The sequence below is a fragment of the Bacteroides mucinivorans genome (assembly GCF_034654355.2).
Taxonomy (GTDB): Bacteria; Bacteroidota; Bacteroidia; order Bacteroidales; family Bacteroidaceae; genus Bacteroides; species Bacteroides nordii.
On the sequence record NZ_CP178179.1, the window covers coordinates 5,997,832 to 6,053,331 of the forward strand.

The window sequence follows — 55,500 nt, forward strand, 5'->3', positions numbered from 1 at the left end:
AAAAGTGTACAATCTTATAGTTCGTTGGCTATTTAGGTTAAAAACGGAATTCGAATGGACTGATGAGCCGGTATTGGTGGCATTGAATGCAATATCGTGATGGGATTAATAAAGATTTCGAAAAATACAATTATCCTGTCTTTTTGTTCCTATATGGCTGATTTTCATGACACCCTTATTCTAATTATTACTGTAATTGGAGAATAAAATGCATAACAATATCAATTATTATGCGTATTCTATCGTATAATCTTTCTTTAGTTGGATAATCATGCACATTTATTCGGCATGTTATCCTAATTTTCCCGGTATGATAAGTTCGGTTCCTCTACGAGAAACAACTCAAACCTCGTAGAGAAACGACTCGAGACTCTACGAGAAAAAATAAAACTGCCTAAAAAGACGTTTTCAGACGCTAACTGATGGCTAAATTCACTCCAATCTTAACTATTAAAAGTATAATCAAAGAATTTCATAAAGTTGAATTATGTAATAAATATCAAAAAAACAAGATGTTTTTGTCATGCAATTCTCCAAAAAAACATACAATAGGAATAATAGAAGCCAGAAATGCCGAAGATTTTTATTACTTGCAAGAAACCTTCCCTTAATTAGAGGATTCTAAAGGATCAGGAATGTCACTTTGTCAAATTGTAAGTAAGTATGTACTTTGAATAGACACGAACTAATTATTATTTTTCAGACATAAGAACAAAAGAACACATTTTCTGTATAACCTCCATAAACAGCTTATTTGTTCTTATGTTCTTATGTCTAATCTCCATCTATACTGATAGGATAAAACTATCCTGAATATGTTGCCAGTCTGGACAAATTTAACATAGAAAATGAGGTAACCGACAGTATACACCTGTATCAATTCGATTTTTTAATGCGAGCAACATTATAATTCTCAATCGAATTTATTTCCTTTATAATATATTTCCATAACTTTGGCCCGTACTATCAAAAACACTCTCTGTATATGGATAAAAAATACATTATAGGCTTACAGAAGGGCTCATACTCCGATTTTAATAAATTATATGACCTTTATGCAGATAGATTGTATGGCTTTGCTTACAACCTGACACATTCGTCGGAGATGGCAGAGGAAATTGTGCAGGAAGTCTTTTTAAAAATCTGGCAGATGCGGGAGCACTTATCTCCCGAATATTCTTTTCGTTCTTTTCTCTTCACTATTGCCAAAAATAAATTCCTGAACGACCTGAGAAACCGGCTCACCTTGCTTTCTTATGACGAATACATAACTCAACTGGATGTTACGGAAGGAGGAGAAAACTCCACAGAGAATGAGTTTAACTTCAATGAGTTGAATGAACAGGTCCTCCAGTCCAAAGATAAACTGAGTAAGCGGCAAAAGATGATATTCGAAATGAGTAAAGAAGAAGGATTGTCAAATCAGGAAATTGCTTTGAAACTTGGTATCTCCGAACAATCTGTCAGAAATCAATTAAGTAGCGCACTCAAAGTACTTAGAGAAGAACTCATTAAAATCGGCTTTTCTTTCGCTCTCTTTTTTATGAGTTAGTGATAAACCTAAAAAAAGTTAATAACAAAGGATACATATGTTACATGATTCGTATTTCTGTGTATCACTTATAAACGGACAGGATTGATTATGGAGAAACAGAATAATATACTTGAAAAATATATTCGCGGCAGCATCAGCGAAGAAGAATATAATGAATTGCAACAGCAGATTCAGAATGATTCTGATAACAGTGTCGGGGATATGCTAAATGAGTGTTGGCAAAAAGACCTGAATATCCACGTTATGCCCCGGGCTGCGAAAGAACGGACCCGGAGACTGGTTAACGAAAAGATAAAGAAGGATATGAGACGCGTCTGGTTCAAACGGGCGTCGACCATTGCAGCTTCTATTCTGGTACCCGTATTAATCATCTCTACGGTTTATTTCTATAAGGAAATGGACCATTACAAGCAGATACCCAATATCGTATCTGTCAACAAAGGACAACGAGCCGGTATTACACTGCCTGATGGAACAATTGTTCATTTGAACAGTGAATCTAAACTGACTTATACTCCGGACTTTAATGGTAAGTTGCGAGAGGTGGTTCTGGAAGGAGAAGCCTTTTTTGAGGTCACTCCCAATAAGGAGAAGCCTTTCATTGTGAAAACGTCCGTTTTCGATGTAGAGGTATTGGGAACTTCTTTTAATGTCTCGGTTTACAATGATGAGAATATTGTAGAAACCGCACTTATGGAAGGAAAAGTGAAACTGACGATGCAGGGCTGTCCGTCTAAGCCTGTTTATCTGACGCCTTCACAGAAGTTTATCTATTCCAGAAGCGATCGGCAAGGTACTATCTCCATCATGGAGGGAGATACCGAACTGGCCTGGAAACAAGGTATACTTGCATTCAATGCAGAACCGTTGGAAGAGGTTTTCCGAAAAATAGAACGCTGGTACGGAGTAACGATGCACTACGACAAAGAAAGTTTAGTGAACGACAACTTCACAGGACAATTCAAGATGATTTCCATCCAGGAAATGATGAATATATTGCGCATGCACTATAACCTGAAATTTAAAATAGAGAATAATGACATATACATAATCTAAAAACAAAAAAGCATATGAAAAATACCGATTAAAAAAATCCTTTCGTCCTCCACCGTTCCGTCCTTTTTTTAAGAAGCTGATAAAAATAATCAAAACAGTTTCTTAATATCCAAATTCATTTTAATCAATTCAATTGACAGGGAGCCTTCTCAGGGTGGCTCCAAGTCATTGCTATGCCCTTTTTTAAACAAAAAATGCTTATGAAGAAAATAATAATGTATATCGCCTTACTGATGTTGCCGATCCTTTGTTCAGCGCGGAAAGCCTTTGTGATAGAAGAAGGCCGAACCGTGATACTGACGGGTAAACATGCTTCATCACCGGCACTGCTTGCAGCACACGAACTGCAATATTTCGTAAAACAATCATTGGGGATACACGTACCCATAGTGAATGAATTACCATCGAAACCCACCGGGATTATCTATGTGGGTAACAGTGAATATACGGATAAAATACACTTTGAACCACAGGAATATCTGATACAAATCACTCCGGAAACAATCGTTCTGATGGGACAGGACGAAAACTCTGACAGTGATGGGGGACGCGATAACAACGGTATAACACCCTCAAAAGACCGGTTAAAAATTAACTACTCAAAGCTGACAGGTAATTCATCGGCCAACGTAGAGTTGACGCTGCCGTCTATTTATGATGCACAAGGAACTTGTTATGCTGTATATGACTTCGTTGAGAACTATCTGGGTGTCCGTTTCTATGGTCCGGCTCCGCTAAATGTGATTGTCCCCAAACAGAAGCAACTGAAACTGGCTCCAACCCGAGTGATGCGTTCTCCTGCAATCAAATACAGAGACAGTAGCTATTCTTTTGATTGGCCGATGATGAAAGAACAATATTTTGAAGCTACGCCGGAGATGACCCAGCTATTCCTCAGAAGAATCCGGTTCGGCGGAGAGAAATGGGCTGCCAATCATGCTTTCACAGCTTATCAGGACCGTTTCCTTCAAAAGAACCCGGATCGTCCGGAACTCTTCGAAGGTTACCATCCCGAATATTTTGCCGTCGGACGTACCGGAGGGCCTCACGAACGCCAGTTCTGTTATACCAATCAGGCATTTATCAAACAGGTGGCCAAAGATGCCTGCGGCTATTTTGACGGGCAGCCCCTGAAAGGTGAACAAATAGCTTTAGGAGACTATTTTGCAGTGGTTCCGCTTGACAATGCCAACTGGTGCCAATGTGAAGAATGCAGCCGGCAACTGGCTATTGATAAAGATAATATCCGGGGAGAACACTTCAATTGCGGTACTGCCACCCATTACCTGTGGACCTTCGTCAACAATGTGGCTAAAGAGGTAAAGAAAACGCATCCCGGAAAAAAGATAGCCGCCCTCGCCTATCATGTATATGCTTATCTGCCTGAGGATATAGAACTGGAAGATAACATATCGGTAGCCCCCTGCCTTCACCCACGCAACTATTGGGCACCAAAGATGAAAGAGAATGAAACTGATTTCTACAAAGACTGGATTGAAGAAAGCAGGAAGAGCCATCGCCCCGTCTATCTGTGGAATTACCTGTGTTTCCCAACCGAACGCGGACTGGTACAGGGGTTCAACGTATTTCCCGGATTCAGTATCCACCAGGTGGCCGAAGAAACAAAAATGTACGCCCGGGATGGTGTACGAGGCATATTCCTTTGTGGAATAGGAGAGCAGTTTGATTTCTATGCCACCATGAAACTCTATGATAATCCGACATTAGACATAGACCACCTGCTAAATGAATTCTTCACCTCTTATTTTGGTAAAGCAGCCCGCCCCATGCGCAACTTCTATGACAAAATAGAACAGGTATACAGTGATTCCAAAAATTATCCGTTGGACATTCAGACTAAAGATGCACAGTTTCACCAGACAGAAGCAATAGCATGGGAATACCTCGGAACAGACCGGGTAATGAAGGAACTGGAAGGGTATATCCGTAAAGCACAATCGCTGGCAGATAGTCCGGCAGAAAAAGCACGCGTGGATTCATGGGTGAAAGGAGTCTGGGAATATATGCAAACAGGTAAAGCCAAATACATATCTAAAAAAGCAAAAGAATGAAACTTATCAATCTCTTTCTGTTCCTCTTCCTGCTGGGATGCGTAAGTTGCAAAAGCCCGGAAGAGAACATACCCAACGAGTCTATACAGATTATTCCTCTGCCAAACTCGTATGAACTCAAACCGGGCAGTTTCTGTATGACCGGACAAACAACGATCGGAATAGATACTTCTGACCCGGCAATGGTAGCCCTGGCAGAATACTTCAACGAAAAGACAAGTGATGCTACCGGATTCTCTTTACCGATTGGTGACTCCGGAACAATCGTCTTTCAATTAGGCGATTATAAAGAGTTGGGAGAGGAGGGATATCAGTTGTCCGTATCCTCCGGGAAACTCGTGCTGAGTGCATACAGGCATCATGGTATATTCAACGGCATACAATCTGTTCTTCAACTACTCCCTCCGGAAATAAAATCGAAAACAGTACAGCCACAGAAAACATGGTACATCAATTGTGTGGAAATCACCGATAAACCTCAGTTCGCATGGCGCGGGCTGATGCTTGACGTCAGCCGGCACTTCTTTACCAAACAGGAAGTGAAGCGGTTCATAGACCAAATGGCAGAATACAAATATAATGTGTTTCACTGGCATCTGACCGATGATCAGGGGTGGAGACTTGAAATAAAATCACTGCCTGAACTGACCAATATCGGTGCATGGAGAGCTCCCCGGGTAGGTAACTGGTGGGAGAGAGAACCCCAACTTTCTACCGACTCTTTGAGCTATGGAGGGTTTTATACTCCGGAAGACATCCGGGAGGTCGTAGACTATGCCCGGAAACGCTATATTACGATAGTGCCCGAAATAGATATACCCGGACACAGTATGGCTGCTCTATCGGCATATCCGGAAATCTCTTGTACGGGTGGCCCTTTTCATGTGAATGTAGGAAATACATTTTATACAAAAGTAGAAAATTCCTTGTGTGCAGGCAATGAACGGACGTTTGAAGTTCTTGATTCTGTATTCTCTGAAGTTGCCCGTCTTTTTCCTTCCCCATATATACATATCGGAGGCGATGAATGTTATAAAGGCTTTTGGGAGAAATGTCCCAAATGCCGGATGCGAAAACAAAAAGAACATCTGAAAAATTCGGAAGAACTGCAAAGCTACTTTATAAAACGGGTGGCCGACATGGTTCAGAAAAAAGGGAAACAAATTATCGGATGGGATGAGATACTGGAAGGTGGCTTAGCTCCGGAAGCAATTGTAATGTCATGGAGAGGTATAAAGGGAGGTGCGGAAGCTGCCCGCCAAGGACACTCGGTTATTATGACTCCGAGCGATCATTGTTACCTGGATTTCTATCAGGGAGACCCGGCTGTTGAACCGAATACTTATGCTATGCTTCGCCTGCAGGATTGCTACAAATATCAGCTTATCCCCGACAGCATAAATCCGTCTCTGGTAATGGGCGGACAAGGAAACCTTTGGACAGAATCCGTACCTCACTACCGTCAGGTGGAATACATGGTCTGGCCCCGTGCTTTAGCTATATCCGAGACATTATGGACCGATGCCCGGCTACGTAACTGGAAATTCTTTGTCCACAGGGTAGAACAACAATTTGAACGCTTCGACCAATCCGGAGTTAACTATGCCCGTAGCATTTATGATCCGATCATCTGTCCGCACCGGGATAAAAAGAACGAACTGAAAATAGAACTGAAGACAGAAGTAGAAGGCCTAAGCCTGTTCTATACATTCGACAATACAATCCCCGATGTCTACTCCAATATGTATACAGATACACTTTCTGTTCCTAAAAATGCATCGATGCTTCGCGTAGCCACTTACAAGGGACAGGTACAAGCAGGCAGACAGGTTGATGTTACAATCGAGGAGCTGAAAAAGAGAGTGACGGAATAAAAAGTAATATGTTATAAAACATAAAAAAAGAGATGTTACAAATAAAGCCAATCGGTGTACTACTTACAGAACGGACAAGGACAAAGAAAAACGAGACATCTGACTAACAAGTAAAAACACCTGAAAATCACTTATGATAAAATACTTAAAATCATTATGAGTACAAGAAAATTTCGCATAATACTGCTTCTATTGTTAATGACCGGATTCGTATCCGCCATTAATGCCCAGGAGCAAAAAATCTCTCTCTCACTTAACAATGCCACATTGAAGCAGTTCTTTAATGAGATAGAACACAAAACCGATTACTCTTTCTCTTACCGTGAAGGAGTATTGGATAACCGGAAGGATATAACGGTTTCTGTACAAAACAAAGACCTGTTGGAAGTCCTCAAAACGGTACTCACTCCAAGAGGATTAAGCTTTAGCATACAATCCAAATCAGTAGTCATCATTCCACAGCAACAGGTAGCCGCAAGCAAACCGGTTATCATCAAAGGAAAAGTTACAGATACTACCAACGAACCACTTGTGGGAGTTACCATCCGGGTTAAAAATGGTAATGAAGGTACAACGACCGATATGGACGGTAACTACTCAATCCAGCTGAAAAACAAGAATTCCGAACTTCAGTTCTCTTACATCGGTTACAAACAAAAGGATATAAGAGTAAAGGACAAAACGGTAGTCAATGTACAGCTGGATGAAGATAGCCATATGCTGAATGAAGTAGTGGCTATCGGCTACGGTGTGATGAGAAAAAGAGACCTGACGGGTTCTGTAGCCCGCATCGGAGAAAAGGATATAAACAATGTTCCTACAATCCGTCTGGATCAGGCACTGACCGGTAAAGTATCGGGCGTACACGTCACTAACACTTCCGGCGAACCGGGTGCAGCTACCAATATCCTGATCCGTGGTGGTAACTCTATTTCGGCAAGTAATCAGCCTTTGTATGTTGTAGACGGATTTATCGGTGCAGGCGACCTGAACCTGATTGACCCCAATGACATAGAATCAATAGAGATTCTGAAAGACGCCGCAGCTACTTCTATTTATGGTGCCAGAGGTGCCAATGGTGTTGTTATCATTACGACTAAAAGAGGAACTGAAGGTGGCAACAATGTTACAGTGAATGCCTACGTCGGTATCCAGCATGTTGCCAAACGGTTGGAAATGCTCAATGCACGTGAATATGCCGAAATGCTGAATCAACAGGATGTGGCTGCCGGACAAGAACCTTCTATTGAGAATCCCAGTATCTATGAAAAAGGTACTGACTGGCAGGAGGAAATACTCCAAATGGCTCTGATGCAGAATTATCAGGTAGCAGCTTCGGGAGGAAGTAAAGATACCCGTTACTATTTATCATTAAGTATGTTCGATCAGGAGGGTGTCATCAAAAGATCCGGGATCAGACGTTATCAGACCCGCCTCAACTTGGACAGAAAGATAGGTGATAAGATAAATATCGGGGCTAATTTCCAATTTTCCCACTCGTCCAGAAAACCCAATCTGGTAAGTTTGGGAGGATTTGATTACCAAAGCTCGGCTCTGGCAACTCCTCCGACCATGCCTATTTATAATGAGGACGGTTCGTATGCTGCAGACAGCCCTTCACGTGTGGTAAGCAACAAGATTGACAACGTAGTAGCACAGCTTAACCTGCGTAAGAAAGAAGAATTATCGACCACTGTCTATGCAGGTATATTTGCAGACTGGGAAGCCATAAAAGGATTGAAGTTCAAAACTTCTTTAGGATTGAACGCCAGTACCAGTAAAACAAATGAATACAAACCCGGTTCACTCCCAACCATGATGCAGAATAAAACCAAAGGTGAAGCGTGGATCAATCAGGGAGAAGGTTATTCTATCTTATGGGAAAACACAGCCAACTATATGAAAGAGATAGCCGAAGGACACCACCTGACTGTTTTGGGAGGATATACTTTACAATTCGGACGTAACGAAGGGCTAAGCCTGTACGGGAAAAACTTCACCAATGACCTGTTGGACTGGAACAACCTCTCTGATGCAGAAACCAAAACCCGCCAGATAGGCAGCTCTGCTTCCGAATGGGCCATCATTTCGTATCTGGGACGTATCAACTACTCTATTCACGATCGTTACCTGCTCTCGCTTGTAGGCAGATACGATGGTTCATCCCGTTTAGGCAAAGATAACCAGTTTGCTTTCTTCCCTTCCGTAGCTTTGGGATGGAGACTCTCGGAAGAGAAGTTCATGAAGCGCTTTTCCAAACTGAATAACCTGAAACTGAGATTCAGTTATGGTCTTTCCGGAAATCAGGATATTGCACTGTACCAGACATTACCGTTGATGAAACAACAAAATGTGATGCTGGGCGACATTCCGCAAATCGGATACATCCCCGATCGTCTGGGTAATGACAAACTGAAATGGGAGACAACGGCCCAGTTCGATTTTGGTGTGGAGGCTTCTTTCTTCAATTCACGTTTGAATATAGAACTTGACTTTTATTCTAAAAGAACCAAAGATCTTTTACTGGATGTGGAATTCCCCTATATCTCAGGATTCAAGAATGGTTTCATGAATGTAGGTAAAATCTCAAACCAGGGAGTAGAGCTTATGATTCGTACTACCAATATCGCTACAAAAGATTTCACATGGTCTACCGAATTTAATATCTCTACAAATAAAAATAAAGTCTTAGCAATGGGACCGGATAAAGATTTTGAATATACTTTCCGTCCGGGTTTGGGTACACATCCTTACTCCTGGTTAAAGGTAGGACAGCCCGTCGGAGTATTCTATGGCTATATTATGGATGGCATTTACCGCTCACGTGCACAGATTGAAGCCGGTAATGAGCCAAACGCTTCACTCGGACAAAAGATCTACCGGGATATTAATGGGGATGGCGTGGTTTCCATTGAAGACCAGACAACCATCGGCGACCCGAATCCCGATTTCTTTGGAGGTATCAACAATACGTTCACTTACAAGAATTTTACTCTAAGTGTATTTTTACAGGGAACGTATGGAAATGACATACTTGCAGGAGGTGACTTCCTGTATGCCACAGTCGACCCCCGGTTTGTAAATCAGTACAAACGGGTAAAGAACTTCTGGTCACTCGACAATCCCAACGGAAATTATCCTAAACTCTATTCCAATGACGAATACCAGCCTTCTACCTACATGATTCATGATGGTTCACATCTGAAAATAAAGAGTATCAGCTTGTATTACAACTTCCCGGTTAAGAGCTGGAAAAAGAATAAGACGATTCAGGAACTGCAATGTTACGTTACCGGTACCAACCTGTTCACGTTCACCTCATACAAAGGATACGATCCGGAGGTAAATACCGGAACAGAAGGCGGTTATAAGGTCTATTCGGCCAACGTGCTACGGGGTATGGACTTTACCGCTTATCCCTCAGCGAGAACTTATACTTTTGGCTTTAAAATCACATTATAATGAAAAGAATCATGAAAAAACTAAAGATAATGGCACTGTGCATCCTGACTGCTACTTGCAGCTCGTGCCTGGACATGCTCGATAAAACACCTATATCACAACTCAGCGTCGGTAAACTGTTTGAAACGGCAGATGGGGCGGAAGCTGCCGTATCCGGATGTTACAGTTTCCTCAATGGAACAGGATATTACAGTCAGGACAGATGGTGCTTTGCCTTTGAAGGTACCGATATATCCGGTAGTGCAGGTGGCTCAGCCAATTATCAATGGACTTCCGGTGAAAACCGGTGGAGTGACTGGTGGCTCACCACTTATCAGGCAATCGGCGCTTGTAACACAACCATAAGCCGCATAAAGAAATCAACCTTTGATGAGAGCCGCCGTACTTCGCTGCTGGCAGAAGCTCGTTTTCTACGTGCTTTCTACTATTATCATGCATTGACTTACTGGGGAGGCGTGCCCTTATTGAAAGATGAAATAACCTCGCTGGATCAGGTAAAGAATATAAAGAGAGCCACACGGGAAGAACTTTCAAATTTCATCATTGATGAACTCACTGAAGTATCGGACATCTTAGAGAAAAGCCCTGCCATCGTAGCAAGAGCCAGTAAAGGAACCGCACTTACCCTGTTGGCAAAAATGTACTTACTGCAAGAACAATGGGAAAATGCAGCAAAGACCTGTGAGCAAATCATGGGCTTGAACAAATATAAACTGTTCGACAACTATAGCGACATCTTCTCACAGGCATTCGAGAACCAGCAGGAACACATCTTCTCTATTCAGTTCAATGCCGATTATACCGACTTCTCGGCCCGTATGCTGTGGTATCTGGGTCCAAGCAAAGAAGAATGGGACAAGTTCAATGGTTTGGGAGGAAGTTCAGCCCCTACTTCCTTCTATGATAAATACGATGAATGGGACCTGCGCCTTGAACACAATCTGGCCAAGACCTGGCGGGGACAGGCTTTTAAAGACAGCCGTATCGCCATCATTAAATACTGGGACAGGACCGGTAAACAAATGCTTGACCACGACGGACTGAACTTCCCCGTATTCCGCTATGCAGACGTTCTTCTCATGTATGCCGAAGCATTAAACGAATGGAAAGGAGGACCTACCCAAGAGGCTTATGACGCAATCAATGAAATTCGCGAACGGGCAGGGGTAGATGAAATAGAAGAATTGGATTACAAACAATTTCAATCTTTTATCCGTGACGAACGTGCCCGTGAATTATGCTATGAGGGGCATCGCCGATTCGATCTTGTGCGTTGGGGAATACTTGTAGAGACGGTAAAAAGAGTCAGTAAAGAGATTAACTCAAAGGGAGGTGAATACATTAGTGAAGCCCATAACCTTTGCCCTATCCCTCAGACAGAGATTATAAAGAACTCAAATTTGGAACAGAATCCAGGATATGAAACTACTAAAAAATAAAAGCGATATGAAATCAACATTCAAGCTACTTCTGCTTTTAATGACTCTCTCATTCATTGCTTGTGACAAGAACGAAGATGACTTCTCAAAAAAAGACAGTTATCTGTATGTATGGAACATACGCACATGGAATGTGGGTACGGAAAGTAAACTTTCTGATATAAAAGTAACCTATTTCTTCAAAGGGGATACCACCCGGATACAGAATATTAACTTCTGGGTAATCAAAGAAAAAAGTACTCTCTATGCCGAAGAGGCCATGAAACATACCGACAGGGCTTTTCAGGTAACGTATCCTCAGAAAGATCCTAACCAGAAAGAGTTCAAGAACCAATGTTCTTTCCGCTTCAGTGAAGGATTCAATGTAGATTATGACGGTGATCCGATTGTACCGGGAGGAAAATACAGACTGGTAGTAAAAGCCATTGCTACCGACAACAAAGTGGTAGACAGCCCTACCACCGAATCGGGGGTATTCGAGATATACGACCCTAACAGTCCTGAAGAATAAACTTTGTTTAATTTAAAATAGATACCAAATGAAAAAGAATTTGTTTTTATGCCTGCTGTTTTTGTTAGGCATTCTCAATGTATCTGCCCAGACGACAGGTAACAAAGGTTTCAAGTTGAACGTAAATGCCGGAGATGCTTATCTGGATTGCGGAGATATCACACAGCTCAACAAAGCCGGAGCTTACACCATAGAGGCATGGGTGAATATAACCCTGGATGAGCTGGCCGATCGTTTCATTATCTTCAAAAAAGAGCAACCCGACGAGCGTAACCGTATTAAGGTACAGGTAGAAAAAAATGGACAGATCTACGTTATGCAGGCTAACGGAGATGGTGCTTATGCACAAACATCTGCCGGATGCTATCCGAAAAGTGGCTGGCACCATGTGGCTTTAGTTTATGACGGAACAAAATCAAGCACCGACGAAGGAGTTATCATTCTCTATATCGACGGTATCCGCCAGTCTTTCTCTAATGCTTTCTTCAAACCTACCACAGGCGACATTGACGCGCCATTCGTATTGGGTGGTGCTTCTCTTGCCTGCTACGATGAAGTCAGAGTATGGAACAAGTCTCTCAGCCTTGAAACCATATCTAAATGGAAAAGCTATAAAGTGCTCGATACACACCCGGATAAAGCCAACTTAGTGGCCTATTATGATTTCCAGAATGTAACAGATACCAATGTTCCCGATTTACAGGGTGCTTATCCGGCTACTTTTAAAGCAACGGAAGCTGAAGTAAAAAACATCGACCTGAAGATCTTTGAAGAAGTAGGCGAAATGACTATCGAAAGCAGTATGGTTTCTCAGAAGACAGGTAATGCCTATGCGAAAGAAGACAACATTGAATTGCTTACTCTGAAAGTAAACACCGTTGGTGCAGGCGAACTGTCACTTACCGGACTGGACTTCTCGCTGAACGGTACAACCAAGCTGACTGATATTGCTACTATCAATGTGTACTATGCCGGTGACAAAGCACAGATCACAGACGAATCACTCACAATGAACTACCAGGCACTTCGCCCGGGTACCGGTAAACTGGAGTTACGTGATGGAGATAATGCAGGTAAACAACCACTTAGTGTAGGAAATAACTTCTTTATCGTAGCCATCCGGTTGAAACCGACAGCCACTGACGGAAATAAACTGGACGGGCAAATCACCAAACTGTACTTCAGTAACGGGAAAGATGTAGTTCCTGAATCTTCTGACCCGGATGGTGATATGACAATCCGCCAAATCAACAAGCTCGACGCAGCAGCCTATACACAGAAGTGTACTGACTATAACAATAAGATAGTATTCGGTTGGTTCCCCTGGTTCAGTGTTACCACTATTGACAAAGTAGACTGGAAAGGCCTCACTCATATTGCTCCTATTGGTTTTGAAATCGACAAGGGAGGTTATACCCCTACTTTCGAAGATAAAGGTATCGACCTGAAATGGCCCTGGATTGACTTTATTAACGCAGCGCACAAAAATGGTGTGAAAGTATTGGCTGCCATCACCGGTAATGTTCGTGACGGTGGAAATACAGCTTTCTATGTAGATCTGTTTGGCGATTCACAAAAGATGCGTGCTGCAGCCGTTGCCATAGCTAAGTTTGTTGACAAATACAACCTGGATGGTATTAATATGGATATTGAAGAGTTTTACAACTCCGTCCCCAATCACGGTGCAAAATATAATGAACTGGCTAAATATATAAAAGAAGAGCTCGACAAAATCAATCCGGATTTCGAACTTTCTATTGCTACCTATCCGGGAAATGAAAGCAATGAATGGGATTTCAAAGGAATGCTCAAAAGTGCCGACTACCTTACTATCATGATGTACAACATCGGACAAACATTCACTTGCCCGCTGAACGATGCACAAAGAAGAATCAAGCAGTTCTGGCTGGATATCGACATTCCTGCATCTGACATTGTTATCGCATGGCCCTACTATGGCAATATCTACAAGAACGGATCAAAATTCGGAACAGCTACTTTAGGTGATGTACCCAAGTATGCCAAAGACAATGATATCACTTGGGATGACGCAGCAAAATGTAATGTTTATAAGTATACCGAAGACGGTGCCAATATGGTGGCTTATGCCGAGGATCTTCAGAGCCTCCGCTTAAAATATGACTATACTACCAAAGGCGGCTTCAAAGGTATTGGTATCTGGGCATTGGGTCAGGATGCAGGTATGGAAGACCAGGCATACGGATTGATTCGCGAATTCTACGATTCTACCTATCAAGGAACAGGAATCAGCAAGAACCAGTCCAATGGTAACATATCCGTTTACCCTGCTGCTGTAGAAGATGAACTGTTCATCAACTTAAAAGACAATGACGGAGCCAATGTTACAGTTACTGTTTACAATATGATGGGACAGGCATTGAAAAACATAAATTTAGCTTCCGGCGTACGGTCTGTTCACCTTAACAGCCTTTCTACCGGTTGCTATATAGTGAAAATTCAATGTGAATCAGAAGTGGCAAGCTTTAGAGTTGTAAAGAAGTAAACCTTTCCGCTCTTTTTGGCAGATATTAAAACTCACCACAGAGTAACACAGAGTTCCACAGAGTTTAAATCTTTATTGAAACGCAGATGAACGCAGATTTTCGCAAAGGAAAACAAATATATGATAAAGAACTACAGTCTTTTAATCTGTGTTCATCTGCGATCATCCGCGTTTCATCAGATAAATACTACTCTGTGAAACTCTGTGTTACTCTGTGGTGAAAAGACTTCTGATACACCCGCTTTTTCTTCGGTAGATTTCCAGTAAATACAGATATTATGAGGTACAAAATTCTTCTGCTACTCCCGATAATGGCTTTTCTTGCCACCTTACCAATACGCCTGTATGCAACTAATGAATGCTTATCCCCCAATGAGACATTATGGTTTCGCTATCCGGCCCAAAGCTGGTCCGAACAGGCTTTACATATCGGCAATGGTTATATGGGTGCCTCTTTTTACGGGGAGGTAGAGAAGGAACGTTTTGATATCGCTGAAAAAACATTCTGGGCAGGAGGTCCTCATGCTGCCTCCGATTTTAATTACGGAATAATCAAAGGAGGTAAGGACAAGATAGCCACTATCCGGCAGTTAATAGTAGAGCGCCGGTTTGCTGAAGCCGATTCCCTCTCCCGTATCTACATGACCGGAGATTATACTAACTATGGCTATTTTTCAATGGTAGGTAATCTGTGGATTGACTTTGGCAAAAACAAACAGCCCGTACAAAATTACCTGCGCGGTATCGATCTATCCACATCCCGTGGTTTCGTTGAATATACACAGGGAGGTGTACAGTTTAACCGTGAGTATTTCTGCAGTTATCCTGATAAATTGATGGCACTTCATTTTACGGCCGATAAAGCAGGAAAGATTAGTTTCTCTCTTTCCCATTCACTCGTCTATCCGCCCGAAGAAGTCATAGAAAGTGAGAATGGACTTACTTTCAATGGGATCATCCGGGAAAATGGATTAGGCTATACCATCCGTATTAAAATTGTTCAGCAAGGCGGAAGTGTCAAAGTAGCCCATCAACGGATTGTAGTAGAAAAAGCCAATGAAGCCACTGTATTCTATGCGGTCGGCACTGAATATGCTCCTGTATACCCCCTATATAAAGGAGAGAACCCGCAACAAAATACCGGGAAGGTAATAACAAAAGCCATTACAAAAGGCTACGAGACAGTCAAAAACACACATATATCCGATTATCAGACGTTGTACAATCGGGTCAGATTCACTCTTACCGGAGACACGGCTTCCGAACAACTTCCAACCAATGTACGTGTGAAACAATTGCAGGAAGGATTTACCGACGACGCCTCTCTGAAAGTTTTAGGGTTCAACCTCAGCCGTTACCTGCTGATAAGTGCCTCCCGCCCCGGCACACTACCTTCTACCCTGCAAGGTGTATGGAATACCTTTGAAAAGGCTCCGTGGAACGGAAATTTCCAAAGCAACATCAATCTCCAGGAGATGTATTGGGGATGCGGACCGACCCAATTACCGGAATGTGAAGAGGCTTATCTGGAATGGATTGAAGGTCTGGTAGAACCCGGACGGCAAACAGCCCGCGAATATTACGGGACGAAAGGTTGGGTGAGCCATTCTACCGGAAATATATGGGGGCACACCGTTCCCGGTGATGATATCCTGTGGGGGCTCTATCCTTCAGGAGCTGCCTGGCATTGCAGGCACTTGTGGGAACATTATGCTTTCAACGGAGATAAAGAGTATCTCAGAACAAAAGGATATCCTATTATGAAAGAAGCTGCCGAATTCTGGCTGGAAAACATGGTAGAATATCAGGGATATTTCATTATTGCCCCTTCCGTATCAGCAGAACACGGCATTGAAATGAAAAACGGTTCTCCGGTAGAATATTCTACCACAAACGGCGAGCAAACGGAAGGAAGACTTTTTACCATGCCCGCCTACCAGGATATAGAAATGGTATATGATCTATATACCCACGTAATTAAAGCAGCAGAATGCCTGAACACAGATTCTGTATTCCGCCAGAAGCTGCTCATTGCTAAAAATAAGCTACTACCCTTGAAGATAGGACGCTATGGACAATTGCAGGAATGGATAGATGATGTGGACAACCCACACGATCATCATCGCCACCTTGCCCACCTTTATGCTTTGTATCCGGGAAATAGGATATCATACACCCAAACACCTGCATTGGCCCAGGCTGTCCGGAAATCTTTAGAGATGAGGGGTAAAGGTAAATTTGGCGACAGATGGCCTTACACGGGAGGCAACTGGTCTATGGCATGGCGTACCGCTTTATGGGCCAGACTCTACGATGGCAATCAGGCTATCGGAACTTTCAACCGGATGATTAAAGAAAGTGGTTACGAAAACATGATGTCCAATCAATCGGGAAATATGCAGGTAGACGCTACAATGGCTACTTCTGGGCTTTTTGCTGAGATGTTATTACAATCTCACGAAGGCTTTATACACCTCTTGCCTGCCCTGCCTACCGAATGGCCGGAAGGCAAAATCGAAGGATTGATGGCAAGAAACGGCTATCAGGTAACGATTGAGTGGAAATATGGGAGACTGACAAAGGCAGAAATTGTAATCCCACAAGAGATGGACAGACCGACAGTAAAAATACAAGGCGTTCCTTTGTCAGAGACAGACGGCAGAGTGAGCTTTATTCCCTACTCACAAAGCACCTCACACACTTTATTCTGAAACTCTCTTGCTTTGGCTGCCGAAAGTACATTCTGATTCATAATGGCAAAGGCTATTTCATGCCCGTTAGCAGCCTTCAGATAGCCTGCTAAGGCGTTAATTGCTGTATAGGAACCTGTCTTGGCATGAACATTCTTACAGGCTTTTCCTTGCTGCATTCTATACTTCAATGTTCCGTCTACTCCGGCAATGGGAAGAGCCTTGTAGAGTTTCTGAAACACATCCGTACGGGAATAGGCAAATTTAAGGAAATCGACCAAAAGGGCAGGAGAGAGGTAGTCATAGTTGGATAGTCCACACCCATCGGCTATCTTATAATGATCGGGATTGTGTCCCAGCTGCTTTATCATCTTCTTTATCTCAGCAATGCCCTCTTTGGCCGAGACATACTTCTTCCCGGTAGCTTGTACCCCCAGACGACAAAGCAAAGCCTCTGCACTCAGGTTATCGCTTTCCTTCATTATCTGGGTAACTACCTCCTGTACAGAGCACTCCGAACGCGCCATGCAAACGGATGAACTATCGGGAGTAAAAACAGAAAAGGCATAGTTTAGAGGTACCTCAATGCCTTTGTTGCGGAGCTTTTCAAGAAAAGCATGCATAAAGAAGTCCTGTGAAGAGAACACATTAATATCTGCGCTACGCCTCCCCTCTACATTGCCTGTGACCGTGATATTGTTCTTATTTTCAAGCCATCCCCTGGTTACGGTAAACTTCCCGGCAGAGGGAGTACGTGTCCGGGTTGCATTGCTGAGACTGTAATAAGAGGACTCCGGATAGCAGGAAACCCGTGCCGTATCGCCCTGAACTGCACCCGGAGCAGCTGTTACCGTCACCATTCCTTTGTGATACATCAACGGAGAAAGATAAGGCTGATAAGCTTCCGGCGTATCATCCCATGCCCATCCGCTCCCCCAATAGAGGGAGTCTTTCATGGAAATATCTCCATAGATCCTCCCATCGATAACGGAGAAAGGAGAAGTAATGATGGCATCTACCAGCGTATCCATACTAAGTTCATCAAATTCGGGATCAAAACCTCCTACTACATACAAATCTCCACGCAAAGTATCATGCTCTATGACTCCATTGTACCAGACCTCGGTACGAAACGGCTCGTCGGCATCCGAACGGGAAAGGGCAGTAATAGCAGTCAGCAGCTTCATAGTCGATGCCGGGCGCGAAAGTTTAGTATCCCGATACGTATAAAGCGGCTTCTTATCAGTAAGATCATAAACAGATATACCGACTTCAGATCCCTCAGGCAAGGTTTTCAACAATGAGTTGATACGGGAAGAGAGAACCTCCTGCCCCCATAAAACCGGAAGGCAGGAGAATAAAATAAGGGATAGGAAAATTCTTTGCATACGTTTAGTTTCTTAATCACAGGGCTTCCCTGAATATTTCGGCTACTGTGGGGTGGGGGAATACAATCTTCTTCCACTCCGTAGTTGTCAGTTTTAACTCCACTGCCATGCCGGCAAGGGTGATAATCTCGGAAGCAGGATTACCAAGTACATGGGCACCCAGGATCGTTTTATCCTCACCGATCAATAGTTTGCACATGCCGTTTACGCCTTCATTCTCAGCAACAAAACGGCCTGAATACGCCATGGGTAATTTAACAATGTGATGAGGAATACCTTTTGCCAACAGACTTTCTTCGGTATGCCCCACTCCGGCAATCTCCGGATTGGTATATACTACACCGGGGATGGCACGATAACTCATCACATCGTCCCTACCAAGAATGGTATGTACAGCTACTTCTGCTTCGCGAACCGCCGTATGGGCAAGCAACGAAAAGCCTGTAAGGTCGCCACAGACATATACACCCGGTTCGGAGGTCTGCATTTTAGAATTAACGGCAACGTTCCCACGTTCCGTCAATACCAGTTTCAGATTTTCGAGTCCGAAACCTTTGGTGACAGGACGACGGCCTACACTCATCAGTAGCTTTTCTGCAATCACACTACCGGAGCCTTCGGCATTCTCATAAGAGACTACAGTTCCTGTTTCATTTTTCGACAGAGAAATAACCTTCGTGCTCAGGAGGAATCGGATACCTCGTTTCGCATATTCGGCACGAAGCAAGGCAGAAAGCTCTTTATCCATTCCGTTCAGTATCTCATCCAGCATTTCTATCACTGTCACCTGTACGCCAAGGCTATTGAAGAAGGAAGCAAACTCCATTCCGATAACACCACCGCCAACGATAGCCAATGAAGCAGGTAATTCTTTGTTATCAAGTGCATCGCGATGTGTCCAGTAATTCACCGTATCAATGCCTGCGATAGGAGGAATAAAGGTTTCAGAGCCGGTACAGAGTATCAGATTCTCGCATTCGTAAGTCTCTTCACCACAACGAACCGTATTCTTATCCACAATCTGAGCCATGCCCTGTACAATCGTTACATTGTTGGAAGTAAGTTTACCTTTCACTCCCAATACCAATTTACGCACTACTTTACTCTTACGGGCAATTATCTTCGACAAATCAAAAGAGACCTCCGGCACGGTTACAGCATATTTGGAAGCATGTTTCGCTCCGTCATACGTCTTTGCCGAATAGAGCAAAGTCTTGGTAGGAATACATCCTTCATTAAGACAGACTCCACCTAAATTCTGCTTTTCAAAAAGCAAAACACTCAGTCCGGCTTTGCCGGCTGTTTCGGCAGCTGTGTAGCCCGCAGGACCGCCGCCAATGATAATTACCTGGTATTTCATATGATTCGAATTAGTAATAAGTGATGAATGATAAGTGATGAATGGCTGCGCAATTATACTGCATAGTACTAATCACTTATCACTGATCACTAACCGTTATTTTTTATCTTCTCCAGCAACTCTACAAATTCCCGCTCTTTGACCGGCATCACCGATACATATTTATCTTTACCGTATTCAATCAATACATATTCGGTTACCGAGAAACGGCCGAACTTCATTGAATGATGCTTTTGCACAGAGATAATATCTTTGACAGGAATTGTCTTCTTACGTGTAAAGCGACCGTAAGAAAGAATAAGTTCACTTTGTGACGTAACGGTATAGGTGGTGTGAATTACCTGTTCGATCACCACAATGAGCAACAGCATCATAAAAACGGCAAGCAGAATATACTTACACCACAGGAAGCCAAACGCGTTTGCTCCCAGTACCACCAGAAGAAAATATTGATACCAGGCAATGCGGGCATGGAAAACTCGGTTCATTTTGTCAGATTTTTGCTGCCAAGTTAGCAATTTTATGAATTAATGGCAATGAAAAGTACAATGAAAACAGTTATTTTGTAGTTTTGCGGTAATAAACATTTAGATTATGGTTAAAAAGTTCGATTTCCTCGTCATCGGTTCCGGCATTGCCGGAATGAGCTTCGCTTTGAAAGTGGCGCATAAAGGAAAAGTAGCCCTTATCTGTAAGAGCGGTTTGGAAGAGGCAAACACTTATTTTGCACAGGGAGGAGTGGCCTCCGTTACGAATCTCCTGGTAGATAATTTCGATAAACATATTGAAGACACAATGATTGCCGGTGACTGGATCAGTGACCGTGCTGCCGTAGAAAAAGTTGTACGGGAGGCTCCGGCACAAATCGAAGCACTTATCAACTGGGGAGTGGAATTCGATAAAAACGAAGAGGGAGAATTCGACCTGCACCGGGAAGGAGGACATTCGGAGTTCCGTATTCTTCATCACAAAGATAATACCGGAGCTGAGATTCAGGACAGTCTTATCAAGGCTGTGCAACGCCATCCCAACATTACAGTAATCGAAAATCACTTTGCGATTGAGATATTAACCCAGCATCATCTTGGGGTGACCGTTACACGTCAGACACCGGACATCAAATGTTACGGCGCTTATATTCTCGACCCGAAAACCGGAAAGGTAGATACATACCTGGCAAAGGTTACACTCATGGCAACCGGTGGAGTAGGAGCTGTGTACCAGACAACTACCAATCCGTTGGTAGCTACCGGAGACGGTATTGCTATGGTATACCGTGCCAAGGGAACGGTGAAAGATATGGAATTCGTACAGTTTCATCCTACAGCGCTTTATCATCCGGGCGACCGTCCTTCTTTCCTCATTACCGAAGCCATGCGTGGCTACGGTGCCGTACTCCGTACGATGGACGGTAAAGAGTTCATGCAGAAATATGACCCCCGTCTTTCATTGGCTCCACGCGATATCGTAGCACGTGCCATTGACAACGAAATGAAAAACCGGGGTGATGACCATGTCTATCTCGACGTCACTCACAAAGATCCCGAAGAGACCCGGAAGCACTTCCCGAACATTTATGAGAAATGCCTCAGCTTAGGTATTGACATTACAAAAGATTATATTCCGGTTGCTCCGGCTGCCCATTATCTCTGTGGAGGTATCCTGGTAGATCTCAACGCCCAGTCGTCTATCGAACGGCTTTATGCGGTGGGCGAATGCTCTTGTACAGGCTTGCATGGTGGCAATCGTCTGGCTTCAAACTCTCTGATCGAAGCCGTTGTGTATGCCGACGCAGCTGCCAAACATACGCTGGAAGTAGTAGACCAATATGATTATAATCCGGATATCCCGGAATGGAATGACGAGGGTACCCGCTCGCCCGAAGAGATGGTATTGATTACCCAAAGCATGAAAGAGGTGAACCAGATTATGAGTACCTATGTAGGCATTGTCCGGAGTGACCTTCGCCTGAAGCGTGCGTGGGACCGGCTGGATATTCTTTATGAAGAAACAGAAAGCCTCTTCAAACGCAGTGTAGCATCTAAGGAAATTTGCGAGTTGCGTAACATGATTAACGTGGGATATCTCATCATGCGTCAGGCGATGGAGCGGAAAGAGAGCCGCGGATTACATTATACAATCGATTATCCGCATGCAAAGAAATAGTTTCGTTTTGACACTTTGAATATTCTACCGCTCAGGAATACGCTATTTCCGCAGCTAAATCCGGTGTCATGAAATAAAAGAAACAGAGAGGCATTTGTCAAAATCAATAAGCCATTATTGAACGGACAAATGCCTCTTTTTATCACCCAATATAGGGAGTTTACGCCTATACGATCGCTATCTGGCTATAAACTACTCCGTTTTATCATTTCCATTTCCCCGGCATAAAGGAAGCTAATAACTCCCGGAAGTATCTCTTTTGCACCTGAAACATCTTCCCCGGTGAGGAAGAAAGAGCCCGGCTCCGGGGAGGGAAGTGTTCGGCTCCGGGGAAGGAGAGGTTCCCCGGAGCCGAACAAACAATTTCGCTCCGGGAAAAAGGTACTTTTTTACCGAAAAAGCGCATTTTTATTCCTATAACAGAGGCATTTCTGCATATTATTACGAATAAAGATACGCTCTTTTTTCTATTCCATCCGTTTTATCTTAAGAGCCTGTTAGCATAATACACAATTTGCTATCTTTTTGCTCCAAAAACTCACAATTATTCTTCTCCTAAATTTTCATAAGTCCTTTCTCCCGAAGATTTCTCCGTAACCTTCACCCCTCCGGCATAATACTCCTGAGAGAGTTTGAGATACTTATCAAACAGGCGTTTAACCATAGCAACCTCATCGCCTTCGGCAACCGGAGTACGCGCCTTGCCGTAACTATCGACATAAGCAAGCTCCCACTCAGCCAGGCCGTTATAGAAATCATTGGCACGGAAAGCCTCCCGGCCATAAATCTGCGGTAAACCGGCTTCTTCATAAGAAGTACCTGCATCAAGATGCTGTTGCAGCATGGCATAGAACTTCTGCCAGCGCGGGAGATAATAACCATTGATCAGCCCCGACCACTCCCGCCAGGAATAGTCAAAGATACGCGGATCACCGTCAGCTCCCCAGATAGTAACCAAAGAAGTGGCGTCACGTTCCATCAGATTCTTCTCCTCTTCGGTGTCTCCCCAGCTACGGGCCTCTGTCAGCCAACGGTCAAAGCTGTACTCGCTGCGGGTACGAAGCAGCTGGTCCATATCAGCTAACATCTCAAGGAACCGCCCGGAATGAAGCGTAAAAGCACGCTGGTCTTTCTTCCTGAAGGCTTCTGCCGCCTGACGGTGAATAAGCTGGCCAAGATTAGTCATCAGCTGCCGCTGCACATCTACAATATCGAAACGGTAGGGACGGGAAGCGGATAGCTTATCTATATCTTTCAGCAGCAGACTCTGGGCACGAATCACCAAAGCCGGATCGTAAGGTATTTCAAGAGCGGCATTCGGACCGGACTTCTTTACGTCCAATGCAGGGCGGGCAGCCACGATTGAACTCTTCTCCGTACCATTTGTACCCGGACGATACGGCCCATCGAGCAGCAGCATCCATGCTTCCTGTGCTGCCGGCGAAGAGGCCCCATAACGGCGGGTAGCATACTGTTTCAGCCAGGCTTGCAAATCAATGCTATCGGCATGGCAGGGCATTTCAAAAGCTAATTCATAATATACCGGATTCTGCTCAATGGCTTCCATAAACAGCCCCGAACCACAAACTGCGGGATTCAACCGTTTGGCCTTACTGTATTGATTGGAAGCAAGAAGCTTCAAATCGCCGTGCATATTGATGCGTCCGCCGAAATTATGTAAGTTACCCACTACCGTAGAATATCCCCAGAACAGGGCTTTTGAGGTACTTTTACCGTTCAGGTCAAGAATCAGCAAAGCATCTTTCGGAACAGCTTTAACAATATCTTCACGCAGGCTCCACGACTGCATGGCCCAAGTGCTATGCGGGTCGAAGTCACGGAAAAGGTGGTGAATTCTTTCTCCCACCGCTCTCAGATATTCGGGAGTATCTACCGGAGGAGCACTTTCATGGAATGGATCGGCAGCATAGACTCCGTGTGCACCAAACAACCGGGCCTGTTCTTCGAGGAAAACACGCCCCATACGGGTAAACAACGAATCGGTAGGATCCAACTGAGCAGCCCCTTTGAAACCACACCAGGAACGTTGCTGGTTGATATTCGCTGTGGGGTACTTCTCTTTCAGCTCACGCGGAACGTAACCGGAGAAGCCTTGCTGAATGGGTTGCATGCCCAATTCCAGTTGCCGTGCAATGATCTTTTTGCCCAATGCGGCATGTTTATCGATCACGGACTTCGGAAGGGGGCCGCCATAACTCTGAAGGTTTTGCATCCACTGCCAGGCGGCATGTCCGGGACCGGCGAGAAAAGCACGCGCCTCCCCATCTGTGAAGTTGAAGTGCAACAAGGTATTGTACCACACAGCATCCAGACCGATAGTAAAAAGGGGCATGTTAATGGAGTTCATCGCCATAAAGTCCAGCTCCTTTTGCCAGCGTTCCCAGTTCCACCAGGCAGCAGTGTAGCTCACGGTACAATAGTTCATATACACACGGTAACGACCGTTGATTGTACGGCGTTCCTTTTGAAGGGGCTGAGGAAGTTTCTTCGGAAGCTGAAGTTGATTGCCAAACCAGGAGACGTGCGCCTGGCAGGTATACTTTAAATACCAATTAAAGGCGGTAGCCAGAGCTACGGACGTGTTACCGCGAAGGATGATTTGTTTACCGTTACCATCTACTTCGTATACATCAGAACCGTCATCGGGAGCAATTAATTCCAAACGGTATTGCGAAGAGTAACCGGGGGTAACCCGCTCTATCAGATCATAAACGGCCCGGATACGTTTGTCTTTACCCGAAACGGATAAGGAACAGACAAAAAGTAACAAAAGAAGAGTAGTTTTGCTTTTAGTAATTAAATTCATAGTATTCCAAAATTAAAATAACGCATCTTTATTCTCGTAACACACAGCACTACTGCCTGTTATTACGGAACAAAGATGCGCTTTCTTTTCTAATTATCCCAATCTTATCTCAATACCCTGCTATTATTATAGCTTCTTTTAAAGAATTTTATTTAACTACTACCTTACGGGTTACCTCTCCATCGGCTGTCTGCAACTTTACAAGATAAAGTCCGCTGCCAAGGCATATGTTATCAGTTCCACCATTTGCAGCTTTCTGAGCAACTACCGAACCTACTGTATTGAATACGGTAACCATTCCTTCGGCACCTTCAAAAGAGATACCATTATCGTTAGAGTAAACATTGAAAGCATCCTTTGCATTTACATTGATGATACCTACACCTTCGGGAATTTCACCAAATCCTACTTCCAGATCATCAATATACCGAACACCGTTACTTCTGAGCTGAATATCGAATGAAGTAAGGTCCAATTTGGCAAGTTCTACATAAATACCATATTGTTTCCATTCGGTAGTAAGCTCCACATAAGGCACATTGTCCCAGCTTCCTCCGTTTGACGGATTATATAACTGACCAGTACCAATATGCATTTTAGTTCCATCTACATCGCTTTTTGCCCAAAATGTATAATAGAAATCATCTCCTTTATCAATAAAGAACGGATCAGCAATGTAATCTTCTGCATAGACACTTGTCACCTGTGATACACCTACGTGCCAGCTAAACCAGGTAGACACAATACCTGTAGTAATAATCTTACAAGCCTTATCAGCTTCCCCATTACGGTTCTCTGCTTTTTCAAAGGTTACTTCTACCTTATTAGTACCCGAAGTCCAGTTGTTATTAGAAGGAGATACCCAGCCGGCAGGTCTTACACCTATCACGTTTTCTTCTGAATCTTTGATGTCCACCCAACTGTCAAAACTGGTATTATACCCATCTACAAAATACTGTGCACTCATGTTTGCACTTACGAATAATAATGCTACTGCGTAAAATAATTTTCTCATACGAATTGATTTAAAAAGTTAATAATTATGTTATTGAAGTTTACTTCTTATTGTCGTAATGGCCATACCGGTTCAGAGCTTCCAGAAAGTAGTAATCGGCATAAACCAATGGGACATCAATTTCTTGATTGTGAGGGATACTACCCACACTATGCATCAGGATAAAGTTATTGTTAGTGCCCGGAACCGCCCGGTAAGCCGGTGAAGAGAGTGATTTAAGTATCTTAACTGCTGCATCGTAATATGTCTTTTCATTCGGTACATACGTAGCCAGTTCCAGAAAAGCAGAAGCAGCAATGGCCGCCGCCGATGCATCACGGGGAACTACTTTAAAGCGGTTAGGGTCATAGGCCCAATCGGGAACATACCCTTCCTGTCCGGCATTAAAGTCCCAGTAAGGAACCCCGTCTTCGGGAAGATTCGGATGGTTAAGCCAATAGTCTGCCGTATGTATGGCTATTTCGAGGAATTTCGGATTCTGCGTTTCACGATAAGCCATTGTGTAACCATATATAGCCCATGCCTGTCCGCGTGCCCATGCCGAATTATCAGAGAACCCCTGACAAGTGGCCTGATGAAGAACCTTACCTGTCAATGTATCATAATCTACTACGTGATAATTGCTATAATCTTTGCGTAACTGATTCTTCGCAGTTGTCTCCGCATGGGTGGTTGCTATCTTGGCATATCTTGTATCACCTGTCACTTTAGAAGCAAAATAGAGTAACTCCAGGTTCATCATATTATCAATAATCACCGGATAGAACCATTCATCTTTTCCATTCCAGGCTTTCCGGTAATTCCATGATTTTATACACCCTGTCACTTCACTGAAACGGGTAGTCAGAGAATTGGCAGCTTCTATAATCACATCTTTATATTCTTCTTTACCTGTAAGCCGATACCCGTTACCAAAACTGCAATAGATAAGAAAACCAATGTCATGATGACTTGTCAGCTTTTTCATCGGCTCCAGAGCCTCGGTCCATTTGATAGCACTCTGTTTCCAGCTCTCTTCCCGGTTGTGTTCATAGATATACCATAAACATCCCGGATAGAACCCTTCCGTCCAGTCATTCTTCGGAGTAGCAATCAACTTTCCGTCTTTACCCGTAGTACGTGGATACACAGTAGGTTCGGGAACCGCTTTGAGTTGATTGCTCAAATGTTGTTCGGCAACTAAAAAATCGTCATCAATGAGTGCTTTCTTTTTATCTGTTTGTACACAAGACATACAAAGAGAACAACTCAGCAGTAATAGTCCAATAATTCGCATATAGGTTAATGATTTCGTTATGTATTTTTTCTTTAGTAGTCAAGTAGTTATCACTTCGTTAGTAGTAAGTAGCAGATAGCATTCTACTTAACTACTTTGACTACTTACTACTTAACTACTATTTTACTGTTCTCCAGTGCCATAATACCAGCGCAGGTTACTAAGTGTCAGTCGCCAGGTATAAAATGGGTTACCACCACGATACTTCTCAACAGCACGGATAAGGTCATGATCCATTTCAAAAATCTCATCAGCAGCATACATGGTGCCACCGGGGTTATAAGGTTTGTTATAGTCGCTACGTTTCTTATCGGGCGCCCATTCTGTTTCTACGAATTCCAAATGTGGATTCTTTGCCGGATCAAGCAGGTATGGTTTCCAGAAATCAACACTCTTCTTTATTGAAGCTCCCCAGTTAACATCCCGTGCATAAAATTCATCGGCTACGTCATAACCTTCATAGCAAGCCATCGCATGACAGATCTCAGCAAAGAACAATAAGTCGTAAGCATGATAAGCAAAAGCATCACGTCCTAACAAATCAGTAGTAGTACCATTGGGATAGAGATTGTTTTTCACCCAGTTAGGATATTTGTTCTTGAAATAAGTAGTCACAATTGCTGCATCATTCAACGCTAACCCATAATAGTAGAACTGTTGCAAAAGGCAAGTTCCCCAATTATTTTCCCGCAGATCATTATCTTTAATAAATACATTGACACGTTTCCTGAACCAACTGTCTATCTCTTCTCTATCTTCCTGTGAAATCACATTACGAATGATACTATATCCTTCTACAGCCGGAGTATAAACACTCTCATGAATATTTGATTTGGACACAGCTACATTTACTTTTCCCCAAGCTTTCAGATATTCAACCGCTTTATTCAGGAATTTCTCTTCCTGAGAAAACGCATACGTTACACAAAGCTGATAAATAGCGTTCATCTCTCCGGAAATATCTACATTATTGGGATTGTTGGAAGTTGAGACCGCAGTAGTAGTTTTCCTATCATTGTTTACAATACTTTCCGCCGGGTTTCTCATCTGTTTAATGTATGCGCTTTTAGGAGGATTATTGCCTTTCTTCTCAATATCTTCTTTCATCTTATCATAATGATAACGGGTCATCATCAGATTTGGAAACATCAAATCTACATTATCCGTAGATTGGGCTTTTACGGCAAGCGAACTGCCTACCAATAGAAACAGGAGTAAAATGTGCTTTTTCATCGTCTATTATATTAATGTAACCAATGTGGAATAGTTGTTGTCAACTGATCACAGGAGCAAATGTAGGGAGGATACTGCAAACATAGGTTGATGTATTGTATCAGCAGTAGTATCGAATTATCTTTCGGACAATATAAACCTATAATACGGATAAAAATGCCCGTATACGGCCATATACACAGAAAACAAAGAATAGGTTTCATGCAGACAAAAACAAAGGAATACTCAAGGCAATATAATCCCCATTTCGTCCAACGGACAATAAAATCATCTATTTCGGACGATAGACAACATCTCATTTTCACAACATCCTCTACTTTTGTAAGTAGTAAAACAAAATCAGCCTCACAAATTGATTAAATTATGAAAAACAAGATCATTACCTCTGTGCTGTTAGCAGCATCTATCTCTTTCTCCGGTAACATGTCCGCACAAGAACTTTTCCGGGCAGACTTTGAAACCTACGAAACAACTCCTTATTTCTTCCGTTTCGGCAATAAAGGAAAGTTAGGCGATTACAAACCCAAGTCACGCTGGATGTATTCGCATGAAGTAATAGATAATCCGGTGCCCTCTGCCGAAAGTAACAATTCGGCCAAAGTATTACGTTACTCCTCCATGGAAGCACGCGACTACGGACTAAAGTTCCTGTTTGATACCCCCATTGGCATTGATGACTTAAAAGTAGTAGAATTTACAATCTATCAACCACTCAATGTGATTGGTAAGGATACAGATGACTTTGAAGATCCGGCTGAAAAACAAGATATTTGCATCAAGCTGCTTTCTAAGTTTAATACTACGAATGATTTCAGACAAGACGAAGGTATACTCCTTAACAAATCTGTCTACGATTTTACTACTGAAGGGCAGTGGATCACCTATACATTCAAGTTCAATAAAGCAGCTTACTCCAGCCAGATAAGTAAATTCACGAACGGAGTATTGGGAGTGGCCATATTACCTACCTATAATTCAAATGTCACACTGTATGAAGACGAACAACATGTTTGTTATATCGACAATATCATAGTTAATCCTGTACCTACCGGTATCAACAATCAGAATACCGAAAAACTGATGATCAACTACAGTAACGGACAACTCATTATTTGCGGCACAGAAAACGGCCCTGCCCGTGTGACGGTTTATGACACAAACGGATGTTCGGTAACAACATCAGAAGTCACCGTAGAAAACGGAAAAACTTCACTAATTTTGCCGCTTGATAATAATAAGGTATATTTGGTAAATGTAGTAACACAAAATCAGAGTTATCGCCAAAAGATCAGTAAACTATGAAACGCATACAAACCTGTTTGATACTAATCGGACTGCTATGTATCAGTAACCTGTACGCAACAGATAATGAAAAGACAGAAACAATCCGTCGGCTAAGACAGGAGTTTACAAAACATATCAACGGGACTCCTGTAACCGCCTATACATTGCAAGAGTCTCTGGCTCTGATTGACGCGGAAGGCCGTTTTACAGACAAACGTGCAGAAGAAGAGCTAATTATCCGTAATAATTATGCTGCCGGAACTAACATGGCTCACTGTATCCAGATTAATAATCTGACACGGGACTGCTTTGAACGGTTACAGGTCATAGCAGAATCCTATCGCGGGAAGAAGAATCTTGATCCTCAGGATAACGGGGTACAAACCCTTTTACGTGGCATCGCCTTTTACGGCAAAATGGAAAATGAACGTAACAATGATGCTCCCGGGCGCTTTCATGCTTCCTGCTTTGCCACTCCACGGGCAGCCGTAAAAATCTACTTTGCGCTGCTTGACCTGATGGATAGAATCGAAACGGGTGAAGTAAAAGACTCAACAGCCCTTCTGGCACATCAAAAGCTATTTGACGTGGGTTTTCAATCATGGACACAACCCTACAGACACGATGAAACAGACAAAAACGTGGTAAGCGTAGAGAGATTTCGCAAGCACGTCTGGTGGGTAGGAGGCAATGCACTCGATTATCGTCCGGTATTGGAGGCAGCTGTCATGATGAGTTCGGTTCCTATGATAGACGTACTTGCCGAAGTAGCCATCCGTTCGCTCTCTGTCGTGTCACAAACCACTTATGACGAGGCTTTCTGGACAGAAGGCACCACTGCCGATGGGGCCGGATGGGGACATGGAAAGCAATGTCTCGTTTGGGGATATCCTATAGATGGACTGAAGGGAACGTTCCGTATATTAAAATACCTGCAAGGATCTCCGTGGGCCAAACAACTCTCGCGGGAGAATGTGGAAGTAGTACTCAACTATATCCGTTGCTCTGCCTTTTATCATCATAAAGGCATCATTCCACCACTTGTAGACCGGGGAAATATGACACGCAAAAATAACCGCCGGGGGAATGTACCTTCACATATCCTGGCCAGAACATTACTGGCCGACTGGCATTCGTCACTCACTCCTGAAGAGGTTAATGAACTGAAACTGTTTGTTGATGAATCCTCCCGCCAGGATGTACAAATGGCCTCCGCACCCGATGGATACTATCACGGTACCCGTTATTTCTATAACAATGACGACCTGATAAAGAAAACAAATGATTACTATCTCTTTATCAATATGGGATCTGTCCGGGTAGACGGATTGGAGAGTGCTTATCCCGGTGCAGCAGGCTATAATCTCTATAGTGCCGATGGAGTCACTCTTTTCCAACACGATGGAAGTGAGTACCGTAATATCACAGGAGCCATGAAACTTACGGCTTGGCCGGGTGTCACTACACGCCAGACTCCTACAGAACTAAACCCAATCGAAAACTGGAGTGGATATACCAGTTCTTATGACTTCGCTGCCGGAGCAACTGATGGTAAAGGAGATTTTGCAACTGGTTTCATCTATCAGAAAATCAATGCAAAGATGAAAGGAAACCCGGATGCCTCTGAAGCCAAAGATGTAAACAAAGACATATACGGTGTACGGGCTTACAAAAGCTACTTTATGTTTGACGATGTATTCCTTGCCCTGGGAGCCGGAATCACCAACCTCTCCCCGGAGAAAGAAGGGAATATCACTACTACGATTGAACAGACTTATAGCCCGGTTGCTCCTGAGATAGAAAAAAAGGGGAAAATCAATTGGATACGCCACGAAGGTTTCACCTACGGAGTAATTCCCCAGCAGACTTCAGGTGAAGTGAAATGGAACCGCGAAGAGCGTGTTACCGACTGGCAAAGACTTTGCAAAGCCAACACAGAACCGGAAACAACAGTACCGGTATTCCAGATGGAAATCGTACACGGACGGGAAATAAAAGATGCTACCTATGCTTATGTAGTAGATTGTAAAGGCGAATTCCCCCAAAAGATACCTGCCATACTGGCTAACAACACCCATCTGCAAGCAGCTGAAAACCCGAAAGGAACAAAGTTAGGAGCCGTTTATTTCGATACCTCCGTTACAGCAAAAAGTAAATTCGGGACATTCAGGGTATCTTCGCCCGCAGCCTTGTTTGCGGAGAAAAAAGATGGGAAACTCATTCTCACAGTTACAGATGCTTTGATGAAAAAGGGGCTGAACAGCCTGACTGTATATACCTCTGTACCCGTCAGAGGTGAAGGAGTCAGCAAACAGTCTAAGAATATCTATGAAATAAAGATTCCCCTACCGGCAGGAGCACATTGCGGACAACCTGCTACGGTAACATTAGAATTACTCTGACAACTCTATGAATCAACCTGTATGAAACAAACGCACTTTTAAGTGGATTCATTTTCCGCCTTCTGCTCCGGTTTATACACTACTATAAATCAGGGGCAGAAATGCGGAAATTGATATAATGTGAAATCTAACTAAGTAGTATTTCAAATTTAGTTCATACTATGACAGCGTTTTATTGAAATGCAAATGATCGCAGATTTTCGCAGATTAAATAGCTGCGCTATACTTGAGCGATGATATGCTTTGCGTGAATCTGCGAGTTTCTGCGTTTCAATAATAATATCCTATAATTTCGAACGATTACTTACCATTAATAAACTATCATTTTATGAAAAAGAAGCTTTTAACTTTTTTAATGGCACTGGCTCTATTAACAGGCGGCGGTGCATTGGTTCAGGCACAGACAAAAGGTACACATTCTTTCCGTCTGGGCGATAATCAATTCTGGCTGGATGATAAACCGTTCCAGATTATCTCCGGTGAGATCCATCCGTCACGTATCCCCGCAGAATATTGGAAACAACGAATACAAATGATCAAGGCAATGGGATGTAATACCGTAGCTTGCTATATCATGTGGAACTATCATGAAAGTGAACCGGGTGTATTCGATTTTCAGACAGGCAATAAAGATCTGGAGAAATTTATCCGGACTGTGCAGGAAGAAGATATGTTCCTTTTATTCCGTCCCGGACCTTATGTTTGCGGTGAATGGGATTTCGGTGGATTACCTGCTTATCTGCTATCTACACCGGATCTGAAAATCCGTTGCATGGATCCACGGTATACTGCTGCTGTGGAGCGTTATGCTACTGCAATAGCCCCTATTATCAAAAAGTACGAAGTTACCAATGGCGGTCCTATCATCATGGTACAAGTGGAAAACGAATACGGAAGCTATGGCAATGACCGTACATATATGAAGTGGATTCATGATCTTTGGAGAGACAAAGGTATTGAAGTCCCATTCTACACAGCTGACGGAGCTACTCCTTATATGCTCGAAGCAGGAACACTTCCCGGTGTAGCCATCGGTCTTGACCCGGCTGCTTCAAAGGCAGAATTCGATGAAGCCCTGAAAGTACATCCCGATGCCAGTGTATTCTGTTCCGAGCTTTATCCCGGATGGCTTACTCACTGGCGTGAAAACTGGCAACACCCGTCTATCGAAAAGATTACAACGGATGTGAAATGGCTGCTTGATAATGGCAAATCGTTCAACTACTACGTGATACACGGTGGAACAAACTTTGGATTCTGGGCAGGAGCCAATTCCCCCCAGCCTGGTATTTACCAACCGGATGTGACCAGCTATGACTATGATGCTCCTATCAATGAAATGGGACAGGCTACCCCCAAATATATGGCGTTACGTGAATTGACCCAGAAGTACAGTAAAAAGAAACTTGCTCCGATTCCTGCTCCGATCCCTGTCATTACATTCCCTGCAACAAAAACACAGAAATATGCAAGCATCTGGGATAACCTTCCTGCTGCTAAACCAATTGTTCAACCACTTCCGATGGAAATGATGAATCAATATGAAGGAATGATATTGTATCGTACGAAACTGATTGGTCATAAGAGCGGTACACTCCGTGTAGATGAAGTACACGATTACGCTACTGTCTTTCTAAACGGACGCTACATCGGAAGTATCGACCGTACACTGGGGCAACACTCCATTGACCTTCCGGTTTCCAATGTAGAAAATCCGGTACTTGATATCCTGGTAGAGAGTATGGGACGCATTAACTTTGCCGCACAGATGATTGACCGTAAAGGTATCACCGACCGTGTTACTCTGAACGGAATGACATTAATGAACTGGGACGCATTTAATATCCCCATGTCTACAGAATATGTATCAAAACTGAAACAAACCGACACTGTGCGTCCGGGTATGTTCTTCAAAGCCACTGTACAACTGGATAAAACCGGAGATTGCTACATCGACATGAAAGACTTCACAAAAGGACTTGTTTATGTCAACGGACACAACCTGGGACGCTTCTGGAATGTGGGTCCTCAGTACCGTCTGTATTGTCCGGGAGTCTGGTTGAAAGAGGGTGCAAACGAAATCATCGTCTTTGACATGCATCAGACAGAACCAGGGGTAATAAAAGGAGTAGAAACACTGGAATAAAACTACAAAAACCAGGATGTACCCTGTATAAACTGGTACATTTTGTCTGTAATAGGGGGCATTTTTGTCCGAATACACTATTGTAGCATTCACCAATACACAGAGTGCAGCCTGGTTCAAATCAAATGCATTTTATTTGCACTACCGGAATGGGAGATAAACGTTATGTCTCTACACCGCTAATTTATCAAATAATTAATTTTTTAATCTTAAAAAACTATGAACACAGAAACGTTACATTTTAAATTTCTAAAAGTGTTTTGCTGTGTATTGCTACTGCAACTGGGATGGAGCCATGCGCTCGGATCTGTGACAGAAGCAAATCAGACCCGCCATATACAGGGTGTGATCACTGATAGTCAGGGAGAAACTTTACCTGGCGTAAACGTGCTGGTAAAGGGTACATCTATCGGAGCTATTTCCGATATCGATGGTAAATTCACTTTGCAGGTACCGTCACCCAAATCTGTATTGATCATCTCCTATATAGGATATGAAACATATGAAGTGATTGTGGGTAACAAAACATCGTTTAACATTGTACTGGAAGACCAGATGAATGCATTGGACGAAGTAGTGGTAGTGGCCTACGGATCACAAAAGAAACAAACGGTAACCGGCGCCGTAAGTATGATGAAAAGCAGTGAATTGGTAGCCGCTCCGGTAGCCAACGTTACCAACGCACTGGTTGGTAAATTGCCGGGAGTAATTACTCAACAACCAGGTGGACGTCCCGGTGAGGATGCTGCCACTATCCTGATTCGTGGTAAGTCTACTTTCAACGATGCCTCTCCTCTTATTATCATTGACGGTGTAGAACAGGAATCATTTTCACAACTTGATGCAAATGAAATTGAAAGCCTTTCCGTACTGAAAGACGCTTCGTCTACTGCCGTATATGGTATCCGTGGTGCAAACGGTGTTATCCTGATCACTACCAAAAGAGGCAAAGAAGGAAAGCCGAAAATTTCAGTCACCGCCAACTGGGGATTACAACGCCCTACACAGATTCCCGAATTCCTGGGTTCATACGAACACCTGGTACTTCGTAAAAAAGCATGGGAGAATGATGGAAAAGATCCGTTGCAACAAGACAACGGACTGCTTACAGACGAATCACTGGAAGGTTTCCGATTGGGAGAAGATCCCTATCGTTATCCGGATGTAAACTGGTATGACGAAATGGTAAACAAAAGAGGTGCCCTTCAACAACAGTATAATATCAACATTTCCGGAGGTACCAAAGCAGTGAGGTATTTTATCTCACTGGGATACTTAAATCAGGGTGGTATGTTCAAATATACCGACCTGCAGAAAGACTACAATCCTCAGGTGTACTATCGCCGTTTCAACTTCCGCTCAAACATCGATTTAAATATCAATAAGTATCAGACCTTATCTGCCAATATTTCCGGACGTTCGGGTGAAATGAATGGATTCAAAGGTGCATCAGGCAGTTATTTTCAGGGATTGATCGCCAAAGAACCCTGGAGACATCCTATCTATAACCCGGATGGTTCTATTGCCGCTGTGCAAGGTTCGGGTAATCCGCTTACTAGCATTGCATATAGTGGATATGAAAACTCAAAGACTAACTATTACGACATTGTAGGAACTTTGCACAATGACCTGAGCTTTATCACAAACGGCTTGTCATTTGATATGAGTATATCATTCAATAACAATTTCGGCTCAACAAAAAAATATACGGATGGTATTGATACTTATTATTATGAGCCTAACACAGGACGTTATGACCAATTAGGTGAAGATTCGCCCTTCCGCTTTAGTGAAGATAAAAAGACCGATCCAATGCGACGTACCAACTTACAGCTGAAGGTAGGTTACGGACGTAGTTTCGGTAAACATAATATCAATTCCATATTGGTTTACAACCAACAGAAAACAACAAGCGGAAGTAGTATACCAAGTGCATTGATGGGATATGCCGCCCGCATAGAATATGGCTTTGCTGATAAATATCTGGGTGAAGTCAGTCTGGGATACAATGGATCAGAAAACTTTGCCAAAGGTCATCGCTTCGGATTCTTCCCATCCGGTTCATTGGGATATGTGATCTCCGAAGAAGCATTTATGGAGAAAGTGAAAAAAGTTATCCCTTATTTAAAGGTAAGAGGTTCGGTAGGTCTGGTTGGTAACGACAAATCAAAAGACCGTTTCCTCTATATGGGTGAGTTTTCCGGACAAGGTATATACGCAGGAGGAGGAACTCCCAGTTTCGGTTTCGGTACAACCAATCCTTCAACCAACGGAGGTATCTATGAAAAAAGAAACGAAAATAAACTGTTGACCTGGGAAACGGCTTTGAAAGGTAATATCGGTCTGGAAGCCCGCTTATTCTCAAATGATCTACTCAGCTTTACAGTAGACGTTTTTAAAGAACACCGTAAAGACATCCTTCTTCAAGGACGTTCTACCCCGCAAATTATTGGCTTATCCAGTCCTTACCTCAACATAGGTGAAGTGAAGAACTGGGGATATGAATTTGAACTCTCTCACCGTCATCATATCGGAAAAGTAGACTACTATATTCGTGGTAACTACAGTTTCGCACGCAACGAAGTTATTAACTATGATGACCCGGCAGGAACACCTGATTATCAAAAAATAGCCGGATTCAGAATTGACCAGTTCAGAGGATATCAGGTACTCGGATTTTTCCAGAATGCAGAAGATATTAAAAGTTCACCAGATCAGACAACTCTGGGAGGCCCTATCATTCCGGGTGACCTGAAGTATTGGGACCGTAACGGAGATGGCTCTCTGACAGATGCAGATAAAGTAGCTATCGGCTATTCACGTATACCTGAAATCATGTACTCAATCACTCCGGGTATTATCTGGAAAGGCTTGGAAGTATCGGTTCAGTTCCAGGGAGCCGCTCACGCTTCCGTATTGTTTGCCGGAAATGCCGGTTATGAATTCGGTGGTGGTGCAGGAGGAGGACAGGTTTCAGAAATTCACAAGAACTACTGGACTCCCGATAATCCTAACGCAGCGTATCCGTCACTACACATGGCAGCAAAACACAGCAACAAAAACATCAACTCATTCCATTTGAAATCTGCCGATTACATTCGCTTGAAGAACGTGCAGATTACCTACTCGTTCCCTTCCAAAATCTATCGTAAACTGGGAATGACAGGACTGAAAGTTTATTTGAACGGAAGCAACCTCTATACATGGTCCAAGATTGATAACTTCGACCCGGAAACCGTAAATAATAGTGGAGAGGTTTATCCGCAACAAAGTGTCTATAATTTTGGTGTAAACATTAACTTTTAATCAATTATGAAGAAATTATTTATCATATATGTTATAGCGGCTTCTATAGGCCTCTCTTCCTGTACAGGATTATTTGGAGAAGGTCAGCTGGACATGGCTCCGGTAGAAGACATCAATGAGGATAAGATATTTTCGGACTATGCCATGTTCCGTCAATATGCAGATCAGACTTATTCTTATATGCCCGGTCATCTGGGACGTTTATGGAATTCATTGGTTTCCTCTATGGGGGATGAATCACGTAATAAGGGAGGATGTACCGCCATTTTCAACAACGGGGCATGGGACGGTACCCAAATGGAATCAAGCAACAAAATGTTTGATGCCAATAATGAGATTTCAACTATGTGGCAGAATATGTACATTGGTATCCGTAAAACCAATAAAATTATCGAAAACATAGACAGAATACCTAATTTCCCATCACAGGAAATCAAAGATCGTTGTCTGGGAGAAGCTTACTTCCTGCGTGCTTTCTTCTACTTCGAACTGATCAAACGTTGGGGAGGAGTACCTATCATTGATCATACACTGACTTTGAACAAAGATAATCTGGACTTACCACGCGACACCTATGAAAAATGTGTTGAGTTTATCGTAGGGGATTGTAATACGGCTGCCGGCCTGCTGCCCTCAAAGTATGCCGATGCTGACAACGGCCGCGCTTCTGTAGGAGCGGCAAAAGCACTGAAATCAAGAGTACTGTTGTATGCTGCCCGACCATTGCACAATCCTTCCAATGATATAACAAAATGGGAAAAAGCAGCCAAAGCAGCCAAAGATGTAATCGACCTGAAACTCTATACGCTTTATCCCGATTATGTGAACATGTTTTTCCAGCCGGTTTGCAGCGAAATCATCATGAATCGTCCGCGTATCAAAATGAACTTTGAACAGGGACATACCAACGGAAGTACATTCTGGACTCGTTTCATTGCTACACAAGGATATGACGGATGGGCAGGAGAATGGGTAACTCAAAATATGGTTGACATGTTTGAAGACTCTAAAGGCTATCCAATTACGAATTCTAAGATTTACAAAGACGAAGATCCATATGCAAACAGAGACCCCCGTCTGGATATGTGCGTACTGCGTAATGACCGGTTCTGGTATAATCGTAAACTGGAATTTTGGGTATCAGCCAATGGAAAAGAAACAGGACGTGACAAAGGAACCACTCATATCAATGTATTGGGTTATGCCATAGCCAAATTCTGGCCGGAAGCACATCAACGATATAAAGGTACTTCCACCTACATGAACTATATCTTCTTCCGCTATGCAGAGATTCTGCTGAACTTTGCCGAAGCACAGAATGAGGTAGGAGGTCCGGAAAGTTCACTGGAAGGACTCTCTGTAAGAGACGTACTGACAGAGCTTAGAGGACGTGTAGGACAGGTGCCTGTCCCAACAGACATCTCGGATACAAAAGAAAAAATGCGTGAACGTATCTACAATGAACGGGCCGTGGAACTTTGTTTCGAAGAACATCGCTGGTATGATGTGCTGTCCTGGCATAAAGGAGTAGAATATTTCAATAAAGATATTTATGGTATTCGTGTAGTGAAGAATACAGATGGAACCTTCACTTATTCCCGTGAAAAATATGAAACTCCTACATTTAAAGAGCACATGCATCTCTATCCGATACCTAACAATGAGGTATATAAGAGTGCCGTTTTGGAACAAAACCCGGGATGGAAATGATGATGGTATAAACCCTAAAATATGATTCAAATGAAGAGATTTATATATTTGTGCACGTTTCTGTGTGCACTACTTCTATCGGTAACGCCGGTAAAAGCACAAAAGACCCAAAAAAGCTCAACAGTAACTGTTGAGGGTATTGTGGTCGACGAAAATAATGTCCCTATGCCCGGTATCACAGTTAACGTACAGGAGAAACAAACAGATGCCGTGACTGACGAAGATGGTAAATTCTATATGCTGCTCGATCCGTCGGATGTACTGGTAGTTAACTTAAAAGGATACCGTCCGGTTGTTACACGCCTCAATAACCAATCAGTTTATACATTGAAACTGGTAAAGTATATGACTCATGAAGACGAAATGATTGGCGTATCTTACGGAGAACAATCCAAGAGAAGTATGACTTCGGCTGTATCAAGTATTGGTACCGATGTTATCGAAAAGAATACGGTAACTAGTATTGAACAAGCTATGAACGGAACTTTGTCCGGACTCTATTCATTGAAAAACGGAGGTGAAAAGTTCGGTAAAAGTAACTATACTTTTTATGTGCGCGGTATGGCAACCAATGCCAATGCTAAACCTTTGATTTTAGTTGACGACATAGAAGCCAACATTGACTTGATGGATTTCAATGAAGTGGAAAGTATCTCTGTATTGAAAGACGCGTCGGCCCTGGCCATGTATGGTATGCGCGGAGCCAACGGTGTTATTTTAATAAAAACAAAACATGGTAGTGAAGTAAAGCACTCTATTAATGTGGATATCCGTGCAGGATTCCAGACAACAGAAAGAATGTCCGACCGGTTGAATGCTTACCAATACACTACTCTCTATAATGAAGCATTAAGAAATGACGGTTCGGCACCAATGTATAATCCCGATATGTATCTCCGTGCAGACAGAGATCCCTATCTTTATCCGGACGAAAATTACAAAGACCGTTTCATTGGTAAGAACTCTCCTTTCCAGCACTATAACTTTTCAGCTTCAGGAGGTAACGGACTGGCACGTTATTTTGTAACTGCCGGTTATATGAAACAGGAAGGTATCTTCAAAGATGCTGCTGCCAATAACACATACGAACGTTTCAACTACCGTTCAAATCTGGATATTAACCCGATTAAGGGAATGCTGTTCAATATTCTGGTTTCTGCAGCTATTGACAAGAGTTCGGCTGCTAATACAGGTTCGGAAGTACCTGCCGCTACTAATTCCGTATTTAATACTCTGATGACTCTGCCGGCAAACGCTTTCCCAATGTTCAATAAGAACGGATCACTCGGAGGTACTTCTGAGTATCAGACGAATCCTTACGGACTTTTGAACCGTCACGGTTATCGTAAAGACGAATCTCGTCTGCTCAATGTACAGGTGAAAGGTAAATATGACCTGGATATGCTGTTACCAGGGCTTTCGGTTGATGCTTATTATGGTTTCGAAAACTTCAATATGCAGTACCTGAGCATCAATAATACGTATGCTGTATTCCAGGAAAACGCAGATGGTACCTATACGCAGTTTGGTAAAGATGAATATAAAAACAGCCGTAAATCAGAGATGATGGGTGGATTCTACCGCTATAACACACTGGGTGCGGGAGCCAACTACAATCATACTTTCGGAGATATACATGATCTGGCAGTTCGCTTGTTCTATAATCATTCCAGTGAAACAGTTCCGGGTGATAATCCCGATTACAAATATCAGGGGCTGGCATTGCGTGCACAATATGGTTTCAACAAACGTTACTATGCAGAAGTAACTGCTTCTTATCAAGGCTCCAGCAATTATAAAAGCGGAAAACGTACCGGACTTTTTCCGGCTATCGGACTGGCATGGATTGCTTCGGATGAGAAATGGCTTCAATCAGCAGAAGCAATCGATTTTCTGAAGTTCAGAGCATCTTATGGCATAAACGGTAATGACCAGACCGGTGGACGCCGTTTCCCTTATCGCCAGGAATTTACCTCTTCAGGTGGGTATGCATTCGGTAATCCCAACGGAAGTACGGACGGCTCACAAGAAGGAACATTGGCCAATCCCAATGAAACATGGGAAAAGTCATACAAACTCAATGTAGGATTCGACCTTGAACTCTGGAAAGGACTTTCATTGACAATGAACTATTTCAATGAAAAACGCCGTGACGTATTGGTAGACTACTCTAATATTGTTCCTTCACTGATTGGTATCGGTCTGTCCAAATACAATGGCGGATCAATTGACAATCAGGGTATCGACCTGAACATCCTTTATAACAAACAATACAAGGATGGTGGATTCTTTATCGGAGGAAATATGGTATGGGCAAAAAACAAAATTATCGACTTAAAAGAAGTAGCTTACAAATATGCTCACCAATACCGTAAAGGACATTCTATTAGTACACAATTTGGTTTTCAGACCAATGGATTGTATACCAATGCGGATCAACTGGTCAATGCTCCTACAGGCTCTTTCGGAACTCCTGTACTGGGTGATATCATCTACAAAAACCAAAGCCCGGAGGATGATAATGTAATTGATGAGTCTGATAAGGTAGCATTAGGAAATACCCTGCCGGAAATTATTTTCGGTGCTACATTAGGTGGTAACTATAAAGGATTTGATATTCAGTGTAATCTGGAAGGATCAGCCTTATTCTCTACTTTTTATACTCCGAATAAGTTTACTCCTTACGCTTACGAGAACCGTTGGAATCCGGCTAATCCTACCGTACAGACAGCATATCCGGGTCTGAGTATCTCTCGTGATTACAATACACAGACTTCTGATTTCTGGGAGAAAAAGACCTCCATGCTTCGCATTTCGTCGGCAGAGGTGGGATACACATTCCCCAAGCAACTGGTAAGAAAAATATTCCTTTCTTCATTACGTCTTTATGTGAATGCAAACAATCTGTTTACTTTCTCAAATGCAATTGACGGTCGTAACCCGGAAGCTATGAATGCCGGATATTCTGAATATCCCCTGCTGAGAACATTCTCGGTTGGTATATCTATAAAACTTTAAAAACACTACGATTATGAAAATCAATAAATATATTATAGGTTTAGGTTTGACTTTCTCTTTTCTTTTCGCCGGCTGTGATTCATTTCTGGACCCGGAGAAAGACGGTAAACTGGGAGAAGACGACATATGGAATGAAACCCGGCGAGCTTTCGGATTCATGAACGATGCGTACAACAAACTACCTAGCGGCTACAATCGGATTGATAACGCCATGTTGGCAGCAGGATGCGATGAAGCAGTACACTCGGACGTGACAAGTGACATCAAAGGTTTCAATAATGGTACATGGGATTCTTATTTCCTTGTAGAAAACGTATGGACTAAAAACTATGAGGGAATCCGGATCGTAAACCGGTTTCTTGAAAAGATTGATGAACTTAAAATGCCGGTAAAGCCGACTACTTCCGGAACGAATGAAGAGTTGGTCCGCACCCGCGAACGTATGAAAGGAGAGGCCCACTTCCTGCGTGCTTATTTCTATTTTGAATTAATCAAACGCTACGGTGGCGTACCATTGATTACAAAATCATTGACAGTTGAAGAGGCCCAACAAGTAACACGTGCGTCCTATGACGATTGTATGAAACAGATTATCGCTGACTGTGATACTGCTGCCAACCGGTTACCGGAACAATACAAAGGAAGTTCCGAAAGTGTAGGATTTGATGATAAGAAAGAGTTGGGACGACCGACTACCGGTTCTGCATATGGTTTGAAATCACGTGCACTTCTCTACTGGGCAAGTCCGTTGAACAATCCTAATAATGATAAGCAACGTTATAAACTCGCGATTGATGCCGCTCAAAAAGTTGTTGCATCGGCATTCAGATATAAGCTGATGGCCTTTACTGAAGAAGATGAAACCTTTACCGACTTGTATGCTGTTAGTGAAAACTTCCTGCAATATCATCGGGAGATAGTATTCTCTACCAAATATAACACTACAACAAGTGTAGAAAGCCAGAATTCCCCACTCACTATGGGAGGAAAGGGATTGACGAATCCGACACAGAACCTGGCAGATGCTTTCGGTATGGCTAACGGAAAAGGTATCAACGAACTGGGGTCAGGATATGACAAAGATCACCCATATGTAGGACGCGATCCGCGCTTCTATATGACTTTTGCTTATGACGGTTCTACATTTACAGTAAATGACAAAACTCAAACTATTGAAACATTTGAAGGTGGAAAAGATGCTACTGCTACTAATAAAACCGCTACTAAAACCGGATATTACCTGAAGAAGCTTCTTTCACCGCAAGCTGTATGGGATGGACGAACCAATAATATCACCCGTACCTGGATATTGATGCGCTATGCTGAAGTATTACTGAATTGTGCGGAGGCAATGAATGAGTATTATGATACACCAAGTGCTGCACCCAAAGATTCAATCTACAAAGTAGTGGAACTTATACGTAAACGTGCTCAACTGAACCCATATAAACTGCCTGCCGGACTAAGTAAAGAAGAGATGCGTGAAGTAATACGCAACGAACGCCGTGTAGAACTGGCATTCGAAGAGCACCGCTTCTTTGATATTCGCCGCTGGCGTTTGCTGGATAATCCGACAGAGAAAGCAAACTATTTGAAAATAGAAGGTATGCAAATTGTAAAGGATGCCAATGATGAACCTACTTATAAAAAATACACTGTAGAAAACCGGGTATTTGATGAACGAATGTATCTCTATCCGATTCCAAAATCAGAGATATTAAAAGCACCGGGAATCACCCAAAACCCGGGATGGTAATCCGGATTATAGTTATATGATACTACAGAAAAAGCTGCTTCAATTACGAGGCAGCTTTTTTGTAGTATCATATAACTTGTTTCAAAGCTTCAAACAAAGTGTTTCATTACTTCAAACAAAGTGTCTCAAAGCATGAAACAAGATAAAAAGATAATGGGGTTAATCTTCTTCTGACTCTTCACTCTTGTTTTTACCTTTTCTACAATTCTGTGGAGATACTCCATAGAATGATTTAAAACACTTACTAAAATAACGGGGCGATGAAAAGCCTAGCTGATAGGATATCTCAGAAACATTCAGATTAGGCTGATTAGTAATTAAATACATCGCTTCTTCAAGCTTTATTTTAAGCGTCAGCTCATTGGGAGTAAGCCCGGTTATTTCTTTTATCCTGAGATACAATTTACTCCGGCCAATACCCAATTCGGCAGCCAATACATTCATATCAAACTCAATATCCTCAAAATATTTTCGAATAATAGCAGTAGCACGATCTATTAATTCCTGATCCTGCTCATTGATGGCATTAGAAACAACCGGTGCCTTAGAAACATGGTTAAATCTTTCAAGCAACATTCTACGGGTCCGTACCAGATTATTGCAACGTGATACAAGTACTTTGATATTAAACGGTTTTGTTACATAATCATCTGCGCCAAACATATACCCTTCAACCGTATATTCCACTGAGGTCTGCGCTGTAAGTAAAACAACCGGGATATGTGATACGTCCAGACTGTTTTTAATTTTATGGCACATCTCTTTACCAGACATCTCCGGCATCATCACATCACTCAAAACAATATCAGGGTGTAACTCGCGCGTAGCTTCAAAACCCTCTTTACCATTGGTAGCTTTGTATACATGATAAATAGGAGCGAAGATATCTTCCAACATTTCCAATATCTCCAGATTATCTTCTACAATAAGAATACTGGGTTTATTATCAGAATCCTTCGAATCAACATCCATTTCTCCGGCTTTCTCTTCATTAGTAAGCTCCTGCTCTTTAACCGGTTCCTCCAACATTAACTCCTCTAAAGCCAGATCTTCCAATACTCCATCTTTTATCAGATGGAAATTGGATTCACTATCACTCAACACCTCTTTTGGGAAATGCTCATTGCCCGTCAGCAACGTAACAATGAAAACACTACCCTGACCAACTTCACTTTCAACCCGGATATTTCCCTTATGCAACTCCACAATCCCTTTGGATACAGCCAATCCGATACCTGTACCCAATGTAAACTCTGAACTTTGCCCGTCAACCTGATAGAAACGATCAAATATCTTGTGAATAGATTCTTTGGAGATACCTACACCATCGTCTTCTACCCGTATTTCCACTTCATTCTTGATTTTCCGGATGGAAACAGTAATACTGCCTTTTGCTTTGGTATATTTAAAGGCATTAGATAAAAGATTGAATATTACCTTCTGTAACTGAACCGGATCAAACCAAAGATTCAGTTTTTCCTCCATATGTTCGAACTTATAGTTAACAGAATGCTTCAAGGCATATTCATAAAAAGACATATAGATCTCTTTAGTGAAAGATACAATATCCATATACTCTACTTTCAGCTTCAGGAATCCTTGTTCTTGTTTCCGGAAATCGAGTAACTCTGATACCAGATCACGCATATGTCTGGCATTCTTATAAATTTTGAGTACCCGGTTGTAGACGGATGGATTGAGTTTGTTAAGTTGCAATAATAGTTCTACCTGTACAATAATAAGGGTAAGCAATGTACGGAACTCATGCGAAATGTTGGTAAAGAAACGAAGTTTTGTCTGATTTAATTCTTCAATATATTCCTTCTCCTTTCTTTCATATTCCAATGAGGCCTTCAACTTTGCCTGCCGCACATTGAAGCGGAAAATAGCATATAAAATACCTACCACCAATAATGCGTAAAGCAAGTAAGCCCAGACCGTAGCATAAAATGGCGGATTAATTTTGATACCAAGTTCAATTTGTTTTGTTTCCGTTTTAGCATCTTCCCATACCTCCCGGACAAGCAAACGATATTTTCCCGGACTTAAATTAGTATAACTGATAGTAGTAGAATGTGCCGGAAGCCAGGTATCATCAAGCCCTACCAACTTATATTCATACTGAAAATCATTGTTAGAAACATAGTTTGAAGTAGCAAACTCAATAAACAGGTTATTTTTATTGTAATCAAGTTCAATCTCCTTATAGTTGGACAAAGTTGAAGAAAGAATACCGGATTCATCTCCCGGTCTGACTTCCCTGTTGGATATCCAAAGCTTATCAAAATAAAGCTGGTATTCTTTTTTAGTGGTATAAAGTAGCTGTTCATAAAGGGATGTCAATCCATCAATTCCACCAAAGAAAACCTCTCCGTCTTTGGTAGAACAGACACTTGAACCCTGGTTAAAACTCATTTGAGGTATTCCGCAAACATGTTTCAATGTTCTGGTCTCAGGGTCAAAAAAAGAAACTCCTTTGTTATGCAGTACCATAAGATGATCATAAGGTGATTCGGCTATATAATAACAATAGTTACTTTGCAAATCTCCCTTTTCTGCTGTAAAATTCCTGAATGTATCCGTCTCGGGAAGATAAAGGAACAATCCGGAACCTAAAGTTCCAAAAAAAAGTTTCCCCTTACTATCCTCTAAAATATGAGTAATTCTAAATTTACCAATAGAAGTAGAATCCTCCATTACAGCATTATATTCTCTTACTTTATAATCGTTCAAATCAATCCGCACCACTCCTCCGTCCGATTTGGCAATCCACATCCTGTCTTTATTATCAATCAAAAAAGTTTCATAATAAAACTTCCTTTCTACTACCCGGTTAATTTCCTCATTAGTAGAAAGAGAAGAGAACGTCTCACTTTTCAAATCCATACTACAAACTCCTGCCTGAGTCAATACAATGAGTTTATCTTTATAAAATTGTATATCGTTCACAATATCATTGGGCAATGATGCAGGATCTCCTGGGTTATTCTTCAAAACCTTGACCGTTTGGGATTTTATATCAAATATATTAAGTCCACCGGTATGCGTACCAATATATAGCAGATCTTTATCTTTTAGATATTTAATACATTTCAAATTATTATGACTAATGCTTCTGGGGTTATCTTCCTGCATGAAACTCTTGAATTGTTTCGTCTGGCGATTAAAAAAATTAAGCCCTCCTCCTTCAGTACAAATCCATAAATTACCGTTTTTATCTTCTGCCATCTTACCTACGAAAGGAAAACTAAGATAGTTGGGATTATTTCGCCCTATCGCTCCATAGAAATGGTAAATATCAGCTCTCGGGTTAAAATGATTGATGCCACCAAAATAGGTCCCTACCCAGATATTTCCCTGTAAATCTCTATAAAGACCGAAAACGGATGAATGACTTAAACTATAGGGTACATTGTCTATTTGAGTATAACATTTCCATTTATCAGTAATAGGATCATATTTATTTAATCCATAAAACGTGCCAATCCATATATTTCCAAATTCATCCTCAACAACACTTCTCACATGATCGTCGGAAATTCCATTTTTACCTGCTGAATAACGGAAGTTTGTTATTTGATTCTGAGATGAAATACGATAGGCACCACTCGCATCCGTACTTACCCACAAATCGTTTCTCTTACTCTTATACAGGTATTTCACAAAAACACCAGATAACACCACTTTGGGAGAATCGGGTACACTGAATGGTATAGACAACAAGTTATTTTCTGTTCCTATCCATAAATATTCATTATCAGCCGTAAAGATACAACTTCCGTTTCCCAGGCCCGGATCTATATCACAAAACTTATGCAAACCTTCTTTATCCTCCAGATAATAAAATACAGCATGATCGGATATTACCCAAAGCGTATCATTTGAATAGCAAATACCATTAATTTCTTTTTGTGCCAAACAGGTAAATTCCTGTGTTGAAACATTATATTTCACCAGATCGTGTCCGGCCCGTAAATAGATAGAACCTTTCTTGTTACCGCAAATTGAATAGATCTCATTCTGGGTCAGTCCCTTATTATTTTGTGAAGGACGAAAGGCAGTAATCTCACGTCCGTTGTATCTATTCAGTCCCTCAAATGAGCCAAACCACATAGCTCCTATTTCATCCTGATAAAAAGAGAAAATACTTATTTGCGTTAATCCGTCCTTTACCCCCAAATGATGGAAATACACATCATTTGCTTTGGAAAATGAAAAGAAACAGAAGCAAAAAACAAATATCAACAGAGTTTTTATCGCTATTCTATTTAATTGATCATGCACTTTTTTTGTCATAACAAGCGGAGTATTTTGCCTTTTAGTATTAGTTATACATAAGAAGCAAAAATAAGCATTTAGAATGAATTATACAATATTACAACAATAAGTCTTTCAATTTACAACAAACAAATTAAAGAACCAATAGCTACCATCAACCAAATTAAAAAAGCGACCCATCCTACCGGATGAGCCGCTTATCAAAATCATATAATAATCTCTATTAATAGTTTTCTTTCTTTACTTCAAAATAAGCTTGTGGATGGAGACATGCCGGGCAAACTTCGGGAGCCTCTTTACCTATAGTGATATAACCACAATTACGACATTGCCATACAACTTCACCTTCTTTGGCAAAAACAGAAGCTGTTTCAATATTATTTACAAAAGCGCGATATCTTTCTTCATGTCCTTTTTCAGCAACAGAGATATTACGGTACATGGCAGCAATTTCATAAAAACCTTCTTGCTCGGCAACATCAGCAAAATGAGGATAATCCTGTGACCATTCTTCATGTTCACCAGCAGCAGCTTCGAGCAGATTATTGAGAGTAGTACTGATAACACCTGCCGGATAACTGGCAGTAATTTCTACCATGCCACCTTCCAGATACTTAAACATACGTTTTGCATGCTCTTTTTCCTGATCAGCTGTTTCAGTAAAAATAGCAGCGATTTGTTCATAACCTTCTTTTTTGGCAACACTTGCATAATAAGTGTAACGCATTCTTGCCTGTGATTCGCCAGCAAACGAAGTCAGTAGATTTTTCTCAGTCTGAGTACCTTTAATACTTTTAGCCATAATAATCTTATATATTTAATTAATTAGTAGATTACGCTTGTATTTGTTTATTTATAACACAAATATACGGAATTAGTTCAAAACAAGTCCTTCTTTCTTTATAAATAAAATCTATGAAATCATTGATAAAATTTATCATTTACAAATAATATGCTCAAAAACATGTTATTAGATTTATTTTATGTAATTTTGCAATCCTTATTTAGCAAAATCAATAAAATCACATCGTAAATCTATATATGCACTAATTATATTGTATCGTTAAAATGAAAGTCTTAGAATTCAAACCCAAGCTGTTTTCTACACTCAAAAATTACTCGAAAGAAACATTTACAGCCGATCTCATGGCCGGGATTATTGTTGGTATTGTAGCCCTCCCATTAGCCATTGCATTTGGTATTGCCTCCGGTGTATCTCCCGAAAAAGGTATTATCACTGCTATCATTGCAGGATTTATCATTTCACTATTGGGTGGTAGTAAAGTACAGATAGGTGGTCCGACAGGAGCATTTATCGTTATTATCTATGGTATTATCCAACAATATGGAGAAGCAGGACTCATCGTAGCCACTCTAATGGCAGGTGTAATGCTCATTCTATTAGGTGTATTCAAGTTGGGAGCAGTCATTAAATTTATTCCTTATCCCATCATTGTAGGTTTCACAAGTGGTATTGCCGTAACCATTTTCACTACACAAATAGCTGACATTTTCGGACTGACTTTCGGAAATGAAAAAGTTCCGGGAGATTTTGTAGGAAAGTGGATGATTTATTTCCGTCATTTTGACACAATTAACTGGTGGAATACTATCGTAAGTATTATAAGTGTTATAATTATTGCTGTTACTCCAAAGTTTTCAAAAAAGATACCGGGGTCTCTGATTGCGATTGTTGTAGTGACAATTGCTGTATACCTCATGAAAATTTATGGAGGAATTGATTGTATCGATACAATTGGTGATCGTTTTACTATTAAATCCGAATTACCCGATGCCGTTGTTCCTACACTGGACTGGGAGGCCATTAAAAATCTGTTCCCGGTAGCAATTACCATTGCTGTATTAGGTGCCATTGAATCGTTACTTTCGGCCACAGTAGCCGATGGTGTAATAGGAGACCGTCACGATTCAAATACCGAACTGATAGCTCAGGGTGCAGCCAATGTCATCGCTCCTTTATTTGGAGGTATACCTGCCACAGGTGCTATTGCACGTACTATGACGAATATCAATAATGGTGGAAAAACGCCTGTAGCCGGAATTATTCACGCTGTTGTATTACTACTTATCTTACTATTCCTGATGCCATTGGCACAATATATTCCTATGGCATGTCTGGCAGGTGTGCTGGTTATTGTTTCTTATAACATGAGTGGATGGCGCACGTTCAAAGCATTGTTGAAAAATCCAAAATCAGATGTCACCGTATTGCTTATCACCTTCTTCCTGACCGTTATTTTTGATCTGACAATTGCTATCGAAGTAGGTTTGATCATTGCTTGCGTACTGTTTATGAAACGTGTCATGGAAACAACCAAAATATCTGTCATCACCGATGAAATAGACCCAAACTCAGAATTGGATATTGCTGTTAGTGAAGAACATCTGATTATTCCAAAAGGAGTGGAAGTATATGAAATCAATGGTCCATATTTCTTTGGTATTGCAACACAATTTGAAGAAGTAATGGCACAATTGGGAGACCGTCCCACTGTACGTATCATTCGTATGCGTAAAGTTCCGTTCATCGATTCAACTGGTATTCACAACTTATCCAATCTGTGCAGGATGTCTCAAAAAGAAAAAATTACAATTGTACTTTCAGGAGTAAATGACAAAGTACATAAAGTTTTGGAGAAATCAGGATTTTATGAATTACTGGGAGAAGAAAATATCTGTCCGAATATCAATGTAGCACTGGAAAGAGCAAAAGATATCATAAGTGTACAAACCATAAACACAGAGAAGTAAACTCAGAATAGCTTTTAATTTATATATACTTTACTATAATAACATCCCCATGTTTTATATCAGAACATGGGGATGTTGTATTATAAAACATAGGGATGTTTTCAATTCCTTCTTCTAATAAGAAGCAGATGCGGAAATACCTGCTTCAGTTAATAAAGATAGTATTCTATCTAATTCTTCATGTGTAGCTTTCTGTAAATCATGGTCAGGAGTTTCACGATCAATCGTATAAATCATCACTTGCCGGGGAGCAATCTCCTTTATCATTTCTAACCAGGGTAATACATACTTATCAGAAGTATTATTCACATCTTGTCCCCGATAAGTACCTTTCATAAACATTGTCTGGATAATACAGTTTCCTTTAAAAGCTTTCAGATTATCAATTATCTCTGATACAGAATATTTACCAGCAGGACGGTCAATTAGATCAATATAATCACTATCCACTGTATCCAGTTTTAAAATATTATTATCTATCTTATTCAATGCTTCGAATACAGCCGGACGATGAATAAACGTTGAATTACTCAATACGCTCACTTTTGCTTTCGGGAAATACTTATCACGAAGAGCCAGCGTATCTTCAATAATTTCCGGAAAATGAGGATGTGCCGTAGGTTCACCATTCCCGGCAAAAGTCAGCACATCAGGAAAAGGACCATTTACCAGCATATCTTTCAAACGGATTTCAAGTGCTTCACGTATTTCCTCACGAGTAGGCAAGGGCTTAGAAGGGCGATGATCTGCATTAAAACCACATTCACAATAGATACAATCAAACGAACATACCTTTCCATCGGAGGGTAAAAGATTTATTCCCAAAGATACCCCCAAACGGCGGGAATGAACAGGGCCAAATATAGGGGAAGGATAAATAACAGTCATGATGAGATTTTACAATTTGACGATTTACAATTTACGATTGATAATACTATCATGCAAATATATTAAAACTTCAGGCGTAATTGCATCTGTAAGTCTGCTTTTTTATTATTTCGTATCAAGTCATATCCGGAACCTATTTCATTACGATCATAGTATATCGTTTGTCCCATCCTAATTATCATCATCCAATGTGTATTCAGATCATAGCGCATATTGATTGCCAGATGTATTCCTTTACCCTGAAACGAAGGAGTGTAAAAAGTATAAAGCAAACCTTTTTCTGCAACGTATACACGGGTATCATAATTATCGGTATGAAAGAAGCTTCCTTGTAGTTCAGCCCTTAGCGGAATACAGGATAAACGGTAAGCTATCATTTGCGTAATCTGATAACCCTGACCGGCTACTTCCCCTGAAGAGTGGAAGTTATTATAATCAACCGTTGTACGAAGGGAAAACAAATCATCCGGTGAATAGTTCAGCCGGTAGCGCAACCGATGGTGATAAGTTGGCAGAGTAATTTCACCATTCGTTCCGGTCACATCTCTTTCTTTTCGTTTATAACGATAATTCAGATACATAGTAAGTTCTCTATGAGGAGTAAAGTTCATTTGTAACACTCCATCAATACCTTGCGAAGGTTTACTTATCCTGTACTTCCACCAGGGAAAAGAGAATAAATCTATAGATGCAAAGAATTTCCAATGACGGAAAGGAGATATTTCACCGGCAAAATACCAGCCATTTTCATTCTGTACATTACTACCTTCGCCAAACGAACGGGCAAACATTGCCCAATAATCATGTGTATAATAACGATGTATCAACAATAAATTGGCTCCTTGTACAGGAGAATACTGCAATTTATTTAAAAGAGCAAATCCCTTTTTGCCAATAGCTGCTTCTCCCTGAAAAGAAAAACGATGCCAACGATATCCATAATCCAGTCCTACATTATAAAACCTGTTACCATGAATATTATATTTGGAATGCTGTCGTAGTTCGGGTTCAAAAGAATGATCAAAAAAGTAGTAAATACCAGTCAATCCCAATTTCAGATGATTATTTGTATAAGTCATATTTCCACCTGTTAATTGCATTGTGAAAACATTCTTTTTATCAGCCTCCTTCTGACTACGATGTAAACCAGTCTTATAAATAGAAGTTATTTCACCTTCCTCTATCACTCCATCCATACTGCGATGTGAATAAAAAGCTGATAATACCAGATGTTTACTTAGTTCTACAGCAGTAGCTACTCCCCGAAAATAATTATATTCATCCGTAGAAGAATGTTTTCGTATACCTCCGTTCCGGAATGTCAATGAAGAAAGATACATATTTTTTCCCATAAGAAAATCAGTATTCACTACTAACCCTTGACCAAAGCTTAACCGATAATTGCCTAAAGCCAGAGTTTTCAACCGTCCTATTTTAGTTATTAACAAGTAATATGAATAGTAATCATAGCCCTGTTTATTATGTAATGCACCAAAAGGTTCACCCGCGTCTTTTTCTCCGGTTATACCGGCATAAACATTCTCACTATACCGAAAGCCATATCGCAGAGAGTGGTACATAGAGGGTCCCAAATAAGTTTTTTCATATCCCTTACGTGTATAGAACGGAATATCCAAACGAGTTAACACTTCATGTTTACCATACCTGAACACATCCTTTAGACGGGGCAAAGACTCTTTCTTATCAACAGGTTGTACACAAACAAAAGGAAGTAAATAATGAATAGTCCGACGATCCATCTCTTCTACCAACTGTAATTCATAAATGGTTTGCATCTGCCCGTGAATATACACATAAGCCAACAGGTTCTCAATCTGAATATCAGATAGAAAAGGAAGCTGCTCCAACTGTTCTTTGGTAGCGGTATTCAGATTGACAGGTTGCTGAATACGTTCAGAAAGTTCCTCAATCTTATCTCCCCAATTTATCTCTTCACTGTCATCGTTATTAACAGATATATCCTCAATAACCTCCTCCAGAATATCCACAGAAGGGTTCTGAGCTTTATTAACAGGCATTATTAACAAGAGGTTAATAACTAAAAACAGCCGAAAAAGGCATGTGTTTTTCATTCATTTTTACTTTTGTCAGATAGCGAAGATACTTTAAATAGGTTAACACTACAAGGAATTGAACAAATAATAAAATAATCTTGTAATTTTGCGACATGAATACAAGACCTAACATAGTAATACTTACACTGTTTGTTCTGTTTCTTTCTTTCCAGTCCGTTCTGGCACAAGATAAACAAAGCAGAGGAGGATACCTTGTTCCGGTTTGTATTTATGAAGGAGATACCATCCCCTGTGTACAACTACCTACCGTTTATATTTTTAAGCCATTAAAGTTTAAAAATGATAAAGAACGCATGGAGTATTATAGGTTGGTAAGAAATGTCAAGAAGGTATATCCCATAGCCCGGGAAATCAACCGTACCATACTCGAAACTTATGAATATCTGCAAACTCTCCCAAACGAAAAAGCACGTCAGAAACACATTAAAAGAGTAGAAAAAGGGCTCAAAGACCAATATACCCCCCGGATGAAAAAACTTTCTTTTGCACAGGGTAAATTGTTAATAAAGCTGGTAGACCGACAAAGTAATCAAACCTCTTTTGAATTAGTAAAAGCTTTCATGGGACCTTTTAAAGCAGGTTTCTATCAAACCTTTGCCGCTCTCTTCGGTGCTAGTCTTAAAAAAGAATACGACCCGAATGGTGAAGATAAACTCACCGAACGGGTGGTGATATTGGTGGAAAACGGACAAATTTGAAATAGTGATGAGTAGTTTAGTGATAAGTGATTAGTTCCATGTGGTATATTCGCGCAGCTTACTAATCACTTATCACTACTCACTTATCACTAATTTTTAGCTTCTTAAAGAGGTCCCATATTACAATCCCCGTCGTCACAGATACATTCAGTGAATGTTTAGTACCATATTGGGGAATTTCTATACAACCATCCGAATGGTCAATAACTTCCTGTTGTACTCCTTTCACTTCATTTCCCATAACGATGGCATATTTCTTTGTCTTATCCAGTTCCAGTTCATCCAACATGATACTGCCTTCAGCCTGTTCCACCGAATAAACAATATATCCTTCATTTTTGAGGTTATCAACAGCTTCAACAGCGTTATTAACATACTTCCAGTTAACTGTAAATTCGGCACCTAAAGCTGTCTTATGCATTTCCGGATGCGGAGGAGTAGCCGTAATCCCACACAGATAAATACATTCAATACGAAATGCATCTGACGTACGGAACACAGAACCAATATTATGTAAACTCCTGATATCATCCAGTACTACTACCAAAGGCAGTTTATCCGCTTCTTTAAATTCCTCTGCACTTATCCGGTTCAGCTCGGTTATTTTCAATTTTCGCATGTTCATATCCTTATTATTTCTTAGCTACTGCAAAAGTAATTCTTTTCTGTTAACACACCTGTTTATAACCGTTGAAAAC

32 protein-coding genes are annotated in these 55,500 nt (G+C 41.6%); 19 read left to right on the top strand and 13 right to left on the bottom strand.

The window, feature by feature from the left end:
• Positions 1–985: 985 nt before the first annotated feature.
• The 9 genes from VCM39_RS22425 (at position 986) to VCM39_RS22465 (ending at position 17,204) form a co-directional block, all read left to right on the top strand.
• The gene (locus VCM39_RS22425; protein ID WP_322932293.1) at positions 986–1,552 is read left to right on the top strand and encodes an RNA polymerase sigma-70 factor; all 567 of its coding nucleotides are present in this window, start codon (positions 986–988) and stop codon (positions 1,550–1,552) included.
• Positions 1,553–1,642: 90 nt separating this feature from the next.
• Entirely contained in the window at positions 1,643–2,611 is a 969-nt protein-coding gene (locus VCM39_RS22430; RefSeq protein ID WP_122201252.1) for a FecR family protein, read from the top strand.
• Between the two features lie 200 nt (positions 2,612–2,811).
• The gene (locus VCM39_RS22435) at positions 2,812–4,683 is read left to right on the top strand and encodes a DUF4838 domain-containing protein (protein WP_322932294.1); all 1,872 of its coding nucleotides are present in this window, start codon (positions 2,812–2,814) and stop codon (positions 4,681–4,683) included.
• Positions 4,680–6,557 carry a beta-N-acetylhexosaminidase gene (locus VCM39_RS22440; RefSeq protein WP_289292859.1) on the top strand — a complete coding sequence of 626 codons (1,878 nt, stop codon included), beginning with the start codon at positions 4,680–4,682 and terminating at the stop codon, positions 6,555–6,557. Before VCM39_RS22435 ends, VCM39_RS22440 begins: the two co-directional genes overlap by 4 nt.
• Positions 6,558–6,713: 156 nt before the next feature.
• Positions 6,714–10,019: a TonB-dependent receptor gene (locus tag VCM39_RS22445; RefSeq protein ID WP_322932295.1), complete on the top strand. Its 3,306-nt coding sequence runs from the start codon at positions 6,714–6,716 to the stop codon at positions 10,017–10,019.
• Positions 10,020–10,030: 11 nt separating this feature from the next.
• Positions 10,031–11,458, top strand: a complete 1,428-nt coding sequence (locus tag VCM39_RS22450; protein WP_221648342.1) for a RagB/SusD family nutrient uptake outer membrane protein — start codon at positions 10,031–10,033, stop codon at positions 11,456–11,458.
• Between the two features lie 7 nt (positions 11,459–11,465).
• Positions 11,466–11,969, top strand: coding sequence for a hypothetical protein (locus tag VCM39_RS22455; RefSeq protein WP_007483069.1), 504 nt, complete (start codon positions 11,466–11,468; stop codon positions 11,967–11,969).
• 28 nt (positions 11,970–11,997) lie between these two features.
• The gene (locus tag VCM39_RS22460; protein ID WP_221648341.1) at positions 11,998–14,493 is read left to right on the top strand and encodes a glycosyl hydrolase family 18 protein; all 2,496 of its coding nucleotides are present in this window, start codon (positions 11,998–12,000) and stop codon (positions 14,491–14,493) included.
• 278 nt (positions 14,494–14,771) lie between these two features.
• Positions 14,772–17,204 carry a glycosyl hydrolase family 95 catalytic domain-containing protein gene (locus tag VCM39_RS22465; protein WP_322932296.1) on the top strand — a complete coding sequence of 811 codons (2,433 nt, stop codon included), beginning with the start codon at positions 14,772–14,774 and terminating at the stop codon, positions 17,202–17,204.
• Here VCM39_RS22465 and dacB read toward each other — a convergent pair.
• From dacB to VCM39_RS22480, 3 genes are all read right to left on the bottom strand, one after another.
• Positions 17,171–18,571, bottom strand: coding sequence for a D-alanyl-D-alanine carboxypeptidase/D-alanyl-D-alanine-endopeptidase (gene dacB / locus VCM39_RS22470; RefSeq protein WP_221648339.1), 1,401 nt, complete (start codon positions 18,569–18,571; stop codon positions 17,171–17,173). The two genes, VCM39_RS22465 and dacB, sit on opposite strands and share 34 nt — an antisense overlap.
• Positions 18,572–18,587: 16 nt before the next feature.
• On the bottom strand, positions 18,588–19,931 hold the full coding sequence (lpdA, locus tag VCM39_RS22475; RefSeq protein ID WP_221648338.1) for a dihydrolipoyl dehydrogenase: 1,344 nt from the start codon (positions 19,929–19,931) through the stop codon (positions 18,588–18,590).
• Between the two features lie 89 nt (positions 19,932–20,020).
• Positions 20,021–20,419 carry a PH domain-containing protein gene (locus tag VCM39_RS22480; RefSeq protein WP_221648337.1) on the bottom strand — a complete coding sequence of 133 codons (399 nt, stop codon included), beginning with the start codon at positions 20,417–20,419 and terminating at the stop codon, positions 20,021–20,023.
• Positions 20,420–20,525: 106 nt separating this feature from the next.
• On the opposite strand from VCM39_RS22480, the gene nadB reads away from it, so the two are divergent.
• On the top strand, positions 20,526–22,097 hold the full coding sequence (gene nadB, locus VCM39_RS22485) for an L-aspartate oxidase (RefSeq protein ID WP_221648336.1): 1,572 nt from the start codon (positions 20,526–20,528) through the stop codon (positions 22,095–22,097).
• A gap of 205 nt (positions 22,098–22,302) precedes the next feature.
• Here nadB and VCM39_RS22490 read toward each other — a convergent pair whose 3' ends face one another.
• The 5 genes from VCM39_RS22490 to VCM39_RS22510 all read right to left on the bottom strand — a co-directional run bounded on the left by VCM39_RS22490 (position 22,303) and on the right by VCM39_RS22510 (position 28,448).
• Positions 22,303–22,503, bottom strand: coding sequence for a hypothetical protein (locus VCM39_RS22490; protein WP_322932297.1), 201 nt, complete (start codon positions 22,501–22,503; stop codon positions 22,303–22,305).
• 138 nt (positions 22,504–22,641) lie between these two features.
• Entirely contained in the window at positions 22,642–24,924 is a 2,283-nt protein-coding gene (locus VCM39_RS22495) for an alpha-N-acetylglucosaminidase (protein ID WP_221648334.1), read from the bottom strand.
• A 148-nt stretch (positions 24,925–25,072) separates the two neighbouring features.
• A complete protein-coding gene (locus tag VCM39_RS22500; protein WP_221648333.1) occupies positions 25,073–25,939 on the bottom strand; it encodes a T9SS type A sorting domain-containing protein in 867 nt (288 codons plus the stop codon).
• A gap of 40 nt (positions 25,940–25,979) precedes the next feature.
• On the bottom strand, positions 25,980–27,215 hold the full coding sequence (locus VCM39_RS22505; protein ID WP_221648332.1) for a glycoside hydrolase family 88 protein: 1,236 nt from the start codon (positions 27,213–27,215) through the stop codon (positions 25,980–25,982).
• Between the two features lie 123 nt (positions 27,216–27,338).
• Entirely contained in the window at positions 27,339–28,448 is a 1,110-nt protein-coding gene (locus VCM39_RS22510) for an alginate lyase family protein (protein WP_322932298.1), read from the bottom strand.
• Between the two features lie 363 nt (positions 28,449–28,811).
• Between VCM39_RS22510 and VCM39_RS22515 the strand changes: the two genes are divergently transcribed.
• The 7 genes from VCM39_RS22515 to VCM39_RS22545 all read left to right on the top strand — a co-directional run bounded on the left by VCM39_RS22515 (position 28,812) and on the right by VCM39_RS22545 (position 44,070).
• Positions 28,812–29,750 carry a hypothetical protein gene (locus VCM39_RS22515; RefSeq protein WP_322932299.1) on the top strand — a complete coding sequence of 313 codons (939 nt, stop codon included), beginning with the start codon at positions 28,812–28,814 and terminating at the stop codon, positions 29,748–29,750.
• Positions 29,747–32,134, top strand: coding sequence for a polysaccharide lyase family 8 super-sandwich domain-containing protein (locus tag VCM39_RS22520; RefSeq protein ID WP_322932300.1), 2,388 nt, complete (start codon positions 29,747–29,749; stop codon positions 32,132–32,134). The genes VCM39_RS22515 and VCM39_RS22520 overlap by 4 nt, the downstream gene beginning before the upstream one ends.
• A gap of 328 nt (positions 32,135–32,462) precedes the next feature.
• A complete protein-coding gene (locus VCM39_RS22525) occupies positions 32,463–34,280 on the top strand; it encodes a beta-galactosidase family protein (protein WP_322932301.1) in 1,818 nt (605 codons plus the stop codon).
• Positions 34,281–34,499: 219 nt separating this feature from the next.
• The gene (locus VCM39_RS22530; protein WP_322932302.1) at positions 34,500–37,586 is read left to right on the top strand and encodes a TonB-dependent receptor; all 3,087 of its coding nucleotides are present in this window, start codon (positions 34,500–34,502) and stop codon (positions 37,584–37,586) included.
• Positions 37,587–37,592: 6 nt separating this feature from the next.
• Positions 37,593–39,296 (top strand): RagB/SusD family nutrient uptake outer membrane protein, encoded by a 1,704-nt coding sequence (locus VCM39_RS22535; protein ID WP_221648326.1) that lies wholly within the window; start codon positions 37,593–37,595, stop codon positions 39,294–39,296.
• A gap of 30 nt (positions 39,297–39,326) precedes the next feature.
• Positions 39,327–42,314, top strand: coding sequence for a SusC/RagA family TonB-linked outer membrane protein (locus tag VCM39_RS22540; protein WP_322932303.1), 2,988 nt, complete (start codon positions 39,327–39,329; stop codon positions 42,312–42,314).
• A 13-nt stretch (positions 42,315–42,327) separates the two neighbouring features.
• Positions 42,328–44,070 (top strand): RagB/SusD family nutrient uptake outer membrane protein, encoded by a 1,743-nt coding sequence (locus tag VCM39_RS22545; protein ID WP_322932304.1) that lies wholly within the window; start codon positions 42,328–42,330, stop codon positions 44,068–44,070.
• A 159-nt stretch (positions 44,071–44,229) separates the two neighbouring features.
• Here the strand turns inward: VCM39_RS22545 and VCM39_RS22550 are convergent, their stop codons facing one another.
• Positions 44,230–48,366, bottom strand: coding sequence for an ATP-binding protein (locus VCM39_RS22550; RefSeq protein ID WP_322932305.1), 4,137 nt, complete (start codon positions 48,364–48,366; stop codon positions 44,230–44,232).
• A gap of 205 nt (positions 48,367–48,571) precedes the next feature.
• On the bottom strand, positions 48,572–49,150 hold the full coding sequence (rbr, locus tag VCM39_RS22555; protein WP_002558465.1) for a rubrerythrin: 579 nt from the start codon (positions 49,148–49,150) through the stop codon (positions 48,572–48,574).
• Positions 49,151–49,416: 266 nt separating this feature from the next.
• On the opposite strand from rbr, the gene VCM39_RS22560 reads away from it, so the two are divergent.
• Positions 49,417–51,120 (top strand): sulfate permease, encoded by a 1,704-nt coding sequence (locus VCM39_RS22560; protein WP_322932306.1) that lies wholly within the window; start codon positions 49,417–49,419, stop codon positions 51,118–51,120.
• Positions 51,121–51,234: 114 nt separating this feature from the next.
• On the opposite strand, the gene VCM39_RS22565 is transcribed toward VCM39_RS22560, so the two are convergent.
• Positions 51,235–52,008, bottom strand: coding sequence for a radical SAM protein (locus tag VCM39_RS22565; protein WP_234130668.1), 774 nt, complete (start codon positions 52,006–52,008; stop codon positions 51,235–51,237).
• A gap of 62 nt (positions 52,009–52,070) precedes the next feature.
• Entirely contained in the window at positions 52,071–54,101 is a 2,031-nt protein-coding gene (locus VCM39_RS22570; protein WP_322932307.1) for a helix-hairpin-helix domain-containing protein, read from the bottom strand.
• 95 nt (positions 54,102–54,196) lie between these two features.
• On the opposite strand from VCM39_RS22570, the gene VCM39_RS22575 reads away from it, so the two are divergent.
• The gene (locus tag VCM39_RS22575; protein WP_322932308.1) at positions 54,197–54,802 is read left to right on the top strand and encodes a DUF4294 domain-containing protein; all 606 of its coding nucleotides are present in this window, start codon (positions 54,197–54,199) and stop codon (positions 54,800–54,802) included.
• 79 nt (positions 54,803–54,881) lie between these two features.
• Here VCM39_RS22575 and VCM39_RS22580 read toward each other — a convergent pair whose 3' ends face one another.
• Positions 54,882–55,421 (bottom strand): RNA methyltransferase, encoded by a 540-nt coding sequence (locus VCM39_RS22580; protein ID WP_025866628.1) that lies wholly within the window; start codon positions 55,419–55,421, stop codon positions 54,882–54,884.
• Positions 55,422–55,500 lie beyond the last annotated feature (79 nt).

Excerpts from the sequence above, each read along its gene's own strand:
- VCM39_RS22425 (WP_322932293.1), top strand. The coding sequence starts at position 986 with ATGGATAAAAAATACATTATAGGCTTACAGAAGGGCTCATACTCCGAT.
- VCM39_RS22430 (WP_122201252.1), top strand. The coding sequence starts at position 1,643 with ATGGAGAAACAGAATAATATACTTGAAAAATATATTCGCGGCAGCATC.
- VCM39_RS22435 (WP_322932294.1), top strand. The coding sequence starts at position 2,812 with ATGAAGAAAATAATAATGTATATCGCCTTACTGATGTTGCCGATCCTT.
- VCM39_RS22440 (WP_289292859.1), top strand. The coding sequence starts at position 4,680 with ATGAAACTTATCAATCTCTTTCTGTTCCTCTTCCTGCTGGGATGCGTA.
- VCM39_RS22445 (WP_322932295.1), top strand. The coding sequence starts at position 6,714 with ATGAGTACAAGAAAATTTCGCATAATACTGCTTCTATTGTTAATGACC.
- VCM39_RS22450 (WP_221648342.1), top strand. The coding sequence starts at position 10,031 with ATGAAAAAACTAAAGATAATGGCACTGTGCATCCTGACTGCTACTTGC.
- VCM39_RS22455 (WP_007483069.1), top strand. The coding sequence starts at position 11,466 with ATGAAATCAACATTCAAGCTACTTCTGCTTTTAATGACTCTCTCATTC.
- VCM39_RS22460 (WP_221648341.1), top strand. The coding sequence starts at position 11,998 with ATGAAAAAGAATTTGTTTTTATGCCTGCTGTTTTTGTTAGGCATTCTC.
- VCM39_RS22465 (WP_322932296.1), top strand. The coding sequence starts at position 14,772 with ATGAGGTACAAAATTCTTCTGCTACTCCCGATAATGGCTTTTCTTGCC.
- dacB (WP_221648339.1), bottom strand. The coding sequence starts at position 18,571 with ATGCAAAGAATTTTCCTATCCCTTATTTTATTCTCCTGCCTTCCGGTT.
- lpdA (WP_221648338.1), bottom strand. The coding sequence starts at position 19,931 with ATGAAATACCAGGTAATTATCATTGGCGGCGGTCCTGCGGGCTACACA.
- VCM39_RS22480 (WP_221648337.1), bottom strand. The coding sequence starts at position 20,419 with ATGAACCGAGTTTTCCATGCCCGCATTGCCTGGTATCAATATTTTCTT.
- nadB (WP_221648336.1), top strand. The coding sequence starts at position 20,526 with ATGGTTAAAAAGTTCGATTTCCTCGTCATCGGTTCCGGCATTGCCGGA.
- VCM39_RS22490 (WP_322932297.1), bottom strand. The coding sequence starts at position 22,503 with ATGCGCTTTTTCGGTAAAAAAGTACCTTTTTCCCGGAGCGAAATTGTT.
- VCM39_RS22495 (WP_221648334.1), bottom strand. The coding sequence starts at position 24,924 with ATGAATTTAATTACTAAAAGCAAAACTACTCTTCTTTTGTTACTTTTT.
- VCM39_RS22500 (WP_221648333.1), bottom strand. The coding sequence starts at position 25,939 with ATGAGAAAATTATTTTACGCAGTAGCATTATTATTCGTAAGTGCAAAC.
- VCM39_RS22505 (WP_221648332.1), bottom strand. The coding sequence starts at position 27,215 with ATGCGAATTATTGGACTATTACTGCTGAGTTGTTCTCTTTGTATGTCT.
- VCM39_RS22510 (WP_322932298.1), bottom strand. The coding sequence starts at position 28,448 with ATGAAAAAGCACATTTTACTCCTGTTTCTATTGGTAGGCAGTTCGCTT.
- VCM39_RS22515 (WP_322932299.1), top strand. The coding sequence starts at position 28,812 with ATGAAAAACAAGATCATTACCTCTGTGCTGTTAGCAGCATCTATCTCT.
- VCM39_RS22520 (WP_322932300.1), top strand. The coding sequence starts at position 29,747 with ATGAAACGCATACAAACCTGTTTGATACTAATCGGACTGCTATGTATC.
- VCM39_RS22525 (WP_322932301.1), top strand. The coding sequence starts at position 32,463 with ATGAAAAAGAAGCTTTTAACTTTTTTAATGGCACTGGCTCTATTAACA.
- VCM39_RS22530 (WP_322932302.1), top strand. The coding sequence starts at position 34,500 with ATGAACACAGAAACGTTACATTTTAAATTTCTAAAAGTGTTTTGCTGT.
- VCM39_RS22535 (WP_221648326.1), top strand. The coding sequence starts at position 37,593 with ATGAAGAAATTATTTATCATATATGTTATAGCGGCTTCTATAGGCCTC.
- VCM39_RS22540 (WP_322932303.1), top strand. The coding sequence starts at position 39,327 with ATGAAGAGATTTATATATTTGTGCACGTTTCTGTGTGCACTACTTCTA.
- VCM39_RS22545 (WP_322932304.1), top strand. The coding sequence starts at position 42,328 with ATGAAAATCAATAAATATATTATAGGTTTAGGTTTGACTTTCTCTTTT.
- VCM39_RS22550 (WP_322932305.1), bottom strand. The coding sequence starts at position 48,366 with ATGACAAAAAAAGTGCATGATCAATTAAATAGAATAGCGATAAAAACT.
- rbr (WP_002558465.1), bottom strand. The coding sequence starts at position 49,150 with ATGGCTAAAAGTATTAAAGGTACTCAGACTGAGAAAAATCTACTGACT.
- VCM39_RS22560 (WP_322932306.1), top strand. The coding sequence starts at position 49,417 with ATGAAAGTCTTAGAATTCAAACCCAAGCTGTTTTCTACACTCAAAAAT.
- VCM39_RS22565 (WP_234130668.1), bottom strand. The coding sequence starts at position 52,008 with ATGACTGTTATTTATCCTTCCCCTATATTTGGCCCTGTTCATTCCCGC.
- VCM39_RS22570 (WP_322932307.1), bottom strand. The coding sequence starts at position 54,101 with ATGAAAAACACATGCCTTTTTCGGCTGTTTTTAGTTATTAACCTCTTG.
- VCM39_RS22575 (WP_322932308.1), top strand. The coding sequence starts at position 54,197 with ATGAATACAAGACCTAACATAGTAATACTTACACTGTTTGTTCTGTTT.
- VCM39_RS22580 (WP_025866628.1), bottom strand. The coding sequence starts at position 55,421 with ATGCGAAAATTGAAAATAACCGAGCTGAACCGGATAAGTGCAGAGGAA.